A 46,179-nucleotide genomic window follows, 5' to 3' on the forward strand; every position below is an offset into this window, starting at 1 on the left:
TTCGGCGTAGGCCGGACCAAGGAGCCTAAGCGACGCAGTTCCGACACGACTGAGCAAGTGAATGCCGGAACTCGCAAAGCCTCGGTCCGGCCTACAGTTCGCGGCAGTTTCGCCAGATGATTCCTGCAGACCTGCTTAACAGGCATTCCTCACTGGAGGTCATAGACCATCGCCCGCAAAGTTTTTGGTCTCGACGGACGTGGATTGTTTTAGTGCTCTTTTTAGCGGTACGGCGCAAGCCGTCCGGTCCACTCACCGGACGGCTCGCGCCGTTCCGCTACATTTGAAATCCCGCACTAAAACAATCGACATCCCAAGAGACCGAGCTACGTCAACAGTGGCACTACCCAGCTACTCCCCACACCTTTTATTCAGTTAAGTTCCAATGCAATTCTTCATCCGACTCACATTGCTATTCTTTTCCGTCACCATGGCGGGCAGCTATTCAAATCACAGCTTCGCTCAAACACTCAGCAAAGAAGGTCAGGATCAAAAGGCGATCCATGACTACCTGTTTGACTCTTTCGTCGCTGGACGCGAAACTAAATTCGTCGGGTCTGGACGAGATCACGGCTTAAAAGAAGTCACGGTCATGGCGGAAACAAGGGAGATCCGGCACGGGGATGAGGTCTTACTCCCCAAAGGTACCGAGCGGGTTGCTGGGTTGTTTCGCCATTTCGCGTTTCACGGCAACCACCTTGATCGCATTAAAGAAGTTCACGTTTTTCCATTCTCACCTGACAAATCTCCACCTCGCAGCCAGCAGGTCACGGATTTTTACCGAGTCCAAATGCCTTCCATTCCGCTGAGCGACGTGCCACCGGATCGCATGAAGATTCGCTTTCTAATGAAAGACGAAGAGGCCACCTGTCGGATCGACGACCTGGTATTCATTGCCCAAAAACAAATACCGCCCGAGTTCGACACCATTCCGTATCGCGACCTCGGCTCGGAGTTCCCACGCGAGCGGGTTGAAATCAACATCGACACTAACAATGAACTGTCAATCGGAGGATCGTCGCAGTTGCAGCGAGAGCGTTGGTTCCGTATGCACGAAACGCCGGGCGTCGTCGATCAGTCATTTGAACGTTGGGCGTTGGAGCGAAATTTCTATCCCGGTCGTGGCGCTTTTAAATTTAATCCCGGCATCACGCGCGCCTGGGGAAACTGGGAACCACTGAAAGAGCGAGCGGATAAGCCCGGCGCCGCTGACTTGTCCTTCTTCGACCAATACGACGCGGGTGTGAGGCACCGAAACACCATCCCGGAGTTCAAGAAAATTCCATTCGCGTATTGTTTCAACGATTGGCCCGATTTCTTGTCGGTGCCGTTGGTCGGTCGTGGAACACCCAAGCCGGAGTATTTCGACGACGCCGCTGAACTTGCCGCAGCTTATGTCGAGGATCAAATCAACGACGGTGGATTCACCTCCGAATGGTGGGAGGTCAAAAACGAGAGCAGTGTGCAGTCCGAGTGGGCTCATCACTGGAAAGAAAATCAGGGAATCGATGGTTGGGGTTTGCTCGCGGACTTTCACAACCGCGTTGCCGATGCGGTGCACCAGCGGGCCTCAGAAGTGAAAGTTGGCGGTCCATCGTCGGCTTACATGCAAGTACAAATCAAAGATTTTGACCTCTATCGAAATCAAGCTCGCTTCATCGAAGAGACTCGTGGGCATATCGATTTTTTCTCGCATCACTTCTACGAAAATGCATTGATGCTCGGGGCCCATGAGCGTCGTGGTCAGGGCTATTCCAACTACTTGCTTGGGAGATACGAAGCGATCCTCGACATGCTGCGTGCCCACATGCACAAAGCAGACAACGTTCTTCCGATCCTGATTACCGAGTGCGGATCTCTGCAAAACGGTCGACAGCCTTCAGACAATTGGCTGCGTCTGCTTGCCTGGAACGCTTACCTGACTAAGTCCATGCAGCGTCCTGATCAGATCGACCTGTTCGTGCCGTTCGTATTCCTGCACATGTCGTGGAACCCATACAGCGGTGACGCGGCTTTCACGCCGAAGTCGGATCGCAAGAAACACAAGACTATCGATGATTTCGAACCCACCACGATCGCAAACTATTTCGAACTCTGGCGTGACTTTGACGGCAGACGTTTGCCGGTTGCATTCGATCAAGAGTGGCTCGACGTGGTTGCGGTGCATGACGGGAATCGAATCTCGATCGCGGTAACGAACATGGGCGGCCGTCAGATCGCTGTCGATCTCTCCGAGGTGTCCTCACGACTGGGGATCGGCAAAGCCACTCAGACGCGATTGAACTACCACAAGGGCGAGGTTGTTTTTGAGCCGGAACACACCGTCGATGCGACCGCCATTCCCGTCGACGTTAATGAAACAACCGTCATCCGACTGGTTGCCAACAAACCGTTCGCACCGGCGGGAGTATTGCGACAGGATCGCTGGTACGCGACGAATACTGCCGTCAAAAGCGATGGCGGCGACAAGTCATTCATCGTCAACACGGACAACGCTGAAACTGTCCAGCATGCCCGCCTCATCATCGGCGTTCATCGTCAGGGCGGTGTGAAGGAGCCACTGGTCGTGAACTTCAACGGAACCCCAATTCCCGTTGAAACCGGCGATGCGAACGAGTTTTCTGAATTCTTCGCACCGCTGGACGCATCCGTTCCTCCTTCATTGCTTCAGAACAGCAATCAAATAACGATCCAATCACAAAATGGAACGACAATTACATCTGTGCAATTGCTGACACACAGCAAGTGAACCGTAGTCGGTAAGGCAGCATGCGCCCCGCGGCGAGAGACGGGGCGTGTGACAAGTCAAGTCGGCAAATTGTTGCATGCCTGTACCTTCGCACACGGGGCTTCGTTCCAATTCGGTGTGAATTCCGCGAAACGCCAGTACTATGCTGAGTTGGCTTCCAAGGGTGCTACAATGCGCCCCCACTCAATAGCTTCCCCACACTGGCGTCCCGGAATGAGTTTATTGCGAAACGCTCCATCAACAATATTCCGTTTGATCTTGATCGGGACCGCACTTTCATCGGTCGTGCCGTTTGCCCGCGAAGCCCTTGCGGGTGACTGGCCACAGATCCTTGGCCCTGGACGTGACGGGCAGGCGGTGGACGAAAGCGTGTCACCATGGACGACGACGCCTCCGATCAAATGGCGGGTTCCCTGCGGTGCAGGCTACGCTGGCGTGGCGGTTTCCGATGGGAAAGTCTTCCTCTGGTATCGCGCCGACGACCAAGAGTTGCTCGACTGTTTGTCCACCGAGGACGGACACCTGCTGTGGCAAGCAAAATTCCCTGCCGTCTATCGGGGAGGGGTGGATGCCGATCGGGGCCCACGTTGTGTTCCCCTGGTTGGCGGCGAACAAGTGTTTGTTTACGGAGCCGCCGGTGACCTAAGTGCCGTCGCGATTGCCGATGGCAAAACACAGTGGTCTCGGCAATTGCGAACCGACTACGATGCCGAGGACGGATACTTTGGAGTCGGTAGTACCCCGCTCCTCGTTGGCTCGGCATTGATCGTCCCCGTGGGTGGTAGCGACCGGTCAGGACTGGTCGCGGTGAATATCGCTGATGGGAAAACGCGTTGGGCCACCGTCGACCAAGAGGCGTCGTATGCGTCACCGGTCACGATGCAGATCGACGGTCAAACACGCGTCATCGCGGTACTTCGCTTGCAAACCGTCATGATCGATCCTGAGACGGGCAACGTACTCAGTGAGTTTCCTTTCGGACAACGTGGGCCAACCGTCAATGCAGCCACGCCGCTCGTTGACAGTGAAAAACTCTTTGTGACCGCGTCCTACGGCGTCGGATGCCGAATGCTAGACATGACATCGAACCCGCCCAGAAATCTGTGGAGGGAGGGCGACGTGATCAGTAGCCAATACGCCACGCCTGTCCTAATCGACCAGTGGCTCTACGCGATCACCGGTCGCGAAGACTTTGGAACCGGCGAATTGCTGTGCGTGCGATGGTCCGATGGAGAAGTCGCTTGGCGACGCCCGGATTTCCAAACCGCTCATCTGATCGGCGTCGGCGACCGAGTCTTGGCTCAGCGTGTGAGTGGTCAACTCGAACTCTTTGCCGCCGACCCAAAAGAGTTCCGCTCGCTCGCGAAAACGGATCTGCCGGAAGGCACCTACCGAGCACTCCCGGCGCTATCAAATGGAACAATCTATTGCCGCCGAAACGTTTCGCCCACGCAAGGTGAACTTCTCGCGATTGAACTTGATTGAACAAGGCGGCAACTTGGACGATCTGATCCCCCGATGCGTTGGTCGATCAGCGGCTCGCTGACGAGTAATATTAACATTGCATTTCTGAGATCAACCGCGTCACGAGCGGGCATGACACCTCAGCACGATGCCCCGTGACACCTTTGTAATTCGCATTCACCCGGCAATCGATGACGCCTTTTTTGAGTCAAGCTCTTGCGAACGGTTGGGGACTCCTCCTTCCCGCCCTGTTCGTCCTGTTGCAATTGTTCGCAGCATTATCTGCACTGCACGCAATCCGGAACGTGCGAACGAGCCAAGCGGCGGTCGCGTGGACGGTTGGTTTGCTCACGTTGCCGTATGCCTTCGTGCCCGCCTACTGGATTTTGGCTCGCAATCGATTTGCCGGTTATCGTGAAGCCGTTCGCAGCGTCGGACGCCAACACCGGGAATCGCTCAGCAGTATCGAGCAGGAACTGTTAACACCGGTGGACACGAGGACCACATCGCTCGTCTCGCCGCTCGAACAAGTTGCCGATGTCCTGGATACTCCGATCAGCACGAACAATCAGTTCAGCTTGCTGGTCGACGGTCAACAATTCTTGGATGCCTTGCTAGAACAGATTGCATCCGCAGAGCACTATATCTATGCCGAATTCTATATCATCCGCGATGATAAGTTTGGCAATCGTTTTGCAGACGCACTGATCGCCCAAGCCGAATCGGGAAAGGTCGTTCGCCTGCTCTATGACGAGGTCGGGTGTATAGGACTGTCTGCTTCTTACATCCGTCGACTTACTGAAGCTGGCGTCGACGCGATACCATTCAACACCCGACAGGGATGGGTGAATCGGTTTCAACTGAATTTTCGAAACCACCGAAAATTGCTCGTCGTTGACGGGCAACGTGCCGTGACAGGTGGATTGAATATCGGTGACGAATACCTCGGCAATCATGACTGGGTAACACGGTGGCGTGACACTGCCATCGCCATACAAGGCCCTTTGGTGAGAAAAATCCAAGCCGTTTTTGCGGCGGACTATTACTGGGCCAAACGTCACGGGCTCCCCGAGGCAAAGTGGCAAGATCGCGATCCCAAAAGCGACAATTCAACAACCGAGTCAACCAGCTATTCTGCCATCTGCGCTACCGGGCCTGCTGATAATCGTGCCCGCGCGACAATGATGTTCGCCGCCGCAGCCAATGCGGCCACGGAACGTTTGTGGATCAGTACGCCGTACCTCGTCCCGGATGAAAGCACGGTCACCGCACTCTCCATGGCGCGTGCCAAGGGCGTCGACGTTCGGTTGCTAATCCCTAATCAGGCCGACCTATGGCTCGTCTACCTTGCGGGCTTTTATTACGAAGCGGAACTGAAATCGCTCGGCATTGAGGTCCATCGCTATACCGATGGTTTCTTGCACCAAAAATGTGTTTTAGTAGACGACAAGCTTGCGATTATCGGTTCAACCAATCTCGACAACCGTTCTCTGTATCTGAACTTTGAGATGATGGTGGCCATCGATCAGCCTGATTTCGTTCGTGAGGTCGCCGAAATGCTTCGCAAAGACTTCGCCTCTTCCACGGTCGCGAAGGTACCTGGCCCTCATTTGCAGCCTTGGTACGGTCGATTCGGTACCGTGGTCGCTCGACTATTCAGCCCGATACTGTAGCACACCAGCGACCTCACCTTTCATGGGACGTCGATTTAATCACTGCGGGATTTCAAACGTAGAGGAACGGCGCGAACCGTCCAGTAAAGCGGGACCGGACGGTTCGCGCCGTTCCGCTAAAAAAAGCACTAGAACAATCGACGTCCCTCGGCATGACGCCCCCGCGGACGGTCGTTCCGATGTTCAGCGAGGCTTTACCTTTTTGGTCCCAAGCCCGATCTGATGTAGGTGCGCGAGCAGTTCGGGATCATGCCGATACCGCTCAACGACCCGCGTCAAATTCTTTTTCCACGTACTAAAGCGAGGTGGCTTTCGATTTCCGTAACACGCGAAGAGTGATTCGCCGAGTGACGTTTCGTGATCTGATTCCATCACCGTACAAATCACACGATGAATTGTTTCGCGGTCAGAAAAATCTTGGCTGTTTCCGCTTTCGGAAATCACATGCCAATAACTCAGGAAATCACTTCGCTGCCGTGGCGGGAGTTGCTGCGCGATTTCGGTAATCGCTTCCGGTGTCGAGAACCGTACCGACGAGAGCGGATCGCCTACACGACTCGCAATCTGAACTCCTTCCGCGTTCACGATGTGATCGGCAAAGACGAGCCACTGGAACCGGAGCGATGCGGACTGCAACACCGCGGCAACGCGATCGCACTCACAATCATGTTGCAACAACTGGCTGGCGTCCCAAACCGCCAAACGTTCGCCCAGGTGCTGGACCAGCATCTCCAAGTGCCGAGACCAAACCCGATCGGAACCGTCGCGAGACGCCGACAACAGCTCTCCAAAAAGCGTTTTCCACTGCAACAAATCCGACGGCGATGAGCCTTCGCCGCACAGCGAAATTGCGGATACCAAACACTCTTCGTCTGGCGGATTCTTTTGTCTGATAAACCGCTCCATGTACCGCATCAATTCCTCCATGACACACGGATCAGCCAAAAAATCCGTACCGATCCGAGGACGCCTTCGCACCACGCTCGCAATCGCGTCCAACGTGACACGATCACTCTGTAGCAACGCGTTCAACGTCAATCGAGATAGAAACCGCTGCTTGCGTTGCATTTCTTCGTACGACCGCCTTGAGACGTTCTGACAATACGCCTCCAATGCGAGCCTCCGGTCGCGAACATTGGCGTCCTTGACGATCATTCTTTCGAGCCACTTGCGGTCTAACCAAACCGAGCGATCCGCTGACAACCGCAAAAGAGCGTTCGCAACGAGTGACTTTTGCGGAAGATTAGCGAGGTTTGCCAACGATTCGACTGGTCCCCGCACCGGGGTCGAGACAAGAGCCTCAATCGCGGCGGCGCGTACACGAGATCCCAAATCGGCCAAACAGGCGATTGATGCAACGACCGATGCACCATAGTAAAATGGCTGTCCCTCTAAAGACTTCAACAACGCCAACATGTCAGGATGAGAGGGATCGGTCAATGCGACTCGGCGGAGCAAGCGATCTCGCTCGTGAGGTGCCAATAGGGAACACGCTTTCGCATTTTCAGCCGAGCAATGATCCGCACCGGACAGATCATCACAACGATCCGTGTGCTCGGAAATCCATTCGTTCAACCCATATTCGCACACCAAATCGAACGGCGTGTGTCGCACCACCATCCGTAGCGTCGGCACATCGAAGTCTTGACGGACGCTCGCCGCTCGCAACAGGAAGTGGGCGTCCAAGTCAGCGAGAGTTTTGATTAACCTGACTCGCATTGGCGACGGTGGTCTACGAAGTACCGCCCGCAACAGACGGTCACAGATTGCCGCGATGAGACTGCGGGATTGATCATGTTTCCATCCCGCCACGATGGCAATTTGGGCCAGCCGGATAGTAACTTGATGATAGCGATCGTCTTGCCCGAACCAGCGTTCCGCCGATCGGTAACACACTTCACGGAACGCCCCCGGTAGCGCAGCGGCATATTGCAAAATCGCAAATTGACTTGCCGACAAAATCGATTGATCAAAAAAAGCGACCTGCTCCGTTTCGCTAAGTTCTTCGATCACATGCAATGCGACAAAAAACTTTTGAAATGAGTTGTGTAGAAATCGATACTCGTCGACGACCGTGTCCGCGCGATTGAGAAATCGACTTCGGAGAATCGGGGCTTCGGTCAAGCCAACCTTCTCGACCCGCCACTCCAGGTCACATCCGAAATAAATGTCGCCACCCGATCGCGACTTAAACCATGTGTCGTACGCCATCCGGCTGATCGCCCGGACATGCTCCGTCGACATCGTTGAGCACGTCCCCGGTTTGGAATTCTCGCGTTTGCGAATCCAGGCAACAATTTGCTGCAGCACGGTCCCCATGTTGATCCGTTGCGTATGATCGGCATGGTCGGCCAAGTACATCACCAACATGGCTAGCAAATACGGGTTGGTCGTCAACTCCCGCAGCTCCGATGTCGACTCGAGCACGCCAATGATTGCCCGCACCGATCGATCTGGAAAACGACTACGCAGCAAATTGCCAATCAGCGTTTCGGATTCTTCCGGCATTAAACTGTCTAACCGATAGACTCCGACCTGTCGCTCGCCGCAAAGAAGTCGCGGCAATCCCGCCGGACGTGAAGTGGTGAGAGTGACACAGTTTCGCGACTCGTCCTCGATTCGTTCAGCAATGATCGAACGCAAAGATTCCGGGACTTCATCCCAACCATCGAGTAACAACACGCACCGGGTTTGCTCCGACGCCAATTCTCGCAGACCTTCGGCAGCAAGCGAGGCATCCAGCCTCGGTTGGTCAAGAGTGTTGAAGAAGTACTCAAAGATCGAACGATCGGGATGTTCCTCCAGAGCGAGTGCATACGCGCCGAGATCGACCACGATCGGGATATCGAAATCGCGAACGCGTCCGCGAGTGACTTCTGCTGCTAACCATTGAATCAGCGTCGTCTTTCCGCTTCCCGGACCTCCGATGAGAACGCTCCGGCGAAACGTACGCGAGAGGACCGTCGACGCCGCCACCCTTGGTCGCGGACATTTGGGATCGGCTCCCTCGATCTCTTCGCGGACAAAAAGTTCGACGTACATCCGCTCAAGAGGCACGGCCAACTCACCCGGGACCGATGAAGGCAGATGGGTCCAACGACGACTCGTACACAACTGTTCTAACCAGCGTTTGATCCCATCCTCAAGATGTCGTTTCAACGACAGATCGGTCGACAGTCGTGAGGGGGTTTTGTGTTCGCTAGCAGAGGAAGCAGCGGAGGATTCGCCACCAAGAAACCGGGCGATCGCAGCGTGCACCTCGACGGCCGATCGGCGGGCAAACTTTTTCCGCAGATAGGCCCGGGCGCTCGACCGCAATGCTTCGACCGTTGGTGGTTGGGCCGCAGCAAATTGTTCTGACCAGCACGCCGCGATGGCGTCAATTTCATCACGGCAGCGATCTGGCACGACGTCGAGAAGAATCGCCAGACACTCGACGCGATCACGCAGCGCGGCGGGCTCATCCGGTCCCTGCCAACTCGGTGAAGTTCCCGATTCGACACCTGCCAGGAATAAGAATGCCTGTCTCAGTACGGAAGTTCGATCGGTAGTCATGGCAATCGAGGCACGACGAACGAGAGCCTGCGTCGACACCGAATCGTGCTGGGACGCCGAATCGAAGGAAGCCTCCTAAACGATCGACATCAGTTCGTCGACACGATGCTCTGCAAATCCAGAAGCGGCCAAATCCTTTTGCTACGTGTCATGGACAATGAAACGATCCCTCAGCCCCTCGTCCATCGTGGACGGTGCCCCACCGACCGTGTGGTTGCTGCAGCACAGCAATTACCGGTGATGCGTCTCAGAATACGCATACGTCACCTCCGTGTATGGCCCTGGTACGAATGTCCAGCTAGATTAAACATCCCATTTTGCACAATCCCCCCGAAGTCCAATTACATTGGATGAGCCTCCGGTGGAGAGGGCGTTTGCAGCTAGACGGTTGACCTCGGTTGGGTAAAAAACAGGGATACCGAACGGTTGAGAAGATGCCCCGAGTTGTCAAAAACACGTCTTGAGAACGTGTGATCGACCCGTCTCAAGCCGTCCGGCTCCCTGGTCGGAAAAGTTAATGGTATCGTGAAAACGATGTGCGCAAAAAAAGCGCAACCACGGTTATTTCCTGTCGCAAATTCTTAAAAATGGATCGTCGATGCCTCGGGGCAGCAGCAAAATTCGTCTAGCGAGAAAGAAACTCGGTCAATCGCAGCTTCAATTTGCTCTCAACGCAGGTGTTGGTGTACGCACGCTGCAGTTAGCTGAAGGCGGTAAGGACGAAGTTTCCGCCAAGACCCTCAAGCGAATCGCGAAAGCGGCGGGGCTGTCCCCAGACGCGGCCTGCTACCACGACGATGCACTTATCGACGACGACTTCGACAAACTGCCATGGTCGATGTCTCGGTTTATTCGCAAAAGGGTTGGTCCGGACAATAATTCGTTTTGCCGAGACGAAGCGGATGCCCAAGCCGTCATTGGCCAGATGCGGGAAAACTGGATCGTCCACCTCCAGAACACCAAACCAGAAGAAGACGAGACATTCTTTTTCGAGGCAGACAACAAGCTCAACGAGCACTATTTTTCCTACGAACAGCGTTACCTTTCAATTTGGGAAAAGAACCCCGCGACGCTAATGCTCGCATCTCATGGCGAAGAACGCCGTGGTGTGAGCGTTGTTCTGCCGGTCACCGACGAAGCCTACGAGCGATTCCATCGTGGTGAGATTTCGTTCATGGAACTGAGCGAAGATGACATTTTATTCGAGAGCCAAAATCTCGTTCTCGATTCGGCGGTTGAGTTTTGTGGAACGGGTAACCCGGCGTGGTACCGGTTCACCGAGAGCCTGAGCTATTCCGTCTTTTGCCAAATCGCGATGTTGTCGATTGATCCGACCGCCGAGGATTTCCGAATGATTTCCTTCGGGGCGAGTCCATTGAACTTCAAACGCTTGCTGTCGATCGGATTCCAAGATTCCGGCAGTGTCATGCCGGAGTTTCAGTACCCGATCTGTCATTTCGCAGCCCACGACAGTGAACTGACAGACAGATCCTACGTGCAGGCGACCACGACCACCCACTACGCCCATCTCTTCAAACGTTTTTGCAAAACGCCCTCGCGCGTCAGTGCAACACGTCACGTCGTCACCCGACTGCTGCGTGCGATGCAGCCGGCCGTCAAGCCGACGCGGATTGCTTCTCTTGGTGATTCGCAAAGGAGAATCGCTTGATCGGGTCTCGGTGCCATTGCGGTTTGCACTGCACCGAGCCTCCGAATTGCTCCCAGAAGCGGTGGTATCGGATTTCCTGCGTTGACGCGTTCGGATCCACCGACTCTCGGAGCTGGTACACCGTTCTTCTTGCGTCGGCATGTAGATAGCCGGTTCGTCGTCGCCACGCCGACGGCGACCAAGATTCCAAGTCACGGAACACCTCGGGACACATCCGTTCGCTCCCGTTTCGAATCTTCCAATCGCCATCAACCACCTCGGCCAGATCCTCGGTCGTCAGGACGCGATCCTCACGTCTCAATTGCAGTCGTCCACTACCACGTTCGATCGAAGTGAAGACATCGTCGGCGATCAATTGGTAGCGTGGTTCGCCGGATTCGAACCGGTTCATCGCGGCGAAACAGGTATGCCCGATTTCGGCAACGCCATAGCAATGCAGCACCTCGAGATCACATCCACACTCCGCGAGTTCTTCTGCAATGAACGACTCGAGTGAATGCGGCAGGTAATACCCACCGACCGCCCACAACACCGCTTTGGGCATTTCCAATCCGGCCGCAATGGTCTGCAAGATCATTTCGGCCCCCAGAAGTGGTTGCGCCGCCATGACGACTGGCCGCATATCCAACGCCGCCAACCGCATCGCTCGGATGAAGGTCGGCGGGTGCAAATACGTATCGACAAACGGCGCCATCCCCTGCAGCCCTAATGAGGCGGGGTAGGCGCTGATGATCAGCGAATCCGGGTTCAACCATCCCAACAACGACGGAAAAGCGCCGGTCAACTGCTGCAATCGTTGGCGATCGGATTCGCCCAGGATGCGAAACCCGTCGGGCGTCAGTGAAGACGAACCGGCGGCGTAGGACAACTGATTTGCGCCCAGATCGAAATGGCTACCACCGACTCGAATCATCGAACTTTCCCGTAGAGAATTTCGAACGGTGGCTCGGAACGCAAGTTAGGCAATCGGCCTTCTCGCACGAGCGTTGCTTTCACATCCCAAGTTGAAAGATCAAACCACGGGCTGAACGTTCGCAGCAAAAAGAACGGCTGCCAAATCTTCGTGCGGATCCACGTATCGTCGTAGGCAAACACTCCCTCGGTTGCCTCGGGCTGCTCGTGCGTCCATGCCTGATTCCACTGAAAGTCTTCGCGAGCGATGTCCTGAATGCGACGTGACGTGAAGGCGTCTCCCGGGACGACAAAGGAAACGAACCCACCAGGACGCAACAGCGACTTGATCTTCTTCGCCGCGCTGATCAGCCCTTCTTCGGTATGCACATGATTCCAATACCAGGCCGCGCTCACCAAATCAAACGAGCCTTCGGCCGCCTCAAAGTCTTCGAACGTCGAACAGTAATATTGGGTTCGCGGGTGTTCGTTTTGCGCGATTGCAATGTCGATCAGATCGTCCGAACTATCGACGCCGACGATCGAATGCGCGTAGGTCTCCAAAATCTTGGTCGACTCACCGTGACCGCACGCGATATCCAACGCCGCCTCGCAGGGTTCGGCCGACAATTCTTGGAGTGCGAGTTCGTGACAACGATGAACCGAATCATAGTAGTCGCGAACTTGATTCGCCTCGGATTTGTATTGATTGTAGTTCTTCCATTGATAGACAGTCATTTAATAATTCCTTGCGGTGACGAGGGGAGAGATGGCCAAACTGCGTTCGCTTGATCTTGGGTCGACGTTGGGGAAGAGATTGCGTTTTGATGGCAATGCTCCAAGACGATTTCCAACCACAGCGGATCACATAGGTCTTCGAACAGGTCGGAGAAAAAAGAACGGCGTGTCGGATCGGCAGACATCATCAAAGCGACACTTTGAGTCTCCAAAACGGGGTGAACAAAATCGGAGCCGGCAATAACATGGAAGCCCATGCGTCGGTAAAAGGGGACCAGGTTTTTCTCAGCGTTGATCAGCACCAATCGCGAACCCAAGCTGAGTTGATCTCGCCAAACGGCGCGGACCATCATGCGGAGAGTCTTCATCGACGAACAGCGACTGCGATGAATCCGAAACTTGCAGGTCGAATAGATCTCGTCCGCAAACGTCCGCAACACGCCGGGCGGGTAGGCATGTGCACAATCGATCTGCCCATCGGCGAGCCGCGTGGCGGTCATGGTTCCTACCGGTTGGTCGTCAACGAAGAGGCCGTAGTGATAGCTGTACCGATCGAACTCAAACTCGGCTCGTTCACCTTCGGCGCCGAGTCGCACGGTCGCGATCTGCTCATACAATGCGTTCCCGGTGCCAAAATCTCGTTGGATCGAAAGACAATCCTCGGGATCATGCGCGAGTAGACGAAACGAGGGCGAGTTGGCTGCAGTTCCGTTGCACATTTGATTGCCGCGTTGCAATGTCCCTCCGTTCTCAGTCGATCCTGAGCAGACGTTTGATCCCGATCAAAGTCGTGGGGCCATCGACACGGAAGGATGATCGATCGCCGCTCATCTCATGCAGACAATGACACGGCGAGACATCGCGGGGACATGCAGATGTCCCGCTCACGAGTTGCTCATCCTCGGTCACCACCGAAGCCGCAAAACGCAGAATAAAACGACCCATCGACACTCAGATGCTGCCCGCAACGTGCGTGTCGGGCGCACTAGAGCCCTCTATCGGGGCGGGAAAAAAACGGACATTTTTTTGACCACGTCTATCAAATGTCTCGTGTCCCTCTTTGGCCGACCTCGGCGTTTTTTGCGGGTTACCCCGCATAGCGACTAACGACCGGTTTGCTAGAATGAGGGGGCTGTTTCAGGGGTCAGGCTTCGGCCCGGATCGGGAAATGCCCCTTTCGATCCCCCCTGGAACAGCTCTCTTTACGATTGGCTCTGCTGGCCTACCGAGCGAGAAGCCGTGTCCCGTACGCTCCAGCCGGACGCGGACTGAATGGTTGGGAAGCACGACGGTGATTTCTCAGATCACGCTGTCATCTCAGTACGCGATCCGACGCGCATACCGGTTCCTCAAAACCGAAAAGGCAATTGAGCAAGTCGACTTGCTCGTTAAGACAGCGTCGCACCGCGATAGGTAATCTGTTGTCGCTTGAGCGTGTGAGCCGCACAGAGGGCGGCAAGATCGTCGCGGTGTCCGACAACGATCACCTTGTCACCTGCCAATAATTTGCGGGTGCCGACCGGATTCATGTCCACATGTTCGTCGGCCGAACGGACCGCGACAATGAGGAAGCCGCGATTGCCACGCACCTCGATGTCTTGAAGACTTTTCCCGACCAAGACGGAAGCGGGACCGATCAACAACTCATCCATCTGCAATCCGATCGTGGACAACTCGTCTTTGAGCTGGTGAGTGGCATCATCCGACTTCAACAGACTCTCGGCGGTTGGATGCACTAACAATTGCGTGGCCCTTTTTGCGCCGATCGCCGCCGCCATCACGACATGATCGGCACCACAGCGTCGCAATCGTTTTTCTGCGGACTGCGATTCGCCACGAGAGACGACCTCCACGCTGCGGTTGAGGTCGCGAACGGTGACACAGATGAACGCGTTGAGAGCATCATCAGGCAACATCGTCGCCAGCGATTTGGCATGCTCGATACCCGCCTCTTTTAGCGTGTCTTCCTCAGTCGCGTTGCCGACCATCGCGAGCATGCCCGCTTCGTGCGCCTCGGCGACCCGCGACGGGTTTTCATCGATCACGAGAAAAGGATGACCACGTTCTTTGAGTTCGTTGGCGACGATTGATCCCATCCGGCCATAACCACAGAGGATGGTGTGCTGCCGCAACTTCGCGATGCCCTGGCTCACTTTACGACTCCGATAGGCGTTGTGTAATTCACCGTCAATCAAGAACTGCATGAAGCCACCGACGGTATAAATGGCGGCACCATAACCGAACACGATCACCAAGATCGTCAAGACCCGCAGGGAGGTCGTTTCGACGGGGTGAACTTCACCGTACCCGACGCCAAAGATGGTGATGACGACCATGTAGAACGCATCGTCGAGCGTCCATCCCTCGCGCACATATCCAAATGACGCGACGACGCAGATTAAAACGAAGACGAATAATCCGGCTAGGATTCGGCGGAAAGGTGAAGGCGTCATCGTCGAGACATTGCTTTCGACTGTCGGGCGTGGATTTCAGGACTCCGCCTTCTCAACGAGGCGGGTGCCTCATCGAACGCGTGCGACTCCGTTCAAGCGTATTTACGCGATTTTCCGCCTATCGCCGCATCTAAAATGGTCCAAATCATCGCGGCACGCTAGCAGGGGGACATGCGAATTGCTCGCCGCACCATCCGGCGACAGATCCCCGTCCATCCGGCCGCCTGAACAGCGACTAGCCGGCAATCTCCAGCACGCGGGTCAGATCCATCACGCCATCGTACAGCGAACGGCCGATGATCGCGGCCGGCATCTTCATCGCAACGAGCTTCTCGACGTCCTCATACGTGGTCACTCCGCCGCTGGCCACCAACGGGATATCCGTCGCCGCTGCCATCTCAGCGAGGCCTTCAAAGTTTGGGCCCTGCATCATGCCGTCACGGGCGATGTCGGTATAAATAATCGCCGCAATATTGGCTGTTTTCTCCCTGAGCGTTTGGGCCAGTTCGATGGCGGTCACCGAACTGGTTTCGAGCCACCCCTGGGTCGCAACGAGGCCATCCCGGGCATCGATTCCGGCTGCCAGCTTGCCCGGATACGCGTCGCACATGGCCGTGAACCATTCAGGATCCTTCAACGCCCGGGAGCCGACGACCAACCGGGAAACGCCCGCGTCGATTAACGCGACGATCGTGGCTTCATCGCGGACCCCGCCGCCCATTTGACAGGGCAGCCCGGTCGCCTCGACGATCCGCCGGACGGCCGTCCGGTTGGCTTCGGGGTCGTCCCCCCGCGCCGCGTCCAAGTCAACCAAGTGCAATCGGTCGGCTCCCGCCTCCTGCCATCGACGTGCGAACTCAACCGGATCATCGCCAAACGTGGTCTGCTGGTCATAATCGCCCTGGCGCAGCCTCACGGGTTTGCCATGGCGTAGATCGATCGCGGGCCAAATTTCCATTCAACGGTTCCGATGAGAGAATGATTCTTGCAAAAACGCACTGTTGCGGTACGAACAGTTTGCACGGAACCATGATCCAAAGCGGACAAAATTTCAAGTCACATGAAATTCCGCCCCGCTCACCCGGAGCCGACCTACTCACCCCCACCGCAGCAGCCTATCCGCAGCAGCAACGGTTCAGGGACGCGAGTCGGCGAAGTGTCTCAGCCGCCGCGAAATCTCACCTTTGGGATCGACCGGAAAGCTGAATTCGAACGCGTCGGGATCGATCGGGTAGTCACTCGTGCCGTTGGCGTGAATGAACGCGGCGATGTTCAACACCTGCAACGCTTCGACTTCATCTTGGCTTCGTTTGACACTTCGGATCAGCACATCTCGCGGATCAACCTTGCCAAGAATCGCAAGGAACTCGACCGCGCGAGCGGCAACGAGCGGTTCAGAATCGAGCGTTTGCCGTGACGCCAACTTCAGCAGCGATTCATCCGCCATCGCTGCTGTTCGGGCGGCACTATCACCGGCCACCTTGGAACTGGCGGCGCAGAACGCCCAATACCGAACCCACGGGTCGCCCGAGTTCATCGCCGCAATCAATGGCGTTGTGCTCTGTCCCCAAGGCATCAAAGCGATGTTTACGGTGTCGATATACTTTGCGATCGTCGCAGCATTCTCGGCGCCAAACTCAACAGGGTTCTGGCGACCCTCTCTCAAGAAAATCGCTTCGGGAAAGAAACTCAGATCATTCGTTGACTTCAGATGATCCATGAGTCGCTTTCGCATCTCCATCAACCGACTGCCATGCTCGGCTGACGAAGCGAGGTTTTCGACTTCGTCAGGATCATTTGATAAATCAAACAACGCTTCGACCGGTCGTGTGCGAAAGAACGCAAGTTGCGCCGGCGCGAGGTTGGCCTCGGAGGCCAATCGTTGCCACTGCTGATAGGCCAACATGTTGTACCGGTACTCATTATCGAGCGCATTCGGATACTGTGCCTCGAAGTACCGGATGTATTTCCAATTTCCCACACGGACCGCTCGCACGAGATCGTACTTTTCGTCCATCCGGTCGGCATAGCTGAACGTCGAATCGCGGGTGTCGACACTCGCCGGCGAGACACCCCGTCCAAGAAACGCGATCCCGTCCATCGCCTCGGGTGCTTCCACACCCGCAAGGCTGAGCACGGTTGGGGCAAAGTCGATGAAAGAGACAAAACCGTTCGTGCGTGATCCCAATTCTCGTCCGGTGAGTTCACGATATTTTTCTGGTACACGAACCACGAATGGCACATGCAATCCCGCCTCGAACAGATAGCCCTTCGAACGCGGCAACACACCGCCATGATCACCGAAGTAAAACACGAAGGTGTTCTCGAGTTCGCCTGCCTGCTTCAGTTCCTCCAGCGTTTGTGCGACTTTGGCATCGATCGCGCTGATCCGATCTCGGTAATACGCGGCGGTAAATCGAACGAGTTTGGTATCGGGCAAATACGGCGGCACGTGAACGTCATCTTGAGAAAACGCAGTCGGCTTGCTCGTCGCGGCCTCACCAAAATGCAATCGACTTTCATGCGAATCCGCGTGCGTTTCGACGTGAAAAAAAGGTGTCCCGGGTTCGGGTCGATTTTTCCATGAAGCCTTCTTACTCGATTCATCCCACGGTTTTTCACCAGCGATTGCGTTGTAGTCCGTCTTGCTGTTGTTGGTCGTGTAATAGCCAACGTCTCTCAAGTAGACCGGAAACATTTCCAGCCCTTCAGGAAGCGGTACCGGCTGGCTACGGCGATGAAACTGAGCACCGATGCGTGGACCATAGCAACCGGTAATCAAGGTGGAGCGTGCGACCGAGCAGACCGGTGCGTTCGAAAACGCTCGATCAAACGTGATGCCATGCGCCGCCATCGACTCGATTGCAGGCGTTTCCACCCCGTTGATATCGAAATGTTTGAGATAGTGCTTGGAATTGTCTTCGGACATGATCCAAACAATGTTGGGTCGAGTCGCGTTTGCGTGATTGCTCTGGGCAATGGCAGGCATCGCCAATACGGTGGCGAACAAACTTACCGCGAATGCCGTGCACCGGACTGGGGTGGCAGACGCCAAAAACAACACAGACTGTTTGACAAACACTTCGTCACCGCTTGGGGAGTGGGGGATCTTTGGTGGGACCGTCGGAAAACGGTGGCCGGTGAGGAACACGCCGCGGGGGACGGCCGATATCGTCAACGGCACAAATCACGTTCCGTCGCATTGAGAGTTTTGGGCAGGAACTCAGGGCATCCCGACCCTCTTCTCGGCAAAAACCTTCGTTCAGGTGAGGTCGTAAGGACGACTTGGAGCGTCCACTCCAGTCGCAGATCGGATCTTTCGCCGGCACGAACATCGACCTGGACGACAGTCTACGATGAAGCTGCGCTGGCGGAAACGGAGAGCGGGCGTTTTTGCGAGTGAAACGTGTTTTTTCACCGCTGCGAAACGTGCCATCACATCCGCTAGCGGCCATCATCGAATGTCAGGTGGGCTTGCATAAAAACAACCAAACTGAAACTTTAGGCAGCGGCGAACGCGGTGAGTCGCCGGCCAGCCAATCCTCGCTCGACAATTCTGATCACTTGCATGTCATCGAATTCGCCCTCCACGTCGCCCGAACCAGGTTCGCCTGAAAGCGGCTCATCTCTTTCGGCTCCGGTTCGAAACGACCGTCCGCCTATCGCCGCGTCGCGTTACGTACTCTTCGGATGTCTTGCGGTTATCGGCGCGGGGCTCGACCTTTGGTCAAAGGCAGCCATTTTTGCGTGGCGAGGCCTTCCCGGCCGCAGCGACGTCTACTGGATCATCGAAGGCTATTTTGGCATCGAGACGGCAGTCAATATCGGGGCGGTTTTTGGGATTGGTGCGGGCAAAGGATTGATCTTTGCCGCGATCTCGGTTGTCGCGTTGTTCGCGATCATCGTGTGGCTGTTCCGTTTTCGCGCTGCCGAATCGGCGTGGCTGACGTTTGCACTGGGCTGCATCACCGGCGGGATCATCGGCAATCTATACGATCGATTGGGCATGTGGTGGCAACCGGGCTATCCCGAGCAATGGAGCAGCGGGGTCCGAGATTGGATCTTGTGGCAAGCATCGGATCAATGGAAATGGCCGAACTTCAACATCGCCGATTCACTATTGGTGACCGGTGCCATCATGCTGTTCGTTCAATCGATTTTCTTTCCGCCAGAAGCTTTGATGCCCACACCGGCTGAAGAGAAATCGCAAGAGGGATCCCACGACGAAGATTAACGAGCCCCCACTGCCCTCGAGGAGGAGTCTCTCCCTGCTCGCCCGTTCGCTCGAACGTTTTGCCCAACGACTCGTGCGAACGCGTTTGCTATGGTTGTTCGTAGGCGTTCTGAGTTTTTTGCCCCTGGCGTACTTTCAGTCGGGGCTGACGATGAACCGGTCGCTGGCGTCGATGTTCGCCGCCGACGATCCAACCCTCATCGCCTATCAAGATTTGCAGTCGACCTTCGGCGGCAATCTCGTGGTCATGTTGGTCTACGACGATGACGACCTGATGACGACCCAAGGGTTGGTTCGCAACCGCCAATGGACCGAACACGTCGAACAGATGCCGGGGGTCGAAGGTGTCTTGTCGGTTGCCAAGCTGGTCGACGCGTTTAAGTATTTGCGACCCGAATTCTCGTTCTCATTGATGACATCGTCGGATGAGAATCCGGTCGCCTTGTTCCGCGACGAGGACCCGATCGCCAACCAATTCCGTGAACTGTTTTCGGGCTACACACACAGTCGTGACGAAACGACGGCTGCGATCGTCGTGATGCTCAAACCGGCCACCGATGGAGCGTCCGATCACGTCAGTCGAACCGTAGGACGATTGCGACGTTTCGCGCAAGGGCTGCCCGAACAATACCAAGCGATGTTGGTGGGCGAACCGGTCCTGCTCGACGACGCATTCGACTTGATCATCGCCGATGGACGGCGATTGGCTATCGGGACGATCGGACTGCTTTGCTTGGTGATCCTGATCACGTTGCGAGATCTTCGCATCGTCGTCTTGGCGGCCGTTTGCATCGTCTGGTCGACCGTCGCGACACGGTCGGTCATGGTCGCGTCCGGCGTCGAACTGTCACTCGTTTCCGCGATCCTGCTGGCTCTGGTCGCGGTGATCGTGGTCTCGGCGATCATGCACCTCGCCGTCCGCTGCCACCTACCCGGCGTCAGTTTGGTCAGGACGATCTCAACCCTTGCGATACCGATTACGTGCACCTGCCTGACCGACATGGCGGGCTTTGCCTCATTGATGGTTTCGGAAGTCCGACCGGTCGTCGAATTCGGTTTCATGACCGCAACGGCGGCGGGCTGCGTCCTGCTTTCGCTGGTTTTATTCTCACCGATGGTCCTGAGTTTGCCCGAACGTTTCTTGCGGATTCGGCCGTCTCGGACACGCGCGGAATACTCGCAATCACCACGGCTGAGTCGGTTGGCTCGTGGCAGCGTGCGACATCGCATGGCATTGGGAATCGCTTCGATTATCGCCTTAGTAGGCACCGGCGCGTACGTCATGCGGTTAGAAACCAACTCAAGCTTCCTCGACAACTTTCGCGAAAACAGCTCCATCGTCCAAGCTTATTCGAGAGTCGAAGAACGCTTGGGTGGAGCAGGCGTGTGGGACGTGACCCTGCCGGCACCGACAGCAATTACGCCGGCTTATTTCGAAAGTGTTCGTGAACTCGAGGAACGACTGCGTCAAATCGAAGTCGACGTTGCCGCCCCATCCCCAAAGTCCAACGCCACGCCACCTGTCACGAGAGTCAGGCTGAGCAAAGTTCTCAGTCTCGCTGATGCCGACGCGGTAGCCAGCCAAGTGACGATGCTTTCCTTCGTGACACCCGATGTGCGATTGGCGGGAATGCGTGCAGCGATCCCGACGTTTGCCGAAGCGTTGCTGACGTTCCCGGACACGGCGGCAAACGATTCATCAACTCCCACGGCCCCCCGACGTTTGCGAATCATGCTCCGCAGCGACGAGTCTTTACCCGGACCAGCCAAAACCGCGCTGATGAGCGAAGTGCGTCGTACGGTGCAATCATGGCCGGGCGGTGCGGAGTTGACACGCGCCGAGCTGGACAACGGCGGCAACGATAAAGTCGTGACAGGCTATTCAGTCTTGATGTCTCGCTTGGTCGCGAGCTTGATTCGCGATCAATGGAAAGCGTTAGCCGTCGCCCTCCTTGCCGTGGGGCTGTTGATCTGGCTCGTAACCGGGCGTCTGTCGTTGACGATTGCGGCATTGATCGTCAACGCTTTGCCGATTTTGGCGGTCTTGTCGTTGATGGGAATCTTCGGCGGTCAATTGGATTTGGGGTCCGCGATGATCGGTGCCGTTTCGATCGGATTATCGATTGACGGTTCGATTCACTTCCTCAGCGGATACCAACGTCGACTCTTGATCGATTCATCAACATCGGAAGCGGCGGTTGATTCGGCCGCTGACTTAGGTGCACCGATTTTGCTCGCCAGCGCTGCGCTTGTGATCGGGTTCGCGGTCTTGGTGAGCAGCCCATTTGTTCCGACGGCAACGTTCGGGTTGCTCGTTGCGGCGACGCTCGCGCTCTCGGCGATCACCAATCTGACATTGCTGCCGGCGCTCGTCGTGTGGATGGATTCAGAGAAACCCGCAGAACCTGCGGCGGGATAACCCACAACCCGTCGTGATTAACCGAAGGGATCTAATGAACTTTCGATTCGGTTAATTGATCGAGGTAACGGCGGGTGTGGTCGAGCACCATTTCATATTCGAGCGGCTCGACATCTTCGCCGATCACTTCCGCTTCGATCGGCCCTTGATAACCATGATCGAGGAGCGTGTGGACGATCGCGTTAATCGGCACACAACCTTCGCCAAGCAGGCAACGGTTCATCTCACCGAGCGGGCTGTGCCGTCCATCACCGAGTTGCAACAGGTGAACGTGATCGCAAACGTGCGGCAACCATCTCAACACATCATCGTCCATCCCGACGTGATAGGTGTCGAGCACCAAGCCGAGGTTGGGACTGCCAACCATGTCGATGATTTGCATGGTCGATTCGAGATCGTTGACGAACGACCATTCGTTTCCACATCCCGGATGAAACGGTTCGAGCGCAATCTGCACGCCGAACTCTTCGGCAAAGACTGCGATCTTAGCGAGCGCCTCGCACAGCGTGCGTCGTGCGTGGCGACGGATGTGGTTGTTGCGTCCGCCGGCTAAGACCACCAGTGTCTCGGCACGTAAGTTGGCCGCGTCGGTCACGGCGGACATCGCGTCTCGAAGTGCGTCAATAAATCCGCGTCCATCACTCCCGGTAAAACCGCCCGCCCAACTCAGCGACGTTACCGACAGATTCAATTCGGCGAGCAGTTCGATGCATCGTTCGATTCCGAAGTCATCGAGTTTGGGCCGAAACAAGCCAATGCCAGCAAACCCATGGGCGGCGTACGCCTGCGCGTCTTCTTCGAGATCCCACCGATACGTCGACAACTGATTGACCGCGAGGGTGTTCATTATCAATTCGGATCACGTGAAATGAAGCAACAACAAAGACACAGCCGCGACAAAAAAAGCCGCTCCATTTCGGGCGGCAGACGCGATGCACTGAGATGTTCGGGAGTATGCCGAGAAGTTCGTTGCGTGTAAAGATTCGTTTTGAAATCGGCAATTCGACAATTCCGGGGATTGTTGCGTTGACGCTTGGCAATCGTTTGGTGAAACTAGCAAACCGTCGTCGGAATGGACGAGGCAATTTGGGCGCCCGCCACACTTGCCCATCCCTCCGTTCTCCAACGCCCGTCTGTGCGCGTCTTCCTCCTCGAAGGCGTCAGCACATCGTGGCGACGACACTAACCGAACCAGGCAAGCGTTTTGCAATTGCCACTTCTCCCTCCGATACTTTTGCATGATCACCTTGGACAAACAACGCCGTAAAAAACTGCAAGCCGTCGTCGACAAGGATTACTCCTATCGCTCCTATTGGGACGATGACGTGGAAGTGCGTTCGACGGGCAAATGCGGATACGGGGTCTACGCCGTCCGCCAGTTCCTGCCTGGCGAATTGGTCATGGAAGTCACCGGCCAATTAATCAGTAAGAAGGGCTACGAGGGCAGCGAGTACGTCATGGACCTGGATACCAAATGGTATCTCGAACCGAGCACCCCGGGGGCGTTCATGAACCATTCCTGCAGCCCGAATTGTGAATTGATCCAATTGACGAAGACTTCGCTGGGCGTGGTGGCGATCTGCAACATCGAAGCCGAAACGCAATTAACGTTCGATTACGCGTGGGAAGCCTTCGATTGGAACCCTCGCTGCCAGTGTGGTGCGAGAAATTGCCGCGGCTGGGTCGTGGCCAAAGACGAAGTCAAGAAGATGAAGCGGCTCGCAAAGAACGGAAAAAAGAAGCCTCGTTAACAAACATCCGGCTGGAACAAAGACGCGGCGGAGTTAATCTGGGCACCTTAGGCTCCCATTCCCGAATCCGCTTTGCAAATCGCCCGTGTCGCTGATCTACCTCGACTTCAACCGAACGACGCCCGTGGCCCCTTCGGTCATCGAGTCGATGCAGGCCTTTTGGGCAACGCACTTCATGCTGCCTTCGCAGTCACACGTGCATGCTTCGGCGGTCAGCGAAGCGATCGAAAATGCCCGTGAGGGCGTCTCGATGTTGCTCGGGTGCGACCCTTTTGAGGTCGTTTTCACCAGCGGAGGCACCGAAGCGAACAATCTCGGCGTGCTCGGTGCCGCGATGCTGTGCCACGCCGGCGGCGAGCCGCACGCATTGCTGCCCTCGTACCCCTGCAACCGGGAAGTGCCGCCACCACACGCGTTGATTTCCGAAATCGAAGACGAAGCCGTCATGGCGGCCGCAAAACACCTCCGTTTACTTGGCTGGAAAGTCGATTTGGTCCCCTGTGATTCGCAGGGTGTTGTCTCCGTTGATGAATTCGAATCGCGGTTCGAACTCACCACGCGACTGGCGTGCTTGCAGCTGGCCAATTCCGTCGTGGGGACGATCCAACCGGTGCGAGAACTGGCCGACCGATGCCATCACCATGGTATCCGTGTGCACTGCGACGCGACCGCGGCGGTCGGCCGGCTACCGATCGACATCAACCAATTGCGAGTCGACACGTTGTCCTTGTCGGCACACAAATTCTATGGACCGAAGGGCGTCGGCGCGTTATTTGTTCGACGCGGCTTGGATTTGCACCCCATTTCATACGGCGAATCGCGAGAGATGGGGCTGCGGGCGGGCAGCGAGAACGTACCGGGCATCGTCGGTCTCGGTGCAGCGGCCTCGCTGACGGCGAGGTGCGTCGACGAAGCCCAAACCACTCTGCAGGAGCTGTGCGAGCGTCTAGCGAACGGGCTGCGTTCGACACTCGGCAGCCAACTCACGGTTTTGTCCGAGCACGCCGAGCGGCTCCCCAACACGGTTGCCATCGAATTGGGGTGCGACGCCAAACGGATTCAAAAAGCGGCCCGCCAACTCGTCGTCGCAAGCGCCCAATCCGAGAGCCCTCCGGATGAAATGACGAGAGTTCTCCGAGCAATCGGGCGGACCGACAAACAGATCGGCCGGACTCTGCGATTCTCCGTCGGCTGGACGACCAGCCGCGAACAAATCGATCGGGCCGTCGACATGATCGCCGAAGCCTGTGAGTGTGCGTCGCCGTAGAACAGCGGGCAGGACCAGCGGGCAAGGCAGATCTGTGGGCAACCCAGGCCCGCTACCGGGGAGTTTATTTCAGCGGCGTGTCGGGATACTCGACGATTATGTTGCTGTTGAGCCCGCCACGGGGAGTCCAGCGACTCTCCACCCGAACGCGGCGAGGCTGGACGACGGCGACAAAGTCGTCCAGAATCCGGTTCGTGATGGCTTCATAAAAGATGCCTTCGTTACGAAACCGCTGGAGGTACATTTTCAAACTCTTCAGCTCCACACAAACTTTGTCGGCCACGTAGGTGAATACAATCGTGCCGTAGTCTGGCTGGCCGGTTTTCGGGCAAACGGACGTAAATTCAGGGCAGTGATGCTCGATCGTAAAATTACGCTGAGGGGCCGGGTTATCGAAGACTTCGAGAATGTCTCGGAACTCAGAAGGGTTGGAATTCACTAGATTGATAGTCAAACGGTTCGAAATTTTGAAAGAACGAGAACAGGGAACGCCCGCGTTGTTGTACCCGGACGCTTCCTCGCGAAAAGGGGACGCTGCACCGGCCGGGCTGCACCTCGTCGAACCGGCCACACGACTACGGATCGCTGAAACCTTTACCAGTCGGCAAGGCGAAGGGCGTCTGACCGGAATCCCGAGCTTCTTCGTCCGCACCAGCGGCTGCAACTTGCGGTGTTGGTTCTGCGACACGCCGTACGCGTCGTGGAACCCAGAAGGCGAGCGTTTTTCAATCGATTCCCTCGTCGAACAGGCCGTCAACGCCCGCCTTCCCGCGTCGACTGAAACAGACTCCCAGGCCGCCCTCCACGGCGATTCGGCATCCGTTCACACCACGACCTCCCCCGTCCGCCACGTCGTCCTGACCGGCGGGGAACCACTGATTGCCGCCGGTTTCTCCGAATTAGCAACCGCCCTCCGAGACGCCGGCATGCACGTGACTGTGGAAACCGCGGGCACGGTCGACGTCGAATTCCCCTCCGATCTGCTGTCGCTGAGCCCGAAACTCCGCGCCAGCACCCCGGACGCGGCCCAACATCCGAAATGGTCGCAGTTGCACGAGCGGCGACGGATGCCGGTCCACACCATGCGAAACCTGATCTCGCGATCGCCCGCGGTCCAAGTGAAATTTGTGGTGGATTCGGCCGACGAATTTGACGAAATTCTTCGAGTCGTCGACGACCTTCAAGTGCCCGCCAACGACGTGTGGATCATGCCCCAAGGCATCACCGTCGAACAACTCGACGCGGCCGCGGACTGGCTCACGCCCTGGGCGGAGCAAAACGGTTTTCAGTACTGCGACCGCATGCAAATTCGATGGTACGGTAACCGGCGGGGCACATGAGTTCGATCGAACCGTCGCGACCCATCTCAAAACCTCCACCAACCGTCGCAGACGAAATTGACACGGTGGATTCCGTCGCCCCGGTGGTCGTCGATGCGGAACCCGTTGAGACGGAAACGGTAGACGAAACCCCCGTATACGCTGAGCTAGTCGATCCCGATCCGATTGTCGGCGAAGTTCCGCCCGGGCAACTGCGGCTCCGCGTGGCCGCGTTGTTGGTCATGCTGGTCACGCTGACGCCGCTCGGGGTCGCCCGCACGTTAACGCCGGCCACGCAAGGTCTCGGCACTCACCAGCAACTCGGTTTGCCGCCGTGTTCGATGCGGGTGCTTTTCAGCATCCGATGCCCGGCCTGTGGGATGACGACGTCCTGGAGCCACTGGACGCGTGGTCAGTGGATTTCGAGTTTTCAGTCCAACACCGGAGGGACGTTGCTCGCGTTTCTGGTACCCGTTATCGCGTTTCTGGCAGGGCGAGTTCTCTGGACGGGTCGCCTTCCTTCGACGACCACGTCCTATCGAATCGGGTGGGCGATCGTGGCCATCGGGGCGATCACACTCAGCGATTGGTTCATCCGGCTAACTCTTTAGAGCGAGCTGAATCCCAGGGAATATCCACAAAAAGTCGCCAAATCGGCTTGGTAGCCTCAAAAATAGAGGACTTACCCCCTACACCGAACCGGCCGACACGTGTGACAATACCGCTAATCAGGTCCGCGTCCATTGAGAACGCGGCCGACATTTCCATGCCCTATCGTCCCAGCTCAGCCTTCCATGAGTGACACCTTCGATCCCGATCTTCCAAACATCGATGCACCCGCAATCGGTTCTCCGACAACCGATCCGGTACCTCACCCTTTCGAGGTGAAGTTCGCCTCGCGGGTCGATCGTTTGCCCCCGTACATGTTCGGCCGGATCAACAATTCGCTCTATCAGAAACGGCGCGCCGGCGACGACGTCATCGATCTCGGTATGGGCAACCCATCGGATCCGCCGGACCCCGTCGTGATCCAAAAGCTCAACGACGCTGCAGCCGACGTCACCAACCACGGTTACAGCAAATCCAACGGGATCACGAACCTTCGTCGCGAAGTGGCGAGCAAGTACTACCGCAAGTACGGCGTGCGGCTCGATCCCGAGTCGGAAATCATTGCCTGCTTGGGCAGCAAGGAAGGCTTCTCTCACATGTGCTTGGCCCTGATGGGCCCCGGCGACACCGCGATCATCCCGTCGCCGTATTTCCCGGTTCACATGTACGGAGTCATTCTGGCGTCGGGCAACGTGGTGGCTCTCGAAGTCGCCGACCCGGACAAATTCCTCCGCAACGTGGCCTACACCTGCGAAAACCTGACGCCGTCACCGAAGGTGCTGATCGTCAACTATCCACACAACCCCTCTTCTGCCGTAATCGAACCGGACTTCTTTGTGGAGGTCGTTCGACTCGCCAAGAAGTACGGCCTGTTGGTTATTCATGACTTCGCATACGCCGATGTCGCTTTTGACGGTTACATGCCGCCGAGTTTCCTGGCCGCTCCAGGTGCCAAAGACGTCGGCGTGGAATTCACGACGATGAGCAAAGGCTACAACATGGCCGGATGGCGAGTCGGATTCTGCGCGGGCAACTCCGAAATGGTTCGCGGCCTGGGAACCATCAAAGGCTATTACGATTATGGCATGTTCCAAGCGATCCAGATCGCGGCGATCGTAGCCCTGCGAGACACCGAAGCCTACGTGCTCCAGCAATCGGAGATTTACCAGGGCCGCCGCGATGTCTTGGTCAGCGGCCTACGTCGACTCGGCTGGGAAGTCACGCCGCCAAAGGCCGGTATGTTCGTGTGGGCGCAAGTCCCCGAACCTTGGCGGAGCAAGATGAGCACGATGGATTTCGCGATGAAGTTGCTCGAAGAGGGCAACGTCGCGGTGAGCCCTGGCAGCGGATTCGGCGCCGCCGGTGAGGGATACCTGCGAATGTCGTTGGTCGAAAACGAACACCGTTTGCGGCAAGCCGTCCGGCAGATCGGTAAGTGCTTGTCCGCATCAAAATCGACCACCGAACCGATCGGCACCTAGTCGAACGGCCATCATCAAACTCGCGTCGAGTTTGAATTTCCCGTAAGCGGCCGAAGCCGTTCGCGACTTCGGCATACTTCTCACACAACAGGAAACGCGATGCGTTTTGGCTTGGCACTGCGAGCATTCTGGAAAGCACTCTTCGATCAAGCGTCCGCCGAACGGATAGCGGTGGCACTCGACGAGCATGCCGTACCGCGACTCGAAAAAGCGTCTGCGGAACTATCCGAATCGACCAAAAAGACGCAGCCCATTCGCAAACTATCACCGGCCCAAAATCCCGCAATCACACTGCTTGCGACGCTGCAGCGTGACGCCAGACTGATCGACTTGATCCACGAAGACCTCGATCAGTATCAGGACGCCCAAGTGGGTGCGGCGGCGCGTCCGTGCTTAAAACAATGCCGACAATCACTCGACCGGATCCTCAAGATCGAAAAACTCGTCGACGCCAAAGAGAACGAAACCGTCACGGTTCCCGCGGGCGCCACCGCGGCCCGCTATCGCTGGATCGGTGAATCATCGGCAAACGGCGAGGCAACCGCCAAACTCGTTCACCCCGGATGGCGAGCCGCGTCGGTCGAGTTGCCCCAGTGGAGCGGCAACGAAGAGGACGCCCAAGTGATCGCGCCGGCGCAGGTCAGCGCGCCGTAATCGACGCTCCGTTTGGCAACCCGTTCGCCCCGAGATCGTGTTGGACAATCAACCGGCCAGAAACCGAGCTAGGCGCGGACGTCGATGTGGCCTTGAGAAATTTGCGTCTGCACGTCAACGACTTCGCGGATCATCTGATTGATCGCGTCACCGGTTTGCTGCTGCACATCGAGCTGTTTCCCTAGCAACGCGACATCGATCTTGGTTTGAGTCGCGTCTTGACGTGCTTGCAGAACCTGTTGGACGGGAGCCGAGATTGCACTCATAATGTCTGCCTTGCGGAGAAACCTCACACCGGAAAACCTCATCCGGCTATCGCAACTCTTGCTCCATTTTCGCCCATCGGCCGGGAAGTCTTTCTCGCTTTTCCGACCATCCAAACGACTTTACCCAAACCACACGCGAATGTAACGGTGGTAACGATTCTATGAGTGACGTCCCCATCCGAGACGAACTCGAAGAAATCTGCGACCGGTTTGAAACTGCTTATCAAACCGGACAAGAACCCGCGATCGAAGCATTTCTCAGCCAAGCCACCACCGTCGATCCGCAGCGGCTGCTCACCGAACTATTGCAGATTGATCTGCACTGGAAACAGAAAGCCGCCATTTTGCCGGATGCGAGGCATTACCTCGAACGCTTTCCTGACCATCTCGACACGGTCGATGCCGCCTATCGCGAGTTTGCCGCCAAGACCCTTCCGCCCGACTCCGATAGGACTCGCCTATCTGAAAAACGATCCAAGGACGGCGTTCAGGGCCAATCCCTTATTCCCGAATCGTTGCGGAAAACCGGACGGTTCGAATTCAACCACCAACTCGGACACGGCGGGTTCGGTGTCGTTTGGCGTGCCTACGACACGCAGCTGCGTCGGACGGTGGCACTCAAAATCCCACATGCCAAATTCTTTAACGGAAATATCCGTGAACGTTTCACTCGCGAATCGCAAGCCGCCGCGAGACTGTGCCACGACGGCATCGTTTCGGTCTACGACATTTGCCTGATCGACGGCGACCTTCCCGTCATCGTCTCGCAGTTCATCGATGGCCCGAGCCTGGCTGAGGTCAAAAAGGAACAACGCGTTTTTTCCTGCATCGAAGCCGCAGCGGTATGCGCTGATTTGGCCGACGCACTGCACCATGCCCACGGCAAAGGAATCGTTCACCGCGATCTTAAACCCGGCAACATCCTGACCGACATGGAAGGCAAGGCGTATATCACCGACTTCGGCCTCGCCAAAGATCTCGAAAACGAAGTCGCGGTCACGTCAGAGGGAGACGTGTTGGGAACGGCCGCTTACATGGCTCCCGAACAAGCCGCCGGGTTAGGCCGCGAAGCCGATTCGCGATGCGACATCTATTCGCTCGGCGTCATCCTCTATGAAATGGTCACGGGCGAACGACCGTTTCGCGGAACCGTTCAAATGCTCTTGCTGCAGGTCATGAACGATCCACCGCCGCCTCCCCAACGTCTCAACGCAGCGGTCGATCTCGACCTGCAAACGATCATCCTGAAATGCATGGAGAAGCAACCTGAGTATCGATACCAAACCGCTGCCGATCTACGCGACGACCTGTTGCGATTTGTGAACTACGAACCGATCTTGGCGCGTCCGCCAACTCCGCTGGAACGTTTCGTCAAATGGTATCCCTCACACGCGACCGAAATGCTGGGGACTTACTTCATCATCACGCCAATGACATGGATCTTCTTCATCGCCGGTGGAGCCTTCGATGCCCAACAAACCGACGGTTATCAGTTGTCATCAGCCGCATTCCTGCCTTGGGCAGTCGCGTGGATCGGAGTCGGATGCATGATTCTCAAAAAGGGATTTTGGTTCGAAGTGGCCAACATACCGCTGCTCATCGCATTCATCAGTTTGCCGTTATGGATACGCGATGACATGCAGGCGATCTCGCTGATCGGTCTCATCAGCTGCTTCGGATTGCTGCTACAGATCGGTGCGTTCTGGGCGCGACGTTTTCGTCAACGCAAAACCGCAACCGGAAATTTCACCTCGCGATTGAGCTCGAGCGAGACCGGATCGAGCTAAGCCACGGCTGCCTTCGCTGCTATTTGGACTTCCGTCGCATGTGAGGCAACCGGCGGCCTTGCGTGGACGCGGTCGCGAGTTGCGTGCGCAGTTCGTCGAGCGTCAGCGGGCTGACAGGAATCGTGATCAGATCCTGCAAATCGATCTCACTCGCCAGATTTCGCTTGCCGATTTTCTCGACCTCTTTATCCAACGCACTCAGCCATGGCGGCAAGTCCAAGCCGACACCGACAGGGGTCCGCGAAAGCAGCGTGGCTTCGTGTTCGAGCATTTCAAACGCCATGCTGTGATCGCGGTTTGCTTCCGCATCGGCCATGGCAGGAGCGATGAAGGCTCGCATTCGATCGATCGTCATCGGCTGCACGAATCGTTCTTCCAAGCGATCCGCCACGGTTGGCATTCGCATCGAATAACGTTTTTGCAGTTCTCGCAATCGCTTGACATACAACTCCGCTTCCGCCGCGATCCGTTCATTGAGACTATGCCGCCACGCCAACGCAGCTTCATCGAGCCCCATTCGCACGAGCACTTGATGCGTCCACATGATCGGCTTGAGATTCCACGCAACACGTTCGTATCGGGCTCGCAGCCTGAGGAAATCGAGGAACGTATAAATCATTTCCCCGCGATCGCTCTGCGTCGTCGTGCTGTTGTAGTCCTGATACTCCGCGTGGTGATCCATCAACGACTCGAACACCAACGTGACACAGTGAGCCGCTTCGGAAAGCTCGATCCGTCCCTCCGTAATCGCACGCATCAGCTCAGTGTCGTCGAGCAAATCGTCACCGTCTTCGAGCGCCCGACTGAGCCAATTCTCAACACCTTGGTGCAAGACCGCACGAATGTTGCTGAGCTGCAGAAAGCCTTGCGTGAAAAGGGGGTCACCAAACGTTTGGATAAAACTCACCAAACGTTTCCACTTGGTCGCATCACTGACCGATTCGAGCGGCGAGAGTCGCAACGTCTGGCTGTGGGCGAGCCAACTGCCGAGCATCACTTCGGTCAACTTTTCGAGCAATGGGATCAGCGTCTGCGAGATCTGATGTTGATCCGTCGCCGTGAGCTGCCTTCCGCCGGCGCAAGCCACCACCGAGATACCAAATGGCTTCTCCGCCCTCGCTGCCTTCGGCGAAGCCGCCCCAGTCGGATCTGATTTCGACCCGCCCGACGCCTCGCGAGACATGCAATTCAACACTGACTCCGAGAACGAGCCGACGAGCGAACGGTACCCGGCCCGGTACAAACCGTCGAACTCCGTCACGGCGCCCGCGCCGATCGGATTGCGTTGTTCCATCTGCCGCGCCGTCTCGATCAATCGGCACGTTTCGGTGATCAGCCCGCGACGAGGCATCCAATGCAGCAAATGCCGTAGCACCCGCTCACGAAGCCGAGCCACATAAATCTTGACCGGATCGCCGCCTCGAGATAGCGGAATGTAAAGCAAATTGCGTTGGATGATCGAATCGACAAACCCCGGGAAAGTCGCCCGAGCCCGTTTGGAATCGCCACCGATCAACGCCGCAAACAACTCGATCGCGCCGGCGTCATCTTCAACAAATTCTTCGCCGAGATCCGCCGACAACTCTCCCTGCAAGGCACACAACGCGCTGCTGATCAGTCGCCGGGCGTCGGACATCTCGACGGCGGTTTCGATCACCCGCTCCATCAGTCCGTCACGAAGAACACGACGTCGATCATACGACCGCATCGATTCGTTATCGGTGCCAGCCGGCTTGATCTTATAAGCCCGCACATCGCTCAGAAGCTTCAATAAACCGATTCGGTTTTCGACCGCTCGGCGGGCCCACGCTTTCAACGATTCGATTTGTTGTTCACGATGAGCCGCATCGAGCTGCCCCTCCGCGTCGGCGGCATCTGCGGAGCTTGCGTCGGAGCCGGCACACTCTTTACTAAACTGCTGATGCGTGATCGCGACGTCGGCACCAACGGCCCACATTCTCGCAAGGGCTTGCAGGAAATCGAGACGATCGCCGAGTCGTTTGACCTCGGTTTCTAACTCGTCGACACTTTCGGATTCGCCACTCGTATCGAAGATCGCTCCCTCGTTGCCATCATCCGTCGTGTCGCGATAGATCATCCCTTCGTAGGCCGCGTCAAAGAGCCCTTCTTCCGACTCGTCTTCATCGCCGGGGGAAAACAAATCGTCCGTAGCAGTCGCGAGTTCTTGTTCCCAATCGTCAGCCGAATGATTGGTCATCGAACCGTCGCCCACTTCGAAGCGAGGCGCCGACCAAAATGATTCCGCGTTGGCTTCGAGGTAATCGAAGAACCGATTCACCCGCGGCCACAACTCAGAGGGGACGTCACGCATGTGAGCACGAAGCTGCAACAGCCAACGTTCGGCGAGCCGAGGCAGCGAACTCGCGCCGCTCCGCAGCCCCACACGATCGGCTTGTCCGAGCCAGTGAATCAACAACGCTTGTGCGGGCACAAAGTCCTTGCGTTCGAGCAGCGCCGAGATCACCAACATGTAAGCACGAGGCGAATCGAACAAATCCGCATGCGGTGCCCAGAACGCGATGTCGCCATGCCGTGCGCCGCCGCGATGCCACAACCGAAGTGCCTGAGCGACGAGCCGGGCTGATTCATAGGACTCCCACGGATCCGTCGCATCAACCGATTCCACCGTGTGCGCCGCGAACGTTCTCCACCATTCGGCGATGTCACGGTACTGCCTGTCCATGCGGTCGTACGCCGCCTCGTCGTCGCGAGCCGCCGCTTCGCTCCAAACTCGCGCGATGTATCCGAACAAGCTCTCAATGATGAACAGCAATTCGTCCAGCCGAGAGTCGTGAATCGTGTTTTCGATCCCCGGATACAAACTGAAATTGCCCATGAATCCGAGGATATCCCACGGGTCCATCAACGCACCACACTCGATCGCGCGACGGATCAAGTCGAACGTGGCTTCGGGAACTTTGATGGCTTGCTCAAGATCGCCAGCTCTCAACGCCCGCAGGCCGAGCGTCATGCCACAATCGATTCGACACATCAATCTCGCCGATGCCGCCGAAACCACATCGGCCTGCTTCGCCGCAGCGTCGGGGTATCCCATTCGGGCATAGATACGGGCCAACTGCACGTGCTGCAATTGAACGGCACGGCTGCGAGCCAACGAAGCGTTGAGATGCTGACGTGCGGCGCCGAATGGCTGATGCCGCGTCTCCGATTCCGCCAACAACCGTTTGCCGTGTTCGCCACCGATCTGCGAGATCCGCCAGCGGTAAAACTCGTCACGGTAGTTCGCGATCGGCACCATCAACGACCGCAGCGTCACGTCGCTCGAATACGCCCCCGGTCCCCATCCGGAAACCCCGGAGGCCATCAACATCGTGCCGGCGAGTACCGACGCGGCTTCCTCGAGCAATTCGTTTCGCGGCAGATCAGGCGTTTCGTCGAGCCGTTGCAACAGGGAATCCAACGTCACAGTGCGAAGGATAAAACGATCGTAACGACCATCGCTGTCGATCGACCGCTCATCCCATCCACCGAAGTGATAGTTGGGACGACGATTGACCGGATGATCGAAATCGTACGCACGCGGGTCCAGACACAACTCGCGAATTTGCGACGGATCCATCGCGGCGGCACGCAAGATATTCTCGGGTGCTTCGGTGATCGCGCGGAGGGCGCGGCGAATAATCTCGCGATACGGCCCCGCTGAAATTCCGGCGTCGTGAATCATCACCGGTATCGGACGCACGAACTCATGCGGATACGGCTGGCAAGCACGGTTCTCGAGCACCGCGACCGGTCGATAGCCGACGTAATCGTTGAGCTGTGAGATCACTCGCTCGACGAGTGCGTGCTCATCATCGATCGAATCACTCTCACCGACATGTTCGAGAATCGCTTCGGCACATCTCGCGAGGAAGAAGCCATTAAAGATGATCTCTGGCTCGAGATGAAACAGCAGGTCGCGATGGAAGTCTAAGTACGCGGGCAGCAGCTTGGACCACAACACGCGGATTACGGTCCGTGGCCGCGACACGTCAGCAAACGCGGCCGACTCGGCTCCGACTTTCTCGGTCGTTTCTTCCAACCAGTGTCGAATGATCAAAAACGGCGGCGGCCCCGAGAGCACATCCCCACCGGCGGCCTCATCGTGAACACGGTTCCACGCCTTCAAAATCGCAGGCGCAGCCGGCCCCGAGGAAAACGTCAGATAGCCGAGCAGGCTACGCAACGCCTCGTGACCTTGGGGGGAAGGTCCTTCAAGTGCGGCCCGCCAAGTTACCTCGAAATCCTCTGCCGACAAAATGTTCCGAAGAGGTGAGTTCGTCTGCTGCATCGTGCCAGAGTCCTCACGGCGAGGCGAGTCCTGCGGACGTTCGCTATGAGGATTGGAAGACATGATTTTTAGGTAGCACCCGACGAGCCATTCATGAAAGAACCGAGACGCTGTGGATCAGCGATCGTCTCAGCCCCGTTTCTTTTTGACCGTTTTCTTAACGCTCTTTTTCGCCGACTTTTTGGCAGCCTTCTTGACCGTTTTCTCGACGGTTCGTTTGACGCTCTTCTTGACCGACTTCTTCACCGCCTTCTTCGACTTTTTCGCCGCGGGAGCTGCGACCGTCGATTTCTTGACTGACTTCTTCACGGACTTTTTCGCCGACTTCGCCGCTGCGGAAACGGCCGATTTCTTCGACGGCTTCACAGCTGACTTCTTGCTAACAGCGGGCGATTTCTTGGCCGACTTCTTGACCGATTTCTTGGAGGTCTTCGCGGCCTTTTTGGCCGTTGCCTTCACGCCAATCTTCTTCGACTTCTTGCTGGAACCGCCGCTAAAGGCCGCCTCCCAACCATCGCTGTACTTTTCGTTTGGACCGACTCGTAGGATCGTCATCGTGTCGATTGCCTAGTGTTGTGTGTAATGAGTGTGTAGAGAAAGTGACGCAGCTACGGCAGCGCGTCGTTATGCACCCCCATGTTTTATCGCATTTGAATTATTTAACGAGGGGCGGGAAAGAAGCGGGCATCGCCTCCCGTCTCTTACCCCGCGTGGATGCTCTTGTAGCGTGCCTTCGTTGACGTGTCCTCGGCGTCTTCCCCCATGCGTTCGCGACGATTGCGTTCGTAGGTGTCGAAGTTGCCTTCGCACCAAACGACCTTGCCATCACCTTCGAATGCCAAAATGTGCGTCGCCAAACGGTCGAGGAACCAACGGTCGTGCGACGTCACGACGACACAGCCGGCGAAGTTCGCGATCGCTTCCTCGAGTGCCCGCAACGTATCGACGTCGAGATCGTTCGTCGGTTCGTCCAGCAGCAACACGTTGCATCCTTTGCGTAGAAGCGAAGCGAGGTGGACGCGGTTGCGTTCCCCACCCGAGAGGATGCCGACTTTCTTCTCTTGATCGGGACCTTTGAAATTGAACCGCGAAACATACGAACGGGCATGCATCGGACGCCCACCCATTTCGATCGTGTCGTGCCCACCACTGATCTCTTGAAAAATCGTCTTATTCGGATCGAGCTTGTCGCGAGACTGATCGACGTATCCCAGATCCACAGTTTCACCGACCTTGATCGTTCCCGAGTCGACCGGCTCTTGCCCCGTCAACATCTTGAACAACGTCGTTTTCCCAGCACCGTTGGGTCCAATGATGCCGACGATACCACCCGGTGGCAGACGGAAGGACATGTCCTTCATCAACACCTTGTCGCCGAACGCTTTGTTCACCTTTTCGGCTTCGATCACCAACGATCCGAGGTGCTTGCCCGACGGAATCTGGATTTCCAGTTCGTCTGGCCGATCCTCGTAGGTCTCCGCTGACATTTCTTCGTACGACTTGATCCGTGCCTTCGACTTCGCCTGACGAGCCTTGGGGCTCATGCGAATCCACTCGAGCTCGCGAGCCAAGTTCTTTTCACGAGCCTTCTGCTGACGCTCCTCCAGAGCCATCCGTTTGGCACGGTTCTCCAACCACGCGGTGTAGTTGCCTTCGAAAGGCATTCCTTTGCCGCGGTCGATCTCCAAGATCCACTGCGCGACGTTGTCGAGGAAGTAGCGATCGTGAGTGACCGCGACGACGGTACCGGGATACTTGGCGAGGTGCTGCTCGAGCCACGACACGCTCTCGGCATCCAAGTGGTTGGTCGGTTCGTCGAGCAATAGCAAATCGGGCTGGCGAATCAATAACTGACACAACGCAACACGACGCTTCTCACCACCGGACAGATTCGTGATTTCAGCATCGCCCGGTGGCAAATTCATCACCGCCATCGACATTTCAACAAATCGGTCGAGTTCCCACAGGTTGTTGGCATCGATGATGTCCTGCAACACCGCCATCTCGTCACACAGTTTCGTCATCTCGTCGTCGTCGGTGACTTCGCCGAGCAAACCGGTAATCTCGTTGAACCGGTCCAGCACCTGCTGGCGTTCCGCAACAGCGACTTGGACGTTCTCAAAGACCGTTTTGGTCGGATCCAATGGCGGCTCTTGTTCGAGATACCCGACGGTATAGCCCTTCCCCAATCGGGCCACGCCTTCGAATTCGGTGTCGGTACCCGCCATGATTTTCAACAACGTCGACTTACCGGCCCCGTTGGGTCCGAGCACGCCGATCTTGGCGCCGGGATAGAACGCAAGATTGACGTTCTCAAGAACCTTTTTCTGAGCATGTTTCTTTGTCAGATCGATGATTTGGTAGATGAATTGTCCGGCCATACGAATTATTCAAAGGGCTAGAAGGATGGAGGCGAGCGTCTTCGCGGCCAATTTTAGGCGAAGATCTCACTCCTCTCGATTGCAAATGTGAGTTTAGTTTGGGGTCATTCGATCGAATTCACGCGCCGCTGCGTGATTCGTCTTGGATCATGTCGTCAACAGTGGTTGCACGTCGACGGGATTTGGGCTGCCGACGCGGATGGGTCGCAACCGGCAGACATTCTCGGAGGAACGTGATTCTACGATGCAGTCACGGAGTTCGACATCGCAAATTCCGCTGACACACCGGTCTCAAGTCTTAAAATGCCCCGACTCGTCAGCAGACCGACGGAACGGCTTCGGTTGAGACCGACGATCGCATCATTCCCATTCGATCGTCGCAGGTGGCTTGCTGCTGATGTCGTAACAAACGCGATTGACGCCTTTGACCTCATTGATGATTCGCGTGCTGATCCGAGCGAGCAAGTCGTACGGCAGATGGCTCCAATCCGCGGTCATGAAATCATCCGTATTGACGCAGCGAACGGCGACAGCATTGTCATACGTTCGCGCATCTCCCATGACGCCGACACTCTGGACAGGCAACAGCACGGCGAACGCTTGCGACGTCTGACGATACAATCCTGCGTTCTCGATTTCTTCGACCACGATCGCATCGGCTTGGCGTAAGACCTCCAGCTTCTCCCGGGTTACTTCGCCGAGACACCGGACCGCGAGCCCCGGGCCGGGGAATGGGTGTCGCCACACGAGCTGCTCAGGCAGCCCGAGTTCCAGGCCCAACCGGCGGACCTCGTCCTTGAACAGGTCACGAAGCGGTTCGATCAATTCAAACCCGAGTTCTTCAGGCAAACCGCCGACGTTGTGGTGGAGTTTGATCGTGGCGGCAGGCCCATCCTTGTCCGCTCCGCTCTCAATCACATCGGGGTATAGCGTTCCTTGAGCGAGGAAATGGGCGTCCTCGATCTTCGCCGCTTCCGCCTTGAAACACTCGATGAACGCGTAGCCGATGCGACGTCGTTTTTCCTGCGGCTCTTCCACACCCGCCAAATCGCTGAGGAACTGATCTTCGGCGTCGACGACGTGGAGGTCCGTTTTGAAGTGGCTCGAGAATTCTTCGATAACGATCTTCTGTTCGTTTTTACGAAGCATCCCGTTATCGACCAAAATGCACGAGAGCTGTGATCCGATCGCTTTGTAGAGCAACGCCGCGACCACCGACGAATCCACGCCTCCGGACAGGCCACAGATCACACGTTTGTTACCCACCTGCTTGCGAATCTGTTCGACCGCAGCGTCCGCAAAATCCTCGAGTCGCCACGTCCCGTCACAGCCACAAACCTCGCGAACGAAGTTGTGCAGAATCTGACCACCATGAGGCGTGTGGGTCACTTCGGGGTGAAACTGCATCGCGTATACGGGCCGCGTGTTGTGTCGAATCGCGGCATACGGGCAGGTCGCCGTTCTCGCCATCACGGTGAAGTCATCGGCGATTTGCGAAACTTGGTCGCCGTGGCTCATCCAGACCTGTTCGGAGTCTTTCATGCCACGGAAGATCGATTCGTGATCGATGAACTCGCACATCGCGCGACCGAACTCACGACTCGGCGTGTTGGCGACTTTGCCACCGAGCGCCTGACAGGCGACTTGCATCCCGTAGCAGATCCCCAGCACTGGGATATCGAGATCGAAGATCGCCGGATCGATCTGCGGCGCGCCTTCTTCATAAACGCTGTTAGGACCGCCCGAAAGGATCACTCCGCGGGGAGCCAATTCGGCAATCCGTTCAGCGGTGATGTCGTGGCGAACGATCTGGCAGTAGACATGCTGCTCACGAACGCGGCGGGCGATCAATTGGGCGTACTGGGAACCAAAGTCCAAAACTAAGATTCGTTGGTCGGTCAACACGACCTCCGTAGCGTCAGCCGACCGGGTCGAGGTCGCCGAAGCGGGGGGAGAGTCGAGGGTGGGATCTGCGGTTGTTTCGCGGTTGCTCATCGGATTCGCCGAAAATCTGCGGTGCGGGCCAATTCAGCAGTTTAGAAGTAGTTTGCTAAATCCCCAAGGGGCTAATGGCTCCTGCCCGTCGGGCAAATACGGCAGGCGTCCATGTCCCCCCGACAAACTTCGCAAGAGTTCATTTTGTACCGTAATGCGTTTGCGGTTTATGATGGGGACGTCCCCACACCAACCACTTGCCGACCTTGTCTGCCTCCTCCCTCCCGCCTCGCTTTTCTCTGTCTGGTTGCCATGCCCCGTTTTTTCGACCGTCTCGCCTCTCGTCCTTGCCGCCGCTCGATGCACTCCATGACTCTCGCCGTGGTCTGCGTGATCGGTTCTCTCACGCTCGGACTGGGCTCAGCAGGTGCTGCGGAAACCGACCCCGTACGGCTCGACACGCGGTCCCGTCAGGCCATCACCGCGATCACCGTCAGTATGCGGAAGGCGGGAGAGCAATTCACGGCGGGGCGTTTCGAAGAGTCCGCCCGATCGCTCGAAAAAGCGATGAACCAGGTCGAAGTCGCGGTACGTGCCGGCTCACCAGAACTTTACGACGCCCTGTTGCCCAGGATGCAGCGGATCGTCGATGCCCGCCTGTTGATCGAGCTCGAAGGGGTCGCGGTCGCCCCCTTTCAGCCACCGATGCGTCCCCGCGAAGCAGCGACCGCGATGGCGAATTCCGAGTCGCAACCAACACCCAGCGGCGCGAACGCTCCCCCACTACAGAATCCGTTCAGCCCGGACGTCAACGGAGTCAGCTTCGTTAAACAAGTCGCACCGATCCTCGCCGACAAATGTGGCGGATGCCACATCCGTGGCAGCAAAGGCGGATTCTCGCTCGCCACGTTCGCGGACTTGATGAAAGGACCGCCTGAGGGTGTCGTGATCTTCGCCGGTGACACCATCGGCAGCCGCCTGATCGAAACCATCAAGACGGGCGACATGCCTCGCGGCGGCGGCAAAGTCAGCTCCATCGAACTGGCCATCTTGGAACGCTGGATCAACGAAGGAGCCAAATTCGACGGCAACGACCCCTCGGTTCAGCTGACCAGCCTTCGCCCCGACGCCACGCCCGCTGAGGCTCCCGAGGACGCGACGCCTACTCCCAGCGTCGGCACGCCGACCGGGAAAGAAACCGTCGACTTTGCCAGCCAAGTCGCTCCGCTACTGGTCGCAAATTGCACCGGTTGTCATCTCGACGCCATGCAAACCCGCGGCGGTTTGCAAATGGATACGCTGGCGAGACTCTTCCGCGGCGGCGACAGCGGTCCCGTTATCCAGCCCGGCCGTGGCGAAGCCAGCCTGTTGGTGAAAAAACTTCGCGGCACCGAAGGCGACCGAATGCCCGCCGGAGGACGACCGCCACTCAAAGATGCCGAAATCCAGTTGATCTCGAAATGGATCGACGAAGGGGCCACGGTGGACCCTAGCCTGCGTGAAGAATCGCTCGGCACGATGACTCAACAAGCTTGGTTGGCCGCCGCCACGCCCGCCGAGGTCACTGCCCGCCGCGGCGAACTGGCGATCCGCGACTTCAGTCTCGCGGGAGGCAATACGGATCGCCTCAGCACTCACCAATCCGACCACTTCGCGCTGTGGGGAGACGTTCCCCAACCCACGCTCGTGCAAGTCGCCGAGCAAGCCGAAGCCGCCCTGCAGCGGGCCTCAATGGTGCTCCCGGCCAAAGAACTCGCTGGCAAAGGCGATGCCGCCGAAGCGTTTTTTGGTGGTCGCGCGTCGATCTACGTCATGCCACGACGTTATGACTACAGCGAATTCGCTCAAATGGTGGAACGCCGCAGCCTGCCGTCAGACTGGGATTCGCACTGGTCCTACGACGGAATCCAAGCCTACGTGGCCGTCGTTGCATCCAACAGCGATGAGGAACAGGAAATCGCCGATCGACTCGCCGCCCCGATCGCGAGCCTTGCCATCCGCAGCCGCGCGTCCTCGATTCCGAGATGGTTCGCCGATGGACTCGGCAAAGTCGTGGCCGCCTCCGACACCAAACGCGACCGGGCCGAATTGGCCCAAATCCGGTCGGAACTCGTCACGGCGGTTGGCACCCTGAAAACCGGCAAAGAATTTTTCGCCGGAAAACTGGCCCCTGAGCGAGCCGACCTGATCGCCGCGGCAGTCTGCGAATCGTTTCTCACTCGCGAAAAAAGGCGTGGTTTCGACAATGTGATCCGGCAACTCGGCGACGGAAAACGCTTTGATGACGCGTTCCTCGCGGGGATGGGCGTCACACCGACGGCCTACTTCGACGCCTGGCTCCAATGGGTCAAGTGACCGCGGCCCCCCTTGCCGACGACGATCGCCGGCCGGTTCGCGTCTGTCGAATCTCGTCAAAACGTCGCGGAAGACAAAAAGTTGAAGCACGCTTGACTAGATTATGATAAAAAATCTCAACGCGTTTGGTCCCGCCCCCCCGTCCTACCTCCCCATCATTCCGCGGACGGGTATTTTTGCCGGGCAAATTTATTGCGAGAGCATCGGAAAAAAAAAGAAGCCATTCATGACTGCAGCCCAAAACGAAATCACGACGGAAACTCTCGCGGAACTCGCCGATCGAGTCCGCGAAACACACAAAACGCTGTATGGAAAACCGCCCGAGTTCGTCGTCGCCGCGCCCGGCCGCGTCAATCTGATTGGTGAACACGTCGACTACAACGATGGGTTTGTTTTGCCGATGGCGATCGAGCGATACATCGTCATGGCGGGCTCACGTCCTGATGACGACAATGAAGCTCAGTCTCAATTCCATAGCATCAGCATGGACTCCAGCTGTCGGCTGTCGAGCAAAGACAGCCCCGGAAATGACCCGACCGCACCGGGTTGGGCCTGTTACGTCCAAGGTGTTTTGGCTGTTTTCGAGCAGTCGGTTCGCCAAGCACCTGCGCTCAACGTGAGTTTCGATTCCACCGTCCCGCTCGGTGGTGGTTTGTCCAGTAGCGCGGCGCTCGAAGTCGCCACCGCAACCCTTCTCGAAGCCGCTACTGCGACCACCCTCGACATGCGTGAAAAAGCCCTGATCTGCCAAAAGGCCGAACACGTCTATGCGGGTGTTCCCTGCGGAATCATGGATCAATTCAGCAGCGTGTTTGGTAAGGCCGGAGAACTCATGCTGCTCGATTGCCGCTCTCAAGAAATTACGGCTGTCCCCTTCGGAAGTGACGACGTCGTCCTGCTGATCACGAACAGCAACGTCAAACATGAACTCAACGGTGGCGAATACGCCGAACGTCGTTCACAGTGTGACGCGGCACTTAAGAAGATTGGCAAATCGACGTGGCGAGACGTCTGCATGGATGACGTCAAAGCTGCCCGCGATCAACTCAGCGAACCGGAATACAAACGGGCACGCCACGTTGTCGGAGAGATCCAACGAACCACCCAAGCCGCAGACGCCATTTCGGCTGGCCGATGGGACGAAGTCGGCGAACTGATGTACGCCAGCCACGATTCGCTCAGCGGTGATTTTGAAGTCAGTTGCCCCGAACTCGACCTGCTCGTGGATCTTGCACGCGACATCGACTCCGAAGGCGGCGTGATCGGTTCACGAATGACCGGTGGCGGCTTCGGCGGCTGCACCGTGACTCTCGTCAAGAAGGATTCAGCCCAATCGCTGATGGACGCATTGATGAGTCGGTACAAAGCAGAAACCAGTATCGAACCTTCCTGCTTCACCAGCCGCCCGGCGCTCGGGGCCCACATCCTGTCGGCATCTTAGGCCGATTCGGTGATTCCGCTCGGGCGCGGCTTAGCGCCCGTGAAACTCGGCATCCGGTCACCTCTTTTGCGTAACCGGAAATGTTGCCGTGGAGATTTGAAATATTTACTAAATCCGATTCAATCGTTTCCAACGGATTCCGATACAGAAGTTGGGGTTAGACTCCCCCGCTTGCTGATCGACTGAACAGCGTAACCTCCGAACAGATGTCCGGAACCATTTTCCCGGTACACGTTCCCCCGTACGCGATCCCGGAAACAACCGTGCACGAACTTCAACGACAAATCGTTCGATGCTTCCTGCTGCTGGGATGCTGCCTGCTTTGCAACACCTCGGTCGCTCAATCGCAGTTGCAGGCTGGGGAACCGCCATTCGATTCGGCATATTCGAATGAGCTTTATCGTGCTTATATCGCACTGGGTGCCCGCCCCAGCGATGAAGACATCCGGTTGCACACGGATATGTTTATTCCGTTGATGTCTGACGACGAGAACCTGTTGTTTGCGGACATCCGCGGACAGTTCGCCGATGTCGGTGGCGGTGAAGGCAATGCGGGGCTCGCGTTTCGCCATCTTTTCGAAGATGAATGGATTTGGGGCGTCTACGGTTTCTACGACCTCAAGCAATCCGGTAACGGCAATTGGTTCTCTCAGGGAACACTCGGAACGGAACTCTTGAGTGCCCACTATGAACTCCGCGGCAACCTCTACATTCCCGAATCGGGAGCCGAGGAAGTGATCGCTCCGACCGCCGTCATCAGCAACGGCAACCTGGTTGTTCAAAACAACGAAGAGCGTGCCTACCACGGCTTTGATCTCGAGGCGGGGGCGTTGCTTTGGCGGGCGCAGAAATGGTGCGATAGTGAAATCCGCGGGTTCGCCGGAACCTATTACTTCGACACCGATTCCAGCAGCGCCCGCACCGTCGCAGGCCCCCGCTTACGCGCCGAATGGCGATCGTACGATTTGCCATGGATGGGACAAGACTCGCGGTTGACCGTGGGCGCCCAATACCAACACGACGATGTTCGTGGCGGCCAGACCGCTGCTATCCTCACGATGCGTCTGCCCCTCGGGTCCGACCGCGGTCGGACCCGCCGCCGAACCTACATGCAGCGGCGGATGACCGACGTCATTGTTCGTGACATCGATGTCGTTACCCGACCGACTCCAACGCCGGATGGCGAAGAAGTCGCGCTGCACGCGGAACAAAACTTCGCGATTGGATCCGTCACCATGCTTGACGCCGACACAGATGATCTCGTCGCGGCGGTGGCGGCGGCGACCACGGACACCATCATCATCGATGGCGCCGCAGGTGAAGTCATCACCACCGATTCGATCATCGTTCCGTCAGGCCAAAATCTGCTCGGAGGCGGCTTCATGGTCAGAGGCGCCGCCACCGGCATCATCGCGACCGTTGGCACGCCCACGCAACTCTACGGCAGCGACGAAACACAATCCGTAATCGTCGCCTCCGACAACACCAGGATCGGACATTTCGATATCGAAGGCGGTCTGCATGGTATCTCGAGTTACAACGGCGCCACTTACGACGATCTCACCAACGTTCAAATCTTTAGCAACCGTGTCTCTGTTGCCGACGACAGTGGCTTCCGATTCGCAGCACTCGACTCCGCCAGTTCGCTGAGCCTCAACCGCGCCGCATGGAACTCAGGATCCGGATTCGAAATCGACGACAACAACGCGACCCTGACGCAAAACACCTCCCAAGACAACGCATTCTCTGGCTTTTATCTGACATCCAATGACGGAACGCTGTCGACGAACCGTGCAATGGAGAACGGGGAGTACGGATTCGTGATTGGTGCCAACTACGGTGATGTTACCGAAAACGAAGCCACCGAAAACAGGTTCGCCGGTTTTGCGGTGGTCTACAACGAAGGCCTCTTCAGTGAAAACGAATCCACTGACAACGCCTCCGAAGGCTTCCGCATCACGACCAACAACGGCACCGTGAGCGAAAACTTTGCCTTCGACAACTTCCTCGATGGATTCTGGTTCGAGGACAACTACGACACCATCAGCGACAACACGTCGTACGAGAACTACGGAAACGGATTTGTGTTCAACGACAGCTCCGGTTCCATCGTTGACAACTATTCAGGACGAAACTCGTTTGCCGGATTTGTATTCAGAAACAACTTTGGCGACTTCAACGACAACACCTCCCAACAAAACGGATCCGACGGTTTTGACTTCTCCAACAATGCCGCAACGATGACCGGAAACAGCGCAATCGAAAACACCGACGATGGCTATGACTTCTCCGGAAACTACGGCACATTCAGCGGCAACTTTGCATTGAGCAACCTCAACGATGGCTTCCAATTCTACCGCAACGATGACCAGATGACCGGCAACATCGCAAGCGACAACCTGGAGGACGGCTTCTACTTCAACCAAAACAACAGCCTGTTCGACGACAACTACGCCTCTGGAAACTACGACGACGGAATCGACATGGTTGAAAACTTCGGAACGGTCTCCAACAACCTTTCCATCGAGAACCTCGACGAGGGCTACACCGGCACCAACAGCGGCTTCACCTCAAACAATACCGGCTACGACAATGAGGGCGGTGGCGACACATTCTAAAACGCGGTTGGACAACTGCCCCCAGGAGCCCCTGCAAACTCTTCCTCGCAAACACGTTCGCGGACACGTCGCCGCGTGAAGTGGGCGGGGATTCCAAGGCCCACTCAGTCAAACCGTCGACGAATTGGTTTCGAACTCAGCAGGTACATAGAAGTGAT

30 protein-coding genes are annotated in these 46,179 nt (G+C 56.9%); 16 read left to right on the forward strand and 14 right to left on the reverse strand.

Going from position 1 to position 46,179, the window contains the following annotated elements; translation table 11 throughout:
* Positions 1–385 precede the first annotated feature (385 nt).
* The 3 genes from NB063_RS26205 (at position 386) to cls (ending at position 5,886) form a co-directional block, all read left to right on the forward strand.
* The gene (locus NB063_RS26205; protein ID WP_250932005.1) at positions 386–2,749 is read left to right on the forward strand and encodes a beta-agarase; all 2,364 of its coding nucleotides are present in this window, start codon (positions 386–388) and stop codon (positions 2,747–2,749) included.
* A gap of 213 nt (positions 2,750–2,962) precedes the next feature.
* Positions 2,963–4,234 (forward strand): PQQ-binding-like beta-propeller repeat protein, encoded by a 1,272-nt coding sequence (locus NB063_RS26210; RefSeq protein WP_250932007.1) that lies wholly within the window; start codon positions 2,963–2,965, stop codon positions 4,232–4,234.
* A 182-nt stretch (positions 4,235–4,416) separates the two neighbouring features.
* Positions 4,417–5,886: a cardiolipin synthase gene (gene cls / locus NB063_RS26215; protein ID WP_250932008.1), complete on the forward strand. Its 1,470-nt coding sequence runs from the start codon at positions 4,417–4,419 to the stop codon at positions 5,884–5,886.
* A gap of 183 nt (positions 5,887–6,069) precedes the next feature.
* Here cls and NB063_RS26220 read toward each other — a convergent pair whose 3' ends face one another.
* Positions 6,070–9,441 (reverse strand): NACHT domain-containing protein, encoded by a 3,372-nt coding sequence (locus NB063_RS26220; RefSeq protein WP_250932009.1) that lies wholly within the window; start codon positions 9,439–9,441, stop codon positions 6,070–6,072.
* Positions 9,442–10,039: 598 nt separating this feature from the next.
* Between NB063_RS26220 and NB063_RS26225 the strand changes: the two genes are divergently transcribed.
* On the forward strand, positions 10,040–11,110 hold the full coding sequence (locus tag NB063_RS26225) for a helix-turn-helix domain-containing protein (RefSeq protein ID WP_250932010.1): 1,071 nt from the start codon (positions 10,040–10,042) through the stop codon (positions 11,108–11,110).
* Here the strand turns inward: NB063_RS26225 and NB063_RS26230 are convergent.
* The 6 genes from NB063_RS26230 to NB063_RS26255 form a co-directional block, all read right to left on the reverse strand.
* On the reverse strand, positions 11,058–12,023 hold the full coding sequence (locus tag NB063_RS26230) for a hypothetical protein (protein ID WP_250932012.1): 966 nt from the start codon (positions 12,021–12,023) through the stop codon (positions 11,058–11,060). The two genes, NB063_RS26225 and NB063_RS26230, sit on opposite strands and share 53 nt — an antisense overlap.
* The gene (locus NB063_RS26235) at positions 12,020–12,739 is read right to left on the reverse strand and encodes a class I SAM-dependent methyltransferase (protein ID WP_250932013.1); all 720 of its coding nucleotides are present in this window, start codon (positions 12,737–12,739) and stop codon (positions 12,020–12,022) included. Before NB063_RS26235 ends, NB063_RS26230 begins: the two co-directional genes overlap by 4 nt.
* A complete protein-coding gene (locus NB063_RS26240) occupies positions 12,736–13,458 on the reverse strand; it encodes an N-acyl amino acid synthase FeeM domain-containing protein (protein ID WP_250932014.1) in 723 nt (240 codons plus the stop codon). The genes NB063_RS26235 and NB063_RS26240 overlap by 4 nt, the downstream gene beginning before the upstream one ends.
* A 669-nt stretch (positions 13,459–14,127) precedes the next feature.
* Positions 14,128–15,192: a potassium channel family protein gene (locus NB063_RS26245; RefSeq protein ID WP_250932016.1), complete on the reverse strand. Its 1,065-nt coding sequence runs from the start codon at positions 15,190–15,192 to the stop codon at positions 14,128–14,130.
* Between the two features lie 235 nt (positions 15,193–15,427).
* Complete coding sequence (hisA, locus tag NB063_RS26250; RefSeq protein ID WP_250932017.1) at positions 15,428–16,150, reverse strand: 1-(5-phosphoribosyl)-5-[(5-phosphoribosylamino)methylideneamino]imidazole-4-carboxamide isomerase; 723 nt, start codon at positions 16,148–16,150, stop codon at positions 15,428–15,430.
* Between the two features lie 177 nt (positions 16,151–16,327).
* Complete coding sequence (locus NB063_RS26255; RefSeq protein WP_250932018.1) at positions 16,328–18,376, reverse strand: sulfatase-like hydrolase/transferase; 2,049 nt, start codon at positions 18,374–18,376, stop codon at positions 16,328–16,330.
* 384 nt (positions 18,377–18,760) lie between these two features.
* Between NB063_RS26255 and NB063_RS26260 the strand changes: the two genes are divergently transcribed.
* Positions 18,761–19,426, forward strand: coding sequence for a signal peptidase II (locus tag NB063_RS26260; protein WP_250932019.1), 666 nt, complete (start codon positions 18,761–18,763; stop codon positions 19,424–19,426).
* Between the two features lie 73 nt (positions 19,427–19,499).
* Positions 19,500–21,845: an efflux RND transporter permease subunit gene (locus tag NB063_RS26265; protein ID WP_250932020.1), complete on the forward strand. Its 2,346-nt coding sequence runs from the start codon at positions 19,500–19,502 to the stop codon at positions 21,843–21,845.
* 31 nt (positions 21,846–21,876) lie between these two features.
* Here the strand turns inward: NB063_RS26265 and NB063_RS26270 are convergent, their stop codons facing one another.
* Positions 21,877–22,692, reverse strand: a complete 816-nt coding sequence (locus tag NB063_RS26270) for a sugar phosphate isomerase/epimerase family protein (protein WP_250932021.1) — start codon at positions 22,690–22,692, stop codon at positions 21,877–21,879.
* A 391-nt stretch (positions 22,693–23,083) separates the two neighbouring features.
* Here NB063_RS26270 and NB063_RS26275 point away from each other — a divergent pair, with 391 nt between their 5' ends.
* Entirely contained in the window at positions 23,084–23,596 is a 513-nt protein-coding gene (locus NB063_RS26275) for an SET domain-containing protein (RefSeq protein ID WP_250932023.1), read from the forward strand.
* An 85-nt stretch (positions 23,597–23,681) separates the two neighbouring features.
* A complete protein-coding gene (locus NB063_RS26280; protein WP_250932024.1) occupies positions 23,682–24,863 on the forward strand; it encodes a cysteine desulfurase family protein in 1,182 nt (393 codons plus the stop codon).
* Positions 24,864–24,927: 64 nt separating this feature from the next.
* On the opposite strand, the gene queF is transcribed toward NB063_RS26280, so the two are convergent.
* Complete coding sequence (queF, locus tag NB063_RS26285) at positions 24,928–25,302, reverse strand: preQ(1) synthase (protein ID WP_250932025.1); 375 nt, start codon at positions 25,300–25,302, stop codon at positions 24,928–24,930.
* 7 nt (positions 25,303–25,309) lie between these two features.
* On the opposite strand from queF, the gene NB063_RS26290 reads away from it, so the two are divergent.
* The 4 genes from NB063_RS26290 to NB063_RS26305 all read left to right on the forward strand — a co-directional run bounded on the left by NB063_RS26290 (position 25,310) and on the right by NB063_RS26305 (position 28,926).
* Entirely contained in the window at positions 25,310–26,203 is an 894-nt protein-coding gene (locus NB063_RS26290; RefSeq protein ID WP_407652729.1) for a 7-carboxy-7-deazaguanine synthase QueE, read from the forward strand.
* Positions 26,200–26,793, forward strand: a complete 594-nt coding sequence (locus NB063_RS26295; RefSeq protein WP_250932028.1) for a DUF2752 domain-containing protein — start codon at positions 26,200–26,202, stop codon at positions 26,791–26,793. Before NB063_RS26290 ends, NB063_RS26295 begins: the two co-directional genes overlap by 4 nt.
* A gap of 183 nt (positions 26,794–26,976) precedes the next feature.
* Positions 26,977–28,272 (forward strand): aminotransferase class I/II-fold pyridoxal phosphate-dependent enzyme, encoded by a 1,296-nt coding sequence (locus NB063_RS26300; RefSeq protein ID WP_250932030.1) that lies wholly within the window; start codon positions 26,977–26,979, stop codon positions 28,270–28,272.
* A gap of 99 nt (positions 28,273–28,371) precedes the next feature.
* Positions 28,372–28,926 (forward strand): DUF2760 domain-containing protein, encoded by a 555-nt coding sequence (locus NB063_RS26305; protein ID WP_250932031.1) that lies wholly within the window; start codon positions 28,372–28,374, stop codon positions 28,924–28,926.
* 68 nt (positions 28,927–28,994) lie between these two features.
* On the opposite strand, the gene NB063_RS26310 is transcribed toward NB063_RS26305, so the two are convergent.
* On the reverse strand, positions 28,995–29,192 hold the full coding sequence (locus tag NB063_RS26310; protein ID WP_250932032.1) for a hypothetical protein: 198 nt from the start codon (positions 29,190–29,192) through the stop codon (positions 28,995–28,997).
* Between the two features lie 161 nt (positions 29,193–29,353).
* On the opposite strand from NB063_RS26310, the gene NB063_RS26315 reads away from it, so the two are divergent.
* The gene (locus NB063_RS26315) at positions 29,354–30,979 is read left to right on the forward strand and encodes a serine/threonine-protein kinase (RefSeq protein WP_250932033.1); all 1,626 of its coding nucleotides are present in this window, start codon (positions 29,354–29,356) and stop codon (positions 30,977–30,979) included.
* A gap of 19 nt (positions 30,980–30,998) precedes the next feature.
* On the opposite strand, the gene NB063_RS26320 is transcribed toward NB063_RS26315, so the two are convergent.
* The 4 genes from NB063_RS26320 to guaA form a co-directional block, all read right to left on the reverse strand.
* Entirely contained in the window at positions 30,999–35,354 is a 4,356-nt protein-coding gene (locus NB063_RS26320; RefSeq protein WP_250932035.1) for a hypothetical protein, read from the reverse strand.
* Between the two features lie 66 nt (positions 35,355–35,420).
* A complete protein-coding gene (locus tag NB063_RS26325) occupies positions 35,421–35,846 on the reverse strand; it encodes a hypothetical protein (RefSeq protein WP_250932037.1) in 426 nt (141 codons plus the stop codon).
* 146 nt (positions 35,847–35,992) lie between these two features.
* Complete coding sequence (ettA, locus tag NB063_RS26330) at positions 35,993–37,672, reverse strand: energy-dependent translational throttle protein EttA (RefSeq protein WP_250932038.1); 1,680 nt, start codon at positions 37,670–37,672, stop codon at positions 35,993–35,995.
* 360 nt (positions 37,673–38,032) lie between these two features.
* Positions 38,033–39,667 carry a glutamine-hydrolyzing GMP synthase gene (gene guaA, locus NB063_RS26335; protein WP_250932039.1) on the reverse strand — a complete coding sequence of 545 codons (1,635 nt, stop codon included), beginning with the start codon at positions 39,665–39,667 and terminating at the stop codon, positions 38,033–38,035.
* 309 nt (positions 39,668–39,976) lie between these two features.
* On the opposite strand from guaA, the gene NB063_RS26340 reads away from it, so the two are divergent.
* From NB063_RS26340 to NB063_RS26350, 3 genes are all read left to right on the forward strand, one after another.
* On the forward strand, positions 39,977–41,962 hold the full coding sequence (locus NB063_RS26340; protein WP_250932040.1) for a c-type cytochrome domain-containing protein: 1,986 nt from the start codon (positions 39,977–39,979) through the stop codon (positions 41,960–41,962).
* A gap of 226 nt (positions 41,963–42,188) precedes the next feature.
* Positions 42,189–43,403, forward strand: a complete 1,215-nt coding sequence (gene galK / locus NB063_RS26345) for a galactokinase (protein ID WP_250932041.1) — start codon at positions 42,189–42,191, stop codon at positions 43,401–43,403.
* Positions 43,404–43,666: 263 nt separating this feature from the next.
* The gene (locus NB063_RS26350) at positions 43,667–46,021 is read left to right on the forward strand and encodes a right-handed parallel beta-helix repeat-containing protein (RefSeq protein WP_250932042.1); all 2,355 of its coding nucleotides are present in this window, start codon (positions 43,667–43,669) and stop codon (positions 46,019–46,021) included.
* The last annotated feature ends 158 nt before the right edge of the window (positions 46,022–46,179 follow it).

Origin of the sequence: Aporhodopirellula aestuarii (assembly GCF_023701485.1) — a bacterium.
Classification (GTDB): domain Bacteria; phylum Planctomycetota; class Planctomycetia; order Pirellulales; family Pirellulaceae; genus Rhodopirellula; species Rhodopirellula aestuarii.

Excerpts from the sequence above, each read along its gene's own strand:
- NB063_RS26205 (WP_250932005.1), top strand. The coding sequence starts at position 386 with ATGCAATTCTTCATCCGACTCACATTGCTATTCTTTTCCGTCACCATG.
- NB063_RS26210 (WP_250932007.1), top strand. The coding sequence starts at position 2,963 with ATGAGTTTATTGCGAAACGCTCCATCAACAATATTCCGTTTGATCTTG.
- NB063_RS26220 (WP_250932009.1), bottom strand. The coding sequence starts at position 9,441 with ATGACTACCGATCGAACTTCCGTACTGAGACAGGCATTCTTATTCCTG.
- NB063_RS26225 (WP_250932010.1), top strand. The coding sequence starts at position 10,040 with ATGCCTCGGGGCAGCAGCAAAATTCGTCTAGCGAGAAAGAAACTCGGT.
- NB063_RS26230 (WP_250932012.1), bottom strand. The coding sequence starts at position 12,023 with ATGATTCGAGTCGGTGGTAGCCATTTCGATCTGGGCGCAAATCAGTTG.
- NB063_RS26235 (WP_250932013.1), bottom strand. The coding sequence starts at position 12,739 with ATGACTGTCTATCAATGGAAGAACTACAATCAATACAAATCCGAGGCG.
- NB063_RS26240 (WP_250932014.1), bottom strand. The coding sequence starts at position 13,458 with ATGTGCAACGGAACTGCAGCCAACTCGCCCTCGTTTCGTCTACTCGCG.
- NB063_RS26245 (WP_250932016.1), bottom strand. The coding sequence starts at position 15,192 with ATGACGCCTTCACCTTTCCGCCGAATCCTAGCCGGATTATTCGTCTTC.
- hisA (WP_250932017.1), bottom strand. The coding sequence starts at position 16,150 with ATGGAAATTTGGCCCGCGATCGATCTACGCCATGGCAAACCCGTGAGG.
- NB063_RS26260 (WP_250932019.1), top strand. The coding sequence starts at position 18,761 with ATGTCATCGAATTCGCCCTCCACGTCGCCCGAACCAGGTTCGCCTGAA.
- NB063_RS26270 (WP_250932021.1), bottom strand. The coding sequence starts at position 22,692 with ATGAACACCCTCGCGGTCAATCAGTTGTCGACGTATCGGTGGGATCTC.
- NB063_RS26275 (WP_250932023.1), top strand. The coding sequence starts at position 23,084 with ATGATCACCTTGGACAAACAACGCCGTAAAAAACTGCAAGCCGTCGTC.
- NB063_RS26295 (WP_250932028.1), top strand. The coding sequence starts at position 26,200 with ATGAGTTCGATCGAACCGTCGCGACCCATCTCAAAACCTCCACCAACC.
- NB063_RS26300 (WP_250932030.1), top strand. The coding sequence starts at position 26,977 with ATGAGTGACACCTTCGATCCCGATCTTCCAAACATCGATGCACCCGCA.
- NB063_RS26305 (WP_250932031.1), top strand. The coding sequence starts at position 28,372 with ATGCGTTTTGGCTTGGCACTGCGAGCATTCTGGAAAGCACTCTTCGAT.
- NB063_RS26310 (WP_250932032.1), bottom strand. The coding sequence starts at position 29,192 with ATGAGTGCAATCTCGGCTCCCGTCCAACAGGTTCTGCAAGCACGTCAA.
- NB063_RS26315 (WP_250932033.1), top strand. The coding sequence starts at position 29,354 with ATGAGTGACGTCCCCATCCGAGACGAACTCGAAGAAATCTGCGACCGG.
- NB063_RS26320 (WP_250932035.1), bottom strand. The coding sequence starts at position 35,354 with ATGTCTTCCAATCCTCATAGCGAACGTCCGCAGGACTCGCCTCGCCGT.
- NB063_RS26325 (WP_250932037.1), bottom strand. The coding sequence starts at position 35,846 with ATGACGATCCTACGAGTCGGTCCAAACGAAAAGTACAGCGATGGTTGG.
- ettA (WP_250932038.1), bottom strand. The coding sequence starts at position 37,672 with ATGGCCGGACAATTCATCTACCAAATCATCGATCTGACAAAGAAACAT.
- guaA (WP_250932039.1), bottom strand. The coding sequence starts at position 39,667 with ATGAGCAACCGCGAAACAACCGCAGATCCCACCCTCGACTCTCCCCCC.
- NB063_RS26340 (WP_250932040.1), top strand. The coding sequence starts at position 39,977 with ATGACTCTCGCCGTGGTCTGCGTGATCGGTTCTCTCACGCTCGGACTG.
- galK (WP_250932041.1), top strand. The coding sequence starts at position 42,189 with ATGACTGCAGCCCAAAACGAAATCACGACGGAAACTCTCGCGGAACTC.